47 protein-coding genes (2 of these 47 running past the window's edge) are annotated in these 57114 nt (G+C 72.3%); 22 read left to right on the forward strand and 25 right to left on the reverse strand.

Annotation, left to right across the window (positions count from 1 at the left end; genetic code table 11):
* Positions 1–2538 carry the 3' portion of a bifunctional [glutamine synthetase] adenylyltransferase/[glutamine synthetase]-adenylyl-L-tyrosine phosphorylase gene (locus tag KHP12_RS35820; protein WP_086885760.1) on the forward strand. The gene continues 684 nt to the left of window position 1, outside the view, so 2538 of the gene's 3222 nt are visible here — the last part of the coding sequence; its start codon lies off the left edge, out of view; the stop codon is at positions 2536–2538.
* A 45-nt stretch (positions 2539–2583) separates the two neighbouring features.
* On the opposite strand, the gene KHP12_RS35825 is transcribed toward KHP12_RS35820, so the two are convergent.
* The 4 genes from KHP12_RS35825 to KHP12_RS35840 form a co-directional block, all read right to left on the reverse strand.
* Positions 2584–3801: a hypothetical protein gene (locus tag KHP12_RS35825; RefSeq protein WP_086885761.1), complete on the reverse strand. Its 1218-nt coding sequence runs from the start codon at positions 3799–3801 to the stop codon at positions 2584–2586.
* Complete coding sequence (locus KHP12_RS35830) at positions 3798–4904, reverse strand: hypothetical protein (RefSeq protein WP_086885762.1); 1107 nt, start codon at positions 4902–4904, stop codon at positions 3798–3800. Before KHP12_RS35830 ends, KHP12_RS35825 begins: the two co-directional genes overlap by 4 nt.
* Before the next feature lie 113 nt (positions 4905–5017).
* Entirely contained in the window at positions 5018–5338 is a 321-nt protein-coding gene (locus KHP12_RS35835) for a PNPOx family protein (RefSeq protein WP_167442772.1), read from the reverse strand.
* Between the two features lie 196 nt (positions 5339–5534).
* Positions 5535–5960, reverse strand: a complete 426-nt coding sequence (locus tag KHP12_RS35840; protein WP_086885764.1) for an ATP-binding protein — start codon at positions 5958–5960, stop codon at positions 5535–5537.
* A gap of 252 nt (positions 5961–6212) precedes the next feature.
* Here KHP12_RS35840 and KHP12_RS35845 point away from each other — a divergent pair, with 252 nt between their 5' ends.
* The 3 genes from KHP12_RS35845 (at position 6213) to KHP12_RS35855 (ending at position 8379) form a co-directional block, all read left to right on the forward strand.
* Positions 6213–7028 carry a DUF5753 domain-containing protein gene (locus KHP12_RS35845; protein WP_244203382.1) on the forward strand — a complete coding sequence of 272 codons (816 nt, stop codon included), beginning with the start codon at positions 6213–6215 and terminating at the stop codon, positions 7026–7028.
* Positions 7029–7038: 10 nt separating this feature from the next.
* Entirely contained in the window at positions 7039–7248 is a 210-nt protein-coding gene (locus tag KHP12_RS35850; protein WP_086885766.1) for a DUF397 domain-containing protein, read from the forward strand.
* 585 nt (positions 7249–7833) lie between these two features.
* Complete coding sequence (locus KHP12_RS35855; RefSeq protein ID WP_210609192.1) at positions 7834–8379, forward strand: DinB family protein; 546 nt, start codon at positions 7834–7836, stop codon at positions 8377–8379.
* Positions 8380–8401: 22 nt separating this feature from the next.
* Here the strand turns inward: KHP12_RS35855 and KHP12_RS35860 are convergent, their stop codons facing one another.
* From KHP12_RS35860 to KHP12_RS35895, 8 genes are all read right to left on the reverse strand, one after another.
* Positions 8402–9106 carry an MBL fold metallo-hydrolase gene (locus KHP12_RS35860; RefSeq protein ID WP_210609191.1) on the reverse strand — a complete coding sequence of 235 codons (705 nt, stop codon included), beginning with the start codon at positions 9104–9106 and terminating at the stop codon, positions 8402–8404.
* Between the two features lie 68 nt (positions 9107–9174).
* Positions 9175–10101, reverse strand: coding sequence for an aminoglycoside phosphotransferase family protein (locus tag KHP12_RS35865; RefSeq protein WP_211834097.1), 927 nt, complete (start codon positions 10099–10101; stop codon positions 9175–9177).
* The gene (locus KHP12_RS35870; RefSeq protein ID WP_086886068.1) at positions 10101–10778 is read right to left on the reverse strand and encodes a helix-turn-helix transcriptional regulator; all 678 of its coding nucleotides are present in this window, start codon (positions 10776–10778) and stop codon (positions 10101–10103) included. The genes KHP12_RS35865 and KHP12_RS35870 overlap by 1 nt, the downstream gene beginning before the upstream one ends.
* Complete coding sequence (locus KHP12_RS35875; RefSeq protein WP_107471932.1) at positions 10775–11935, reverse strand: threonine synthase; 1161 nt, start codon at positions 11933–11935, stop codon at positions 10775–10777. The genes KHP12_RS35870 and KHP12_RS35875 overlap by 4 nt, the downstream gene beginning before the upstream one ends.
* An 85-nt stretch (positions 11936–12020) precedes the next feature.
* The gene (locus tag KHP12_RS35880; protein WP_244203438.1) at positions 12021–12854 is read right to left on the reverse strand and encodes an HAD family hydrolase; all 834 of its coding nucleotides are present in this window, start codon (positions 12852–12854) and stop codon (positions 12021–12023) included.
* 258 nt (positions 12855–13112) lie between these two features.
* Entirely contained in the window at positions 13113–13961 is an 849-nt protein-coding gene (locus KHP12_RS35885; RefSeq protein ID WP_086886070.1) for a phosphatase PAP2 family protein, read from the reverse strand.
* Between the two features lie 388 nt (positions 13962–14349).
* Positions 14350–15405: a LacI family DNA-binding transcriptional regulator gene (locus KHP12_RS35890; protein WP_037959678.1), complete on the reverse strand. Its 1056-nt coding sequence runs from the start codon at positions 15403–15405 to the stop codon at positions 14350–14352.
* A gap of 25 nt (positions 15406–15430) precedes the next feature.
* Positions 15431–17101, reverse strand: a complete 1671-nt coding sequence (locus KHP12_RS35895) for a glycoside hydrolase family 13 protein (protein WP_086882667.1) — start codon at positions 17099–17101, stop codon at positions 15431–15433.
* A gap of 263 nt (positions 17102–17364) precedes the next feature.
* Here KHP12_RS35895 and KHP12_RS35900 point away from each other — a divergent pair, with 263 nt between their 5' ends.
* The 6 genes from KHP12_RS35900 to pulA all read left to right on the forward strand — a co-directional run bounded on the left by KHP12_RS35900 (position 17365) and on the right by pulA (position 27046).
* Positions 17365–18642: an extracellular solute-binding protein gene (locus KHP12_RS35900; RefSeq protein WP_086882666.1), complete on the forward strand. Its 1278-nt coding sequence runs from the start codon at positions 17365–17367 to the stop codon at positions 18640–18642.
* Between the two features lie 11 nt (positions 18643–18653).
* Complete coding sequence (locus KHP12_RS35905; RefSeq protein ID WP_086882665.1) at positions 18654–19676, forward strand: carbohydrate ABC transporter permease; 1023 nt, start codon at positions 18654–18656, stop codon at positions 19674–19676.
* A 2-nt stretch (positions 19677–19678) separates the two neighbouring features.
* Positions 19679–20509 carry a sugar ABC transporter permease gene (locus KHP12_RS35910; RefSeq protein WP_037959686.1) on the forward strand — a complete coding sequence of 277 codons (831 nt, stop codon included), beginning with the start codon at positions 19679–19681 and terminating at the stop codon, positions 20507–20509.
* Between the two features lie 134 nt (positions 20510–20643).
* Positions 20644–21687 carry a LacI family DNA-binding transcriptional regulator gene (locus KHP12_RS35915; protein ID WP_210609190.1) on the forward strand — a complete coding sequence of 348 codons (1044 nt, stop codon included), beginning with the start codon at positions 20644–20646 and terminating at the stop codon, positions 21685–21687.
* Positions 21688–22678: 991 nt separating this feature from the next.
* Positions 22679–24067, forward strand: a complete 1389-nt coding sequence (locus tag KHP12_RS35920; protein WP_086883779.1) for an alpha-amylase — start codon at positions 22679–22681, stop codon at positions 24065–24067.
* 315 nt (positions 24068–24382) lie between these two features.
* Positions 24383–27046, forward strand: a complete 2664-nt coding sequence (pulA, locus tag KHP12_RS35925; protein ID WP_308036138.1) for a pullulanase-type alpha-1,6-glucosidase — start codon at positions 24383–24385, stop codon at positions 27044–27046.
* Positions 27047–27950: 904 nt separating this feature from the next.
* Here pulA and KHP12_RS35930 read toward each other — a convergent pair.
* From KHP12_RS35930 to KHP12_RS35955, 6 genes are all read right to left on the reverse strand, one after another.
* Positions 27951–29891, reverse strand: a complete 1941-nt coding sequence (locus KHP12_RS35930; RefSeq protein WP_086886548.1) for an amino acid adenylation domain-containing protein — start codon at positions 29889–29891, stop codon at positions 27951–27953.
* Between the two features lie 110 nt (positions 29892–30001).
* Positions 30002–33136: an alpha-N-acetylglucosaminidase gene (locus KHP12_RS35935; protein ID WP_211834098.1), complete on the reverse strand. Its 3135-nt coding sequence runs from the start codon at positions 33134–33136 to the stop codon at positions 30002–30004.
* A 175-nt stretch (positions 33137–33311) separates the two neighbouring features.
* The gene (locus tag KHP12_RS35940) at positions 33312–33956 is read right to left on the reverse strand and encodes a LuxR C-terminal-related transcriptional regulator (protein ID WP_211834099.1); all 645 of its coding nucleotides are present in this window, start codon (positions 33954–33956) and stop codon (positions 33312–33314) included.
* Between the two features lie 79 nt (positions 33957–34035).
* Positions 34036–35199 carry an ARPP-2 domain-containing protein gene (locus KHP12_RS35945; RefSeq protein ID WP_211834100.1) on the reverse strand — a complete coding sequence of 388 codons (1164 nt, stop codon included), beginning with the start codon at positions 35197–35199 and terminating at the stop codon, positions 34036–34038.
* Positions 35196–36650, reverse strand: coding sequence for a hypothetical protein (locus KHP12_RS35950; protein ID WP_211834951.1), 1455 nt, complete (start codon positions 36648–36650; stop codon positions 35196–35198). Before KHP12_RS35950 ends, KHP12_RS35945 begins: the two co-directional genes overlap by 4 nt.
* A gap of 233 nt (positions 36651–36883) precedes the next feature.
* Entirely contained in the window at positions 36884–38158 is a 1275-nt protein-coding gene (locus tag KHP12_RS35955) for a sensor histidine kinase (RefSeq protein WP_211834101.1), read from the reverse strand.
* Positions 38159–38399: 241 nt separating this feature from the next.
* Between KHP12_RS35955 and KHP12_RS35960 the strand changes: the two genes are divergently transcribed.
* Positions 38400–40595: an MMPL family transporter gene (locus KHP12_RS35960; RefSeq protein ID WP_211834102.1), complete on the forward strand. Its 2196-nt coding sequence runs from the start codon at positions 38400–38402 to the stop codon at positions 40593–40595.
* 142 nt (positions 40596–40737) lie between these two features.
* Here KHP12_RS35960 and KHP12_RS35965 read toward each other — a convergent pair whose 3' ends face one another.
* Both KHP12_RS35965 and KHP12_RS52535 read right to left on the reverse strand, forming a co-directional pair.
* Entirely contained in the window at positions 40738–41322 is a 585-nt protein-coding gene (locus tag KHP12_RS35965; protein WP_086880443.1) for a winged helix-turn-helix domain-containing protein, read from the reverse strand.
* A 72-nt stretch (positions 41323–41394) separates the two neighbouring features.
* Entirely contained in the window at positions 41395–41526 is a 132-nt protein-coding gene (locus KHP12_RS52535; protein WP_256649896.1) for a hypothetical protein, read from the reverse strand.
* A 133-nt stretch (positions 41527–41659) separates the two neighbouring features.
* Here KHP12_RS52535 and KHP12_RS35970 point away from each other — a divergent pair, with 133 nt between their 5' ends.
* Both KHP12_RS35970 and KHP12_RS35975 read left to right on the forward strand, forming a co-directional pair.
* Positions 41660–42031 carry a 5-carboxymethyl-2-hydroxymuconate Delta-isomerase gene (locus tag KHP12_RS35970; protein WP_037963981.1) on the forward strand — a complete coding sequence of 124 codons (372 nt, stop codon included), beginning with the start codon at positions 41660–41662 and terminating at the stop codon, positions 42029–42031.
* 151 nt (positions 42032–42182) lie between these two features.
* The gene (locus KHP12_RS35975; protein WP_086880444.1) at positions 42183–42626 is read left to right on the forward strand and encodes an SPW repeat protein; all 444 of its coding nucleotides are present in this window, start codon (positions 42183–42185) and stop codon (positions 42624–42626) included.
* Positions 42627–42734: 108 nt separating this feature from the next.
* On the opposite strand, the gene KHP12_RS35980 is transcribed toward KHP12_RS35975, so the two are convergent.
* Complete coding sequence (locus tag KHP12_RS35980) at positions 42735–43460, reverse strand: DUF2848 domain-containing protein (protein WP_086880445.1); 726 nt, start codon at positions 43458–43460, stop codon at positions 42735–42737.
* A 262-nt stretch (positions 43461–43722) separates the two neighbouring features.
* Here KHP12_RS35980 and KHP12_RS35985 point away from each other — a divergent pair, with 262 nt between their 5' ends.
* The 3 genes from KHP12_RS35985 to KHP12_RS35995 all read left to right on the forward strand — a co-directional run bounded on the left by KHP12_RS35985 (position 43723) and on the right by KHP12_RS35995 (position 46512).
* The gene (locus KHP12_RS35985) at positions 43723–45078 is read left to right on the forward strand and encodes an MFS transporter (RefSeq protein WP_210609187.1); all 1356 of its coding nucleotides are present in this window, start codon (positions 43723–43725) and stop codon (positions 45076–45078) included.
* Positions 45079–45298: 220 nt separating this feature from the next.
* On the forward strand, positions 45299–46108 hold the full coding sequence (locus KHP12_RS35990; protein WP_086886038.1) for a carbon-nitrogen hydrolase family protein: 810 nt from the start codon (positions 45299–45301) through the stop codon (positions 46106–46108).
* Entirely contained in the window at positions 46105–46512 is a 408-nt protein-coding gene (locus tag KHP12_RS35995; RefSeq protein ID WP_244203433.1) for a cupin domain-containing protein, read from the forward strand. Before KHP12_RS35990 ends, KHP12_RS35995 begins: the two co-directional genes overlap by 4 nt.
* Positions 46513–46659: 147 nt before the next feature.
* Here KHP12_RS35995 and KHP12_RS36000 read toward each other — a convergent pair whose 3' ends face one another.
* Together KHP12_RS36000 and KHP12_RS36005 are read right to left on the reverse strand one after the other, a co-directional pair.
* A complete protein-coding gene (locus tag KHP12_RS36000; protein ID WP_086886036.1) occupies positions 46660–47292 on the reverse strand; it encodes a GntR family transcriptional regulator in 633 nt (210 codons plus the stop codon).
* Positions 47293–47400: 108 nt separating this feature from the next.
* Positions 47401–48456, reverse strand: a complete 1056-nt coding sequence (locus KHP12_RS36005) for a medium chain dehydrogenase/reductase family protein (protein WP_086886035.1) — start codon at positions 48454–48456, stop codon at positions 47401–47403.
* Between the two features lie 120 nt (positions 48457–48576).
* Between KHP12_RS36005 and KHP12_RS36010 the strand changes: the two genes are divergently transcribed.
* Positions 48577–49278 carry a TetR/AcrR family transcriptional regulator gene (locus KHP12_RS36010; protein WP_086886034.1) on the forward strand — a complete coding sequence of 234 codons (702 nt, stop codon included), beginning with the start codon at positions 48577–48579 and terminating at the stop codon, positions 49276–49278.
* Positions 49279–49370: 92 nt separating this feature from the next.
* On the forward strand, positions 49371–49880 hold the full coding sequence (locus KHP12_RS36015) for an inorganic diphosphatase (protein ID WP_086886033.1): 510 nt from the start codon (positions 49371–49373) through the stop codon (positions 49878–49880).
* Between the two features lie 78 nt (positions 49881–49958).
* Here the strand turns inward: KHP12_RS36015 and KHP12_RS36020 are convergent, their stop codons facing one another.
* On the reverse strand, positions 49959–51857 hold the full coding sequence (locus tag KHP12_RS36020) for an ABC transporter ATP-binding protein (RefSeq protein ID WP_244203434.1): 1899 nt from the start codon (positions 51855–51857) through the stop codon (positions 49959–49961).
* Between the two features lie 264 nt (positions 51858–52121).
* Between KHP12_RS36020 and KHP12_RS36025 the strand changes: the two genes are divergently transcribed.
* The 4 genes from KHP12_RS36025 to KHP12_RS36040 all read left to right on the forward strand — a co-directional run bounded on the left by KHP12_RS36025 (position 52122) and on the right by KHP12_RS36040 (position 56943).
* Positions 52122–52760, forward strand: coding sequence for a LysE family translocator (locus tag KHP12_RS36025; protein WP_086886039.1), 639 nt, complete (start codon positions 52122–52124; stop codon positions 52758–52760).
* A gap of 554 nt (positions 52761–53314) precedes the next feature.
* On the forward strand, positions 53315–54535 hold the full coding sequence (locus KHP12_RS36030) for an Ig-like domain-containing protein (protein ID WP_211834103.1): 1221 nt from the start codon (positions 53315–53317) through the stop codon (positions 54533–54535).
* Between the two features lie 91 nt (positions 54536–54626).
* On the forward strand, positions 54627–55985 hold the full coding sequence (locus KHP12_RS36035; protein WP_086885882.1) for a hypothetical protein: 1359 nt from the start codon (positions 54627–54629) through the stop codon (positions 55983–55985).
* A gap of 367 nt (positions 55986–56352) precedes the next feature.
* Positions 56353–56943 (forward strand): Ig-like domain-containing protein, encoded by a 591-nt coding sequence (locus KHP12_RS36040; protein WP_211834104.1) that lies wholly within the window; start codon positions 56353–56355, stop codon positions 56941–56943.
* Between the two features lie 93 nt (positions 56944–57036).
* Here KHP12_RS36040 and glnA read toward each other — a convergent pair whose 3' ends face one another.
* Positions 57037–57114: the final stretch of a type I glutamate--ammonia ligase gene (gene glnA, locus KHP12_RS36045; RefSeq protein ID WP_086885880.1), read on the reverse strand. The gene runs 1332 nt beyond the window's last position; 78 of the gene's 1410 nt are visible here — the last part of the coding sequence; the start codon falls outside the window, past its right edge; the stop codon is at positions 57037–57039.

A 57114-nucleotide genomic window follows, 5' to 3' on the forward strand; every position in this document is an offset into this window, starting at 1 on the left:
TGCGGCGGCCGCGAGCTCAATTACGTCTCCGACGTGGACGTGATCTTCGTGGCGGAGGCCGTCGAGGGCGTCGAGGAGGACGAGGCGGTACGGGCCGCCACCCGGCTCGCCTCCCGGCTGATGCGCGTCTGCTCCGACGTCACCGTCGAGGGCACCATCTGGCCCGTCGACGCCAACCTCCGCCCCGAGGGGCGCAACGGCCCGCTGGTGCGCACCCTCTCCAGCCATCTGGCGTACTACCAGCGCTGGGCCAAGACCTGGGAGTTCCAGGCGCTGCTGAAGGCACGTCCGATGGCGGGCGACGCCGCGCTCGGCCAGGCGTACGTGGACGCCCTCGCGCCCATGGTCTGGCAGGCCGTCGAGCGCGAGAACTTCATCCCCGACGTGCAGCAGATGCGCCGCCGCGTGGTCGAGAACATCCCGGTGTCCGAGGTCGACCGCGAGCTCAAGCTGGGCCCCGGCGGCCTGCGCGATGTCGAGTTCGCCGTCCAGCTGCTCCAGTTGGTGCACGGGCGGTCCGACGAGTCGCTGCGCAGCGGTACGACGCTGGACGCCCTCGCGGCCCTGGCCGCCGGCGGCTATGTGGGCCGCACCGACGCCGCCGCGCTGGACGACGCGTACCGCTTTCTGCGCACCATGGAGCACCGGCTCCAGCTCTACCGGCTGCGCCGCACCCATCTGATGCCCGAGGCCGAGGCCGACCAGCGCCGCCTCGGCCGGTCGCTGGGGTTCCGCACCGAGCCGGTGACCGAGCTGGGCACCGCCTGGCGGCGGCACGCCCGCGAAGTGCGGCGGCTGCACGAGAAGCTCTTCTACCGGCCGCTGCTGGACGCCGTCGCCCAGCTCCAGCCCGGTGAGATCCGGCTCAGCTCCCAGGCGGCCGGCCAGCGGCTCACCGCCCTGGGGTACGCGGACCCGGCCGGTGCGCTGCGCCACCTGGAGGCCCTGGCGTCCGGGGTGACCCGCAAGGCGGCGATCCAGCGCACCTTGCTGCCCGTGCTGCTGGGCTGGTTCGCCGACTCCGCCGACCCGGACGCCGGGCTGCTGGGCTTCCGCAAGGTCTCGGACGCGCTGGGCAAGACGCCCTGGTACCTGCGGCTGCTGCGCGACGAGGGCGCCGCCGCCGAGAACCTGGCCCGGGTGCTCTCCGCCGGGCGGCTCGCCCCCGATCTGCTGCTGCGCGCCCCCGAGGCGGTCGCCCTGCTCGGCGACCCGGAGGGGCTGCGCCCGCGCGGCCGGGCCCATCTGGAGCAGGAGGTGCTGGCCGCGGTCGGCCGCGCGGACGGCGCCGAGCAGGCGGTCGCGGCGGCGCGCGGGGTGCGGCGGCGCGAGATGTTCCGTACGGCGGCCGCGGACATCATCGAGAGCGCCCGGCTGGCCAACGGCGAGGTGCGCCCGACCGTGAGCTGGCCGCCGTCGGGCGATCAGACGCCGGGCCGGGCCACCGGGCCGGCCGCCCCCGTACCGGCCAAGGCGCCCGAGGTCCCCAGCGCCCTGCGGGCCTCCGAGCCCCATGTGCCGGCCCGGCCCGCCGCGCCCGCCGCCGAACCGCCCGTGGACGACGCGATGCTGATCGACATGGTCGGCGACGCCCTCTCCGATCTGAACGCCGCGACCCTCGCCGGGGCCCTGCGCGCCGCCGTCCGCGACACCTGGGGCGATGAACTGCCCACCCGCTTCGCCGTCATCGGCCTCGGCCGCTTCGGCGGCCATGAGCTCAGCTACGGCTCGGACGCCGATGTGCTCTTCGTCCACGAGCCGCGCGAGGGCGCCGACGACCAGGAGGCCGCCCGCGCCGCCTTCGCCGTGGCCAACGAGATGCGACGGCTGCTCCAGCTCCCCACCGTGGACCCGCCCCTGCTCATCGACGCCGATCTGCGCCCCGAGGGCAAGTCCGGGCCGCTGGTGCGCAGCCTCGCCTCGTACGCCGCCTACTACCGCCGCTGGTCGCTGGTCTGGGAAAGCCAGGCGCTGCTGCGAGCCGAGCCGGTGGCGGGCGACCCCGGGCTCGGCGAGCGGTTCATCGAGCTGATCGATCCGCTGCGGTATCCGGCCGAGGGGCTGGGCGAGGACGCGATCCGCGAGATCCGGCGGCTCAAGGCCCGGATGGAGTCCGAGCGGCTGCCGCGCGGGGCCGACCCCACCACCCACGCCAAGCTGGGCCGCGGCGGTCTCAGCGACGTCGAGTGGACCGTCCAGCTGCTCCAGATGCGCCACGGCTGGGCCGAGCCCGGGCTGCGTACCACCCGCACCCGTGAGGCCCTGGCCGCCGCCCACGCCGCCGAGCTGATCTCCACCGAGGACGCCCAGACCCTCGACGAGGCGTGGATCCTCGCCAGCCGCGTCCGCAACGCCGTCATGCTCGTCCGCGGCCGCCCCGGCGACACCTTCCCGTCGGACGTCCGCGAACTGGCCGCCGTGGGCCGCTACTTGGGCTACGGCCCCGGCCACGTCGGGGAGATGCTGGAGGACTACCGCCGCACCACCCGCCGGGCGCGGGCGGTGGTGGAGCGGCTCTTCTACGACTACGAGAGCTGAACGCCCGCGCCGCGCCGGCGCGACCCCCGCGGCCTTGTCGCCAGGTCAGCCGGCCGCAGGCAGCGTGACGCGCAGCGGGCCGCAGCCGATCCGGCCGGCCTCCGCGGCCACATAGCGGGGGAGGATCGTACGGATGTCGTCGGGGTGCTCGCCGTTCTCCGCCCGGACCAGGAAGGTGACCTGGCCGGTCTGGCACTCGGCCTGGAACAGCCCCATGTCGTCGCGGACGAAGCCGCGTCCGTCCTGCTCACCGGCGCTTACCCGGTCCTTGGCACCGTCCCGGGACAGCCCGTCGTAGAGCATCGCGAGCCGGGGGTCCTCGATCGTCATCAGCCGCAGCTGGGGGTGGCCGAAGAGCACATCGCGGTCGCAGGTGCGCACCGGGCCGTCGCCCCGGGTCACCACGGCGCCGCCCCTGCCCTCGTGCCTGAACGCGGCCGGGAGCCGCAGCCCCTTGACGCCGCACATCGCGTCCTTCTCCTCGAGCAGGGGCCCCGGCGGCTCCGGCATCCCGCCGACCGGGTCGGCGATCTCGCCCGTGCACCCCTGGTCGGCCATGTAGTGGTTGACCAGTTTGACCACGGCGCGGGCGAGTGCGTCGCGGGCCTCGATGTCCACCTCGTCGTCGTAGACGGTCCAGCCGGTCTCCATGTCGATCACGGTGGGGCCGCTGTTGACGTCCAGCCCGCTCGGCCGGCCGATACAGCCGTCGGGCACCGCGAGCCAGGCCCGGGTGTCCGAGGCCATGCCCAGCAGCCCATCGCCCAGCGGGGTGAGGCGCGCGGACAGGAACTCATCGGCCCATCGGTCGCCCGCGCCGCCGAACCCGGTGTTCAGCTGGTGCGTCTCGACCGTGATCCGCCGCCCGCGCGGCGACGTCAGACGGCACTCGCCCGACGGGCCCTCACTGCCGGTCCGATCGGTGGTGATGGGCACCTCGGAGGTCTTGATGTCCCGCTTGCCGTCGAACAGCGCCGCGACGTCGTCCCGGCCGAACGCTCCCCAGCAGGCCCGGTCGTCCGCGAACGGACCCGCCTCGGCCCGCCAGGCCACCCCCGCGCCGCCGAGCAACGCTCCTACGACGGCTCCGACCACGGCCATGATCACGCCCAGCCGCGGGCGGGAGCGGGCCACGCGCTGCCAGTGCCACCAGGGGCGGCGCCGTTCGTGCAGCGGCACGCGGGTGCCGCCGTTCTCGTCGGCTTCGTCGCTCTCGCTGCTCCCGCTGATCTCGTTGTTCTCGTTGTTCTCGGAGTCGTTCATCGGCTGGAACCCCCAGGTGCGACGGGCGCGCAACCGACGCGTCGCGCCACGGCGTTGGCGAAGGCGGCGAAGTACGGAGTCGTCTCGTGCAGGGAGGGGGCGAGCATCAGCACGGTGAGCGGGCGCTGTCCGGCGCAGTCGGCCCGTACGACCTTGTAGTCGTCGGCGAAGACCCCCGTACCGCGCCAGCCGCGCGCCGGTGCCTTGCTGCCCGTGGCCCCGTCGAACAGCGCGGAGAGCCGTGGCTGGGCCACCATCAGGGCGTCGAAGTACCGGCCCTCACCGGCTTGCGTCCGTACCGAACAGGACTGGAGATCCCCGGTGACCGCGCCGACCTGGTACTCCAGGTCGCGGGCCTCCTCCTTGTCGAACTCCAGGCCCCTGATCCGGCAGGCCCGGGTGAAGAAGTCCTCATTCTCCTCGGGCAGTGTGGGCATGGGCGAGACGGCCTCGAGTGGCTTCGCCGGGGCGCAACCCGCCTTCTCCATCGCGTGGTTGGCCGCCGCGACGAGCAACCGGGCCACGGACTGGGAGCCGCCGAGCCCCGCGTCGCCCGGCATGGTGGAGTCGCTGTAGACCGACCGGGCCGTCGAGTCGAGCGTCACCGCGGTCGGCCGCCCGTGCTCGGTGTCGCATCCCTTGGGCAGCACCAGCAGCGCGTGCCGGCCGTCGGTGGCGCCCGGCAGCCCGTCGGGCAGCGGCATCGCCCGGTCGCCGAGGTAGCCGCCGATCCACTCCATGCGCTTCGCGGCGCCCTCGGGCGCGGGGCCGTAGGTGACCGTGATGTCGGTCTCCTCCACGACCTTGCCGCCGTCGCTGCCGACGCGCTCGGAGTGGAGCGCCACGGTGCACCGCCCGCGCTGCCGCCCCGGCGTCGGCACGGTCTCCTTGGACGTACGGCTGGCGTTGTCCTCGTCCAGCGCGTCGCCGCTCAGGAAGCCCGGCCCGCTGTCCTCTTTCCACGCACCCCAGCAGTAGGTGTCTTTCCCGTCGAACGGCCAGGTGTCCGTGGCCCACGTCCCGACCCCGGCCGCCACCAGCACCGCGACGGCGCCACCGACCAGAACGGCACGGCGGCGCGCGCCGCCCATCAACTGTTTCATTTATGACCTTCCCCCGTGTGGCCGACGATCCTACTCAGCGGTTCGGCGCACGAAGTGAAGGGGGCATGGCAATTCCGTAGGCGTCAGCGGCCGTCAGCGGCCGTCAGCCGCCGTCAGCGGCTGCTCGCGGCGGGCGGGTGGTCGAACCGCACGCTGATGGTGACGCGCCCCTTGCCGTCCACCCGAGCCACCGCGTGCCCGGTCCGCTCGGCACCGTCCAGATCCAGCGATATCGGCCAGCCCTCACCGGTGAAGTTCCGCCACCACAGCTTGCGTTCGGGCAGGGCGACGGCGATCGTGACGCCGTCGGCGGCGCGCCGATAGCCGACCGGCGTACTGAAGGTGCGCCCCGATCGCCGCCCCGTATAGGTCACCACCGTGAGCCGCCCGCTCACCCACCGCCCCCACCGGGGAGAGGCGCGCAGCCCGACCATCCAGGCATTGAACCGGCCGGTGACTCGCTTCGGAAGCGGCCTTTTGTACCGCACACCATCCTCCAGGCGCCGAGGGACAGGGAGTTGTGGCGTCACGGTAACTCCGCGGGTGGCACCCACTGGTCCCGCGACCCCGAAGTGAGAGAGAAGGACCCCGAGCTCTCTCGTGTACGTGGCGCTTGAGCGTATTGACCGTTCATGAACTGGCCCCGCTGACCTGGAACCACACCGCCTTCCCGGGGCCCGGTCCGTGGTGGCAGACACCCCAGTCGGTGGCCGAGCTGCCGATGATGAGCAGCCCTCGGCCGCTTTCGGCGTCGGCCGTGTCCCGGGCAAGGGGCTGGGCGGGGAGGCCGGGGGCGTCGTCGCTCACGAGAACGCGCAGCGTGCCGTACGGTCCCCACTCGGCGTAGAGGGTGACGGGTGCCGAGCAGCCGCTGGTCCGGCAGGCGTTGACGGCATTGGTGACGGCCTCGGAGGTCAGCAGCAGAGCGGTATCCGTTAAGTCGGTGCGCTTCGCGGTGTGCAGGGCGGTGCGGACGGCTTCCCGGGCGGTACGGACCCAACCGGGGTCGGGCGGGAAGACGAGGGAGAAGTCGGCGCGGGGGAACTGGGCGCTCATGGTGATGTTGCCTCCTTCGGCCAACGGCCGTTCGGCGGACGCCGGTTGGGCGATTCGTCTTCGACGATAGGGATTTGGGTTTCCATACTGCAACCTATGTGGCTTGATTCCCTCCAACGAGTGGCCTCGCCTCCGCCAAGCGGGCAGACTGCTCACGATCACGAGGAGGTCGTCATGGGGTTACGGGCCAACCCGACGCAGCGGCAACGGCGTCTGGGGTCGGAACTGCGAAGGCTTCGCAATGAGCGCGGCTTGTCCGCAGCGGAAGCCGGAGCTTTCGCCGGGCTCGGCTCGCCTCACCTCGGGCACATCGAGGCGGGTCGAACGGCCATTCCCGAGGTGAAGCTCCGTGCGCTACTCGCTGGATACGGTTGCCAAGATGAATCGTTTGCCGACGCGCTCGTCGCCATGAGCGAGTCCAAGGGGAAGGGTTGGTGGTCGGACTACCGCAAATCCCCGCTCCCTCAGAGCGCTCATGATCTCGCGGAGCTCGAGGCGACTTCGGTGGCTCACCGCTCGTTCCAGTGGATGTACGTGCCCGGGCTGCTCCAGACCCCCGAGTACGCGCGAGCCCTCACGACCGGAGGTGAGCCGGAGGCGGACCGCAGCGTGCTGGACACGTACGTCGAGTTCCGGCTGAAGCGTCAGGAGGTCTTGGCCGGGGAGTCCCCGCCGACCTTTCACGCGGTCATCCACGAGGCGGCGTTCCACATGCAGTTCGTGGAGAACGGCGTCATGCGCCGCCAGATCGAGCACCTTGTGGAGGTGGCTCGGCTGCCGCATGTCCATATCCAGCTCCTGCCGTTCAAGGCGGCGCTCTCCCCGGCGACGCCGGCGGCGGCGTTCATCCTCTTCGAGGCCGAGGTGCCCGAGCTGAACACGGTCTACGTGGAGCACCCCGTGTCCTCGGCGTTCCTCGGAGAACAGGCACATCTCGCTCAGTACGGCTCCGCTTTCGAACGTCTCACGATGGCAGCACTGCCACCGATTGACCCGGGTCCCGAACGGGAGTCCTATATGCGGAGTGACTCACTTAGGCTCGTGCAGCATCTGCTGTACACGCTCTGAGGAGAACCTCATGTCCGGGCTCGAATGGCGAAAGTCCAGTTTCAGCAGCGGAGTCGGAGGCCAGGACTGCGTCGAGGTCGCCACGACACCGAACGGCCTTATACGCCTACGCGAGAGCGATGACCCGGCGGTGGTCATCGCCACCCACCCGACCCGGTGGGGCGCGTTCGTGCGGGGGGTAAAGCGGGGGGACTTCGACCAGCTACCGAAAAGCATGTGACCGTCCGGGGCGCCCGTTCGGTTCGGTGCTGGGGCCGGTTGCGCGGTGCGGGTTTCGTCTCGCGCCTTCGGCGCCATTGAGCATGGGGGGCGGGGGATGGGGGCGCGGGCCTCGCCGCCGGGTGACGGGCCGGTGGTGGTGGGCCCCGGCGGCGGCTCCTGTGCTCCTGGGCTGGGTCCCGGCCGGACTGACGGCCCCTCCGGGTACCCCTCTCGAAAACGCTTGATCTGAAGCAACTAATTCATCAAAGGTTTTCCAGGGGGGTACCCCACCCCCGGCGGTCCGGCATCGGCATAAGTCCCCTGAGTACGGGAGCCGCCACCGGCCTCGCCACCCACGGCCCTGCGGTCGGCGGCGAGGCCCGCGCCCCCCACCCCCGGGCCCCATGCTCAAAGGCGCCGAAGGCGCGAGACGAGACCGTCAGTCGCCCGACGGCTCTCAGACCGCACAGCCCTGGGCGAAAAGCCCACGCTCTGGTGTTCGCCATGTCTCCGATTCTCCCGGAATTGAGGACAGAAGCTGTCCGCAGTGGCTCCTACTGTCGTTCTTGGCCGAGGAACACGGGACCAACCGAAGGCGGAGATCATGACCGAGACCCTGAGCCCGAGCGAGTCGGCGACTCTCACCGGCGAGCGTGCCGACCTGCTGCGGACGCTGAACAAGCACCGGCACTTCCTGCGCTTCACCACCCGCGATCTCACCGACGAACAGGCCGGGCTGCGCACCACCGTCAGCGCGCTGTGCCTGGGCGGCCTGGTCAAGCACGTCGCCGCGGTGGAGCGGGTCTGGGTGGACTTCATCCTGGAGGGCCCGTCGGCCATGCCCGACTTCAGCGCCATGGCCGAGGGCGACTTCGCCGAGCGGGCTGACGAGTTCCGGCTGCTGCCCGGCGAGACGCTGGCCGGTGTACTGGCCGAGTACGCGGCGGTGGCCCACCGGACCGACGAGCTGATCGCCGCCCTGCCCGACCTGGACGCGACCCAGCCGCTGCCGGAGGCGCCGTGGTTCGAGTCCGGCGTGCGCTGGTCGGCCCGTCAGGTGCTGCTGCACATCATCGCCGAGACCGCGCAGCACGCCGGGCACGCCGACATCATTCGCGAGTCCCTGGACGGCGCCAAGACCATGGGGTGAACGGGAAGGTGAGGCGAGAGCCTCAGCCGTCCGACGGTTCCCAGACCGCGCAGTCGTGGGCGAAGAGGACGCGGCGGGGGTCGAAGTCGGTGAGGCGGTCCAGCCAGGGGCGGTACGGGGGAAGGGGCTGCGTCACGCCGTCGAGGGCGGCTCTGCGGGCCAGGTGGTCCGAGGCGAACTCGGAGGCGAAGTCATGGGCCTGTCCGGCGAGGATCACCGTGCCGTCGGGCTGGCGGACGACCAGTGACTGATGGCCGTCGGTGTGGCCGGGGGTCGGGATGATGTGGACGCCCGGCCAGATCTCGGCCTCCCCGGCGAGTTCCTCGTACGTGGCGCCGGGGAAGTCCAGCAGCTCGTCGAACGTGTAGCCGCCTCCGCGCGCGGTGGCCAGCTCCACGTCCTGGACCAGGATCGGCCTGCCGCCCAGCAGGGGGTTGCCGCCGCAGTGGTCGAAGTGGAGGTGGCAGTTCACGACGAGGGAGACGTCCGCGAGGGCGACCCCGGCCGCCGCCAGCGCGTCCGGCAGGGCGCGGCGGCGGGGGCGGTAGTGCGCCTCGGTCCCGGGGTCGGCGGCGCCGATACCGGTGTCGAAGAGGACCAGCCCACGGTCGTGCCGTACGAGATAGGCGAGTACGGGTTCGACCCGTGGTTCCGGGCCGCCGGTTTCGAGGGCGGGGCGGACGAAGTAGCCGAGGTCGAGGCGGCGCACGGAGATGTCGTTGGCCATCCCGCCATGGTCGCGTGGTGCAAGGCCCGCCCGCACCGGGCGTTTGCCGAGGGCAGAGCGGCACGTGGCTAACGATGGCCCAGCAGGGCCGTGGCGATGGTGACCTGGGCCGGTTCCAGGGTGGCCTTGCCGTCTTCGATGTCCCAGAGGGCGTTCTGGAGGACGCGGCCGAGGGTCCAGCCGGTGGCCCGCCGCCGGTCCAGGCCGAGGGCCTCGGTCAGCAGGTCGAAGCGGCGGAGCACCGCGCGGGTGGGGTCGCCGGTGGCCAGGACCTCGTCCCAGCGGTTGTCCAGCGCCGGGAGGAGCTCGAAGCCGGGGTCGCCGCTGAGTGGTTCGGGGTCGATGGCCAGCCAGGGCTCGCGCCGGCCGGCGAGGACGTTGTCGTAGTGCAGATCCCAGTGCAGCAGCCGGTCTCCGGGCTCGTCGAGGAGTTCGGCCACGGCGGAGGCGCAGACGCGGACCAGCCGCCGTTCGGCCGGGTCGCGCAGGGCCGGTACGGCGCCGGGCGTCTGCTCGAGCATGGCGGCGGCGATGTCGGACAGCCGGCGCAGGCCGCCAGGGGCGGGTACCGAGGTCAGCCGGGCCAGCAGGTCGGCCAGGACGCGTATCGCGGCGGTGTCGTCGGGCAGCGAGGAGAGCGGACGGGACGCGTCCAGGTGCTCCAGCAGCATGGTGCCCGTGTCCGGGTCGTGGTCGAGCAGGAGCACCACGCCGTTGCCGTTCCAGGTCCGCAGGCCCAGCGGGCCGCCCTCGGTCTCCTCCCTGACCTGCTGGAACTTCAGGACTGCGGGAGTTCCGTCCGCGCCGGTCACCGGGAGGACGAGCGAGGCCATGCCATGGGCGGCGGGACCGGCCGGGCGCAGGTGCCAGCGGTCGAGGAATTCCGCGGCCAGCCGGGGCAGCGCGGCGAGCCAGGCGCGTCCGGCGGCGTCGTGTTCGGCGAACGACGCGGCGAAGGCTTCGGGGACGTCGATGCGACGGATCGGCGGGGTCATCAGGGGCGGTCTCCGGCGTCAGGCGAGCGCAGGTAGTTGTAGACCGTGGCGCGGGAGACGCCCAGGAGTTCGGTGACCACCTGGACCGAGTGCTTCACCTGGAGGTAGCCGCTGGTCTTGAGGGTGCGGACGAGTTCCTTCTTGGCGGGGGTGCCCAGGCTGCGCGGGGTCTGGCCGCGGGCGGCGGCGAATTCCTCGATGACGGTGCGCAGCTCCGCGGCGGTGCGGGCGCGGAGGGTTTCGGTGAGCGGCTGCTCCTGCTCATCGGTCCGGACCAGGTTGGTGAGGCTGCGGGCGACGCTCGCGAAGAGGGAGACGTCCAGGTTGAGGCAGATGGCGGCGACGTACTGGCCCGCGCTGTTCTTGATGCCGATCGAGGTGCTCTTCGCCGGGCGGCCGTCCGGGAACCGGTTGGCGTAGTTCTGGACGATGTCGGGGAAGCCGGGGTCCCGCATCCGGGCCAGGCCCAGCTCAGTGGCGGGCTGGCCCACCTCGCGGCCGGAGAGATTGCTCTCGATGGCGCGGATGGACTGGTCGGGGTTGCGCAGATCGTGGAGGACCACCTCGCACAGCCCGGGGAACATCCGGCCGATGGCGACCACGATCTTCTCGGCCTCGCGGAGCAGCAGCTCGTCCTCGGGGGTTCCCGTCGTCTCCTGACGGCTCTCCTCGGTCATCGCTCATCGCCCTCCGGCGCGAAGAGCTCCGTCATCGTGGGCGTGGCCTTCAGGCCCGAGCCGGTCAGCAGCACCACCGTGGTCTCGCCGGGGCGGATCGCGCCCCGGGCGCGGAAGACCTCGATCGCCGCGGCCGCGGTCGCGCTGGTCGGCTCCGCGTACAGCCCCATCGAGGCCAGCCGGCGGACCGCCGTGGCGATCGCGTCCTCGGGGATGGCGGCCATGTCGCCGTCCGAGCGGCGGATGGCGCGCAGCACCTCGGGGAAGCGGACGGGCTCGCGGATGGCCGTGCCCTCGGCGATGGTCGGGGCGTGGAGAGACGGTACCGGGGTCTCGGTGCCCGCGCGGAACGCGGCGTGCAGCGGGGCGCAGTGGGCGGGCTGGGCCACCAGCAGCCGGGGGCGGCGGGCGATCTGGCCCGCGGCGAGCAGCTCGGAGAAGCCCAGGTCGCAGCCGAGCACGGTGCTGCCCGCGCCCGCCACGGTCACCACGGCGTCCGGTGCGGTGAAGCCCAGGTCCTCCCACAGCTCGTACGCCAGGGTCTTGGTGCCCTGGAGGAAGAAGGGGTGCCAGTTGTGGCTGGCGTAGTACGTATGGGCCGACTGGCGCAGCGCCTCCGCCGCCGTGGCGCCCCGGTCGCCCGGCACCAGCTGGACCTCGGCGCCGTAGGCCCGGCTCTGGAGGACCTTCGCGGGGGAGGTGGTGGCGGGGGTGAGGATCCGGGCCCGGATGCCGGCGGCGGCGCAGTACGCCGAGACGGAGGCCCCGCCGTTGCCGGAGCTGTCCTCGATGACCTCGCGTACGCCCCGCTGGGCGAGGAGCGAGATCATCACGCTGGTGCCGCGGTCCTTGAAGCTGCCGGTGGGGCTGAACCACTCCAGCTTGAAGAGAATCCGATCCTCCCCCCAGCTCTTCTCGACCAGCGGGGTGCACCCTTCTCCCAGTGACACCGGGGCGTCGATGCGCACCGGGAGGGCCGCTCGGTAGCGCCACAGTGACCGGGCCCCGGTGTCCACCTGCTCGCGGGTGATGCCGGGCAGTGCGGAGACGGTGAGGGGAGCCCCGTCATCGCCGCACCAGCGCGGGTCGTCGATCGGGTACGTGGCGCCGGAGCGCTCGTCGACGTAGCGGGGTTCGGATCCTGATTCAGCTCGCACCTTAGATATTTTGTTTAGTTGTGTATATCCAGTCAAGGGAGTAGCGGGCTGCTCGAGCTCGCCGCGAGTGCGGTGCGAGAGCCGCTCAAGAGTGGGCGAACAGCCGTTCCAGTACCACCGCGACCCCGTCGTCCTCGTTGGTCGGCGCCACCTCGTCGGCCATCGCCTTCAGATCCGGGTGGGCGTTGCCCATCGCGACCCCGTACCCGGCCCAGCCCAGCAGCGGGAGGTCATTGGGCATATCGCCGAACGCGATGGTCTCGGCGGGGGTGAACCCCATGCGGTCGGCGGCCAGTTGGAGCCCCACCGACTTGTCCGTCCCGGCCGGGAGCACCTCGATCATGCCCTTCTCGGAGTGGGTCACCGCCACCTCGCCCGCGCCCACCCGCTCCGCGGCCGCCGCCACCAGCCCGTCCGCCACCGTCCGGTGGCGCATCAGCACCTTCTCGATCGGCGCCGCCCACAGCTCCGCCCGCTCGGCCAGCCCCCACTCCGGACGCCTCCGGTCGGTGAAGCCGGCGGTCACGACGAAGCGGTTCTCGGGCGCCGCGGTCACCACGGCGAGCTCCAGCGGCCCCGCGCCCAGCGCCTCCTCGGTGCGCTCCACCACCGTCCGGGCCAGCTCCCGGTCCAGTGACGCCGAGACCAGCAGCCGGTCCGCGGAGGCGTCGTACAGCTGCGCGCCCTGCCCGCACACCGCGAGCCCCCGATAGCCGATCGCCACCAGGAACTCCCGGCAGGACGCGGCCGGGCGCCCGGTGACCACCAGATGCCGCGCCCCGGCGGCCCGGACCAGGGCGAGCGCCGCACGGTTGCGCGGTGAGACCGTCAGATCCCCGCGCAGCAGGGTGCCGTCGAGGTCGGTGGCCACCAGCGGGAAGCGGGGCCGCCCGGCGGTACGGGGCCGGGGGAGCAGCACGCCCGGAGCGGGCGGGGCCCCCGGGGCTCCGGAGGCGGATACGGAGGCGGACCCGGGCGTGGATACGGAAGTGGATACGGGAGAAGCGGCAGCGGTAGCGGCGTCGGCGGTGTGCACGGTGGCCGGTGGTCCCTTTCGTCACGCTCATCGTGCTCATTCCGCGTCGATCAGCGCGACACATGGAGCCCCTGAACCATGTCGACGTGTGAACTCATGTCGACCTTGCGGAACAGAGAATGGCGGCTGCGCCGGGGGCGATCAAGCCGTGCAGATCACGGCCACCTGCTTCGGCAGCCGGTACGGCAGCGAGCCGTACCACGCGGACGACAGCGCGAAGCCGAAGGAGAGACAGACGACCCCGCCGACCGCGTCCATCCAGAAGTGGTTGGCGGTGGCGACGATCACCAGCAGCGTGGCCGAGGGGTAGAGCAGCCCCAGCGCCTTCACCCACACCGGACGGGCCAGCGTCGCGATGGTCAGACCGCACCACAGCGACCAGCCGATGTGCATCGAGGGCATCGCCGCGTACTGGTTCGACATATCGGCGAGGTTTCCCGAGGCCATCGAGCCCCAGGTGTTGTGCACCACCACGGTGTCGATGAAGTGGCCGCCGCTCATCAGCCGGGGCGGGGCCAGCGGGAAGAAGTAGTAGCCGAGCAGGGCCACACCCGTGGTCGCGAAGAGCGCCAGCCGGGTGGCGGCGTAACGGCCCGGATGCCAGTGGTAGAGCCACACCAGCACGCCGAGCGTCACGATGAAGTGGAGCGTGGCGTAGTAGTAGTTCATGCCCACGATCAGCCAGCTGACCGAGTCGATCGCATGGTTGACGCCCCGTTCGAAGGCCAATCCGAGCCGGTGCTCCCACTCCCAGATCGAGCTCGCGTTGCGCAGCGCCTCCGGCCGCTGCTCCGGGACGGCGTTGCGGATCAGCGAATACGTCCAGTAACTGACGGCGAGGAGGACGATCTCGAACCAGAGCCGGGGCCTTCTGGGGGTACGCAACCGGTCCATCAGGGTGAGGCCCGGCGCCCGCTCCGCGTCGGTGTCCGCGATGGGTGCCGGGGTGGCTGTTCGGCCTGCCGTGGTCCTGATCGTCGCTCCACCCATAGGGCAACAGTCTGCCAGACGACGTCCACCCGCAGATCATCCACGGCATCGGGTCTTCGTTGCTTATGTCCTGGTCCGGGGGGTCCTCCAAGGGGCGTATGCCCCATACGTCCACCGGGTGCCAGGACGCTGGACGAGGACCCCGGACGGGGGCTTTCCCCTACCCGCCCCTTCCCGCAGCACCGATATGCGGCTCCGCCGCGTGGCAAGGGCTCCGCCCCTGGATCCCGAGGTCTTGGGGCGGAGCCCCGCCTTCCAGCCCCTCCGGCGTTTGAGGAGCGGGGTCTGGGGCGGAGCCCCAGTTTCGGGAAGGGGCGGGGAGGGGGAAGCATCGATATGCGGCTCCGCCGCGTGGCCCGCCGCAGGCGTCAACCCCCGCCGGACACCCCTAGGCCGCACCCCCGGCCGCCCGCCGCCCCCGCGCCTCCACACCATGCGCCGACGCCGTGGAGCCGCGCACCACCAGCTCCGGCAGGAAGACGAACTCGCTGGGCGGAGCCGGAGTGCCGCCGATCTCCTCCAGCAGCGCCCGCACCGCCGCCTGCCCCATCGACTGCACCGGTTTACGGATCGTGGTCAGCGGCGGATCGGTGAAGGCGATCAGCGGGGAGTCGTCGAAGCCGACCACCGAGACGTCCTGAGGGACCGCAAGCCCCTTCTGCCGGGCCGCCCGGATGGCACCCAGCGCCATCATGTCGCTCGCGCACACCACCGCCGTACAGCCCCGCTCGATCAGCGCGGTCGCCGCCGCCTGGCCGCCCTCCAGGGTGTACAGCGAATGCTGGATCAGCTCCTCGGACTCGGCCGGGGAGAGCCCCAGCCGGTCCCGCATCGCCTGCTGAAATCCTTCGATCTTGCGCAGTACGGGTACGAATCGCTTCGGCCCGAGCGCGAGACCGATCCGGGTGTGCCCGAGCGAGACCAGATGGGTGACCGCCAGCCCCATCGCCGCCCGGTCGTCCGGGGAGATGAACGGCGCCCGCACCTGCGGCGCGTAGCCGTCCACCAGCACGAACGGCACACCCTGGCCGCGCAGCTGGTCATAGCGCTGCATATCGGCCGAGGTGTCCGCGTGCAGCCCGGAGACGAAGATGATCCCGGCCACCCCCCGGTCCACCAGCATCTCGGTCAGCTCGTCCTCGGTCGAGCCGCCGGGGGTCTGGGTGGCCAGCACCGGGGTGTAGCCCTGCCGGGTGAGCGCCTGCCCGATGACCTGGGCGAGCGCGGGGAAGATCGGGTTCTCCAGCTCGGGCGTGATCAGTCCCACCAGTCCGGCGCTGCGCTGCCGCAGCCGCACCGGCCGCTCATAGCCGAGGACGTCCAGAGCGGCGAGGACGGACTCGCGGGTGGCCGCGGCCACCCCCGGCCTGCCATTGAGGACGCGGCTGACGGTGGCTTCGCTGACCCCCGCCTGGGCTGCGATGTCAGCAAGCCGTGCGGTCATGGAGTGGGACTGTACCGGTCGCGTGTCAGATTGCCCACCACGCGCACGAATCAGGCGGAATGCACACGGTTCCGGCCTTGTACGCCAGCGGCGCCGACGACAGCAGCGCACGCCCCGGAACTGGCAGTTCCACCTCCTCCCCGAGCGTGTTGAGCGTGCACACCAGGCCCGGCCGGGACAGCGCGAGCACCCCCGCCGGGGCCTCCAGCCAGCTCATCCGGCCGTCCCCGAGGCCCGGCAGCTCACGGCGGAGCGCGAGCGCGTCGCGGTACAGCTCCAGCGTGGAGCCGGGGTCACCGGTCTGCGCCTCGACGGACAGCTCGGACCAGGCGTCCGGCTGGGGCAGCCAGCTGCCGCCGGGGCCGAAGCCGTAGGAGTCACCGGAGCGGGTCCAGGGCAGCGGCACCCGGCAGCCGTCGCGGAAGCCGTCCTGACCGTCCTGGCCCTCCTGCCCGTCGGCGGAGGTACGGAAGAAGGCCGGGTCCTGGCGCAGCTCGTCCGGCAGCTCGGTCACCTCGGGCAGGCCCAGCTCCTCGCCCTGGTAGAGATAGGCCGAGCCGGGCAGCGCCAGGATGAGCAGGGCCGCGGCACGGGCGCGGGCGAGCCCCCGCGCCGGGCCGCCACCGGGTCCGTCGGCGTACCGGGTGGTGTGCCGGACCACGTCGTGGTTGGAGAGCACCCAGGTGGTGGGGGCGCCGACGGAGCCGGTGGCGGCCAGCGACTCGTCGATCACCTCGCGCATCGCGGCCGCGTCCCACGGGCACTTCAGGAACTGGAAGTTGAACGCCTGGTGCAGCTCGTCCGGGCGTACGTAGAGGGCCAGCCGCTCGGCGGTGGGCGCCCATGCCTCGGCGACGCCGATCCGGTCACCGGGGTAGGAGTCCAGCAGCCGCCGCCAGGAGCGGTGGATCTCGTGCACCCCGTCCTGGTCGAAGAACGGCAGCACCTGGGAGCCGATCAGCTTGGCCTGTTCGGTGTGGCCGATGTCGGGCAGCCCGGCGGCCTTGACCATGCCGTGGGCGACATCGACGCGGAAGCCGTCCACGCCCAGATCCAGCCAGAAGCGCAGCACCGAGTCGAACTCCGTGCGGACCTCGGCGGAGTCCCAGTTGAGGTCCGGCTGCTGCGGGGCGAACAGGTGCAGATACCACTCGCCGGGGGTGCCGTCCGGATCGGTGGTACGGGTCCAGGCGGGGCCGCCGAAGACCGACTCCCAGTCGTTCGGCGGCAGTTCGCCGTGGGCGCCCCGGCCGGGGCGGAAGTGGTAGCGGGCGCGGGCCGCGCCGCCGGGCCGGTCGGCCAGCGCCTCGCGGAACCACGGGTGCTGGTCCGAGCTGTGGTTCGGGACGACGTCCACGATCACCTTCAGCCCCAGCTCATGGGCGGTGCGCACCAGGTCGTCGGCGTCGCCGAGGGTGCCGAAGAGCGGGTCCACGGCGCGGTAGTCCGCCACGTCGTAGCCGCCGTCGGCCTGCGGGGAGGCGTAGAAGGGGGTCAGCCAGACGGCGTCCACACCCAGCCCGGCGAGGTGCGGCAGCCGCTCCCGCGCCCCGCGCAGATCGCCGATCCCGTCGCCGTCGCTGTCGGCGAAGGACCGCACGTACACCTGGTAGATGACGGCGTCGCGCCACCATCCGTGGCCTTCGGACGGCCGCGCCGGCTCGGTGGCAAGGGAGGTCGTGAGCTCCTGGGTCATGGCGCGAACGTAACAGCTCTGCAATGCCTTGCGGAAGAGCTTGCAGGGCGTGCTGGTGCCCTTCGGGGGTGCTCCGGTCGTGCTGTGAGCGTATGTCAAGCGCCGGAACGGGAGCGGAGCGGCTACCGAGGGGACACGCGGACGTAACGATGCCGAGCGCCTTGCAGAAATTTGCCGCAAGGTCTTTCGGCGGGCTTGCGGCCCTGTTACGTTCCTCCGCAACTTGGGGCCGCGAGGGAGCGGCCGGCTTTGGAGGAGTTCAGATGCGACGTGGCATAGCGGCCACCGCACTCGTCGCGGCCATGGCGCTCGCGGCGACGGCGTGCGGCGGTGACGACGGCGGCAGCGGCGACAAGAAGTCCGGCGGCCATCTCTCCGGCACCGTGACGTACTGGGACACGTCGAACGACGCGGAGAAGGGCACGTACAAGGAGCTCGCCCTGGGCTTCGAGAAGAAGCACCCCGACGTCAAGGTCAACTACGTCAATGTGCCGTTCGGCGAGGCGCTGGCCAAGTTCAAGAACGCCGCGGGCTCCGGCGGCTCCGGCGCGCCCGATGTGCTGCGCACCGAGGTGGCCTGGACCCAGGACCTGGCCAACATCGGCTATCTCGCCCCGCTGGACGGCACCCCCGCGCTCGCCGACCAGTCCGACTATCTGCCCAAGGCGCTCGCGGGCGCCAAGTTCAAGGGCAAGACCTACGCCGTACCGCAGGTCATCGACACCCTCGGCCTCTTCTACAACAAGAAGATGCTGAAGGACGCCGGGGTCCAGCCGCCCAAGGACTGGACCGAGCTCAAGGCCGCCGCCAAGAAGATCAAGGAGAAGACCGGCAAGACCGGTCTCTATCTGCGCGGCGACGACGCCTACTGGTACCTGCCCTTCATCTACGGCGAGGGCGGCGACCTCCTCGACACCGGCGCCAAGAAGGTCACCATCGACGACGAGCCCGGCATCAAGGCGTTCGCGGCCGCCCGCGACCTGGTCACCTCCAAGGCGGCGGAGACCGACGCCACCGACGGCTGGGACAACATGCAGAACGCCATCAAGAACGGCGACGTCGCGATGACGATCAACGGGCCGTGGGCGATCGAGGACACCCTGGCGGGCAAGGCGTTCAAGGACAAGTCCAACCTCGGGGTGGTCCCGGTCCCGGCCGGCAGCAAGGGCCAGGGCGCCCCGCAGGGCGGCCAGAACCTCACCGTCTACGCCGGGTCGAAGAACCTGGACGCCTCCTACGCCTTCGCGCAGTACATGAGCTCGCCCGAGGTGCAGGCCAAGACCACCGAGAAGCTCTCCCTGCTGCCCACCCGCACCTCCGTCTACTCCAACAAGACGGTCGCCGCGAACCCCAATGTGAAGTTCTTCAAGGCCGCCGTCGACAAGGCCGTCGAGCGCCCCTGGATCCCCGAGGGGAACAGCCTCTTCCAGGCGATCCTGGTGCAGTTCCCGGGCGTCCTCACCGGCAAGACCTCGCCCGAGAAGGCCGCCAACGCGGTCGGTGACGCGTACCGCAAGCTCCTCAAGGGCGACTGGAAGTAGGGCCGACGACGATGGCTGTCGACACCAGCCCGGCCATGGACCCGGCCGCGGGCGCGAAGGGCGCCCGCGGCCGGGGCGGCCGGGTCCACAAGCCGGGCACCCCACCGCCGCGCCGGATCCGCAACGCGCTCGCCCGCCACTGGTACGCCTGGGCCATGGTCGCGCCCGTCGTGCTCGTCATCGGGCTGATCATCGGCTATCCGCTGGTCCGCGGCGTCTATCTGTCGCTCACCGACGCCAACGAGGCCAATGTCGAGCGCACCATCGGGATCAACCACATCCCCGCCACCTACAAGACGGTCGGCCTCGACAACTTCCGGGCGATCCTCAAGGACCAGGTCTTCTGGGACCGGCTGAGCTGGACCGTCACCTGGACCGTCAGCTGTGTGGCGCTCACCTTCGCGATCGGCCTGGGCCTCGCCGTCCTGCTCAACCGGCGGTTCGCCGGGCGCACCCTCTACCGGTCGCTGCTGATCCTGCCGTGGGCCGTCCCCGCCTTCGTCTCCGTCTTCGCCTGGCGGCTGCTCTACAACGAGAAGAACGGCATCCTCAACAAGGTGCTGCACGGCGGCGGGATCGACGCGGTGCCCTGGCTGAACGACCCCACCATGGCCAAGGTCTCGGTGATCGCCGTGAACATCTGGCTCGGGGTGCCGTTCATGCTGGTCGCGCTGCTCGGCGGGCTCCAGTCCATCCCCGGTGAGCTGTACGAGGCCGCCGAGATGGACGGGGCGAGCCCCTGGCAGCGGTTCCGCCACATCACCCTGCCCGGGCTGCGCTCGGTCAGCTCCACCGTGATCCTGCTGTCGACCATCTGGACGTTCAACATGTTCCCGGTGATCTTCCTGCTGACCCGCGGCGGGCCCGGCGACTCCACCGAGATCCTGGTGACGTACGCCTACCGGCTCTCCTTCGTCAACAGCCCGCGCGACTTCGCCGGCGCCTCGGCCTGGGGTGTGCTGATCCTGCTCATCCTCATGCTCTTCGCGGTGATCTACCGCCGTTCGCTCCGCAAGCAGGGAGAGGTCTGGTAGCCATGCGCGACCAACGACGCGGCCCGCTCGCCTCCGTAGGGCTGCACACCACGCTCGTCATCGCCTCCGCGGTCGCGGTCTTCCCGCCGCTGTGGCTGGTGGTGACCTCGTTCAAGCCCAAGAGCGAGGCGTTCAGCACCGATGTGGTGAAGGACCCGACGCTGCGGAACTACCAACACGTCCTGGGCGACACCGAGTTCCTGACCTGGTTCGGCAACTCGCTGTTCATCGTGGTCATCACCACGCTCCTGGGCGTCTTCGTCGCGGCCACCACCGGCTACGCCGTCAGCCGCTTCCGGTTCCCCGGGATGCGCCCGCTGATGTGGCTGCTGCTGATCACTCAGATGTTCCCGGTGGCGATCCTCATCGTGCCGCTCTACAACATCATGTCGACGCTGGGCTGGCTCAACCAGCCGATCTCGCTCATCGTCACCTACCTGACCGTGGCCGTGCCGTTCTGCGCCTGGATGATGAAGGGCTTCTTCGACACCATCCCGGTGGAGATCGACGAATCGGGCCGGGTCGACGGGCTCAACCCCTTCGGTACCTTCTGGCGGCTGGTCGTCCCGCTGGCCAAACCGGGGCTCGCGGTGACCGCGTTCTACACCTTCATCACCGCCTGGGCCGAGGTGGCCTACGCCTCCGCGTTCATGACGGGGGAGGAGAACCTCACGCTCGCGGCGGGGCTCCAGACCTTCGTCAACCAGTACACCTCCGACTGGGGTTCCATGACGGCCGCGGCCGTCATGATCGCCATCCCGGCGGCGCTGGTGTTCTCCTGGGCCCAGCGCCATCTGGTGGCGGGGCTCACGGCCGGGGCGACCAAGTCGTGACGGGTCCGTTGGCGGCGGGTTCGTTGGGGGCGGGTTCGTTGGGGGCGAGCGCACGGGAGGCGGGCCGGCCGGGGGCAGGTCCGTCCGCGGTGGGCCCGCCGGGGGGAGGCTCACCTGGGGCAGGTCCGTCCGCGGTGGGCTCACCGGGGGCAGGCTCACCTGGGGCGCCGCCGCGGCTCGCCGATATCGCCGCCCAGGCCAAGGTCAGCGAGGCCACCGTCAGCCGGGTGCTCAACGGCAAGGCGGGCGTGGCGGCCACCACCCGGCAGCGGGTGCTCGCCGCCCTCGACGTCCTCGGCTACGAACGGCCGGTGCGGCTGCGGCGGCGCAGCGCCGGGCTGGTCGGCCTGGTGATCCCGGAGCTGACCAACCCGGTCTTCCCCGCCTTCGCGCAGATCATCGAGCAGGTGCTGGCCGGTCATGGCTACACCCCGATCCTGTGCACCCAGATGCCCGGCGGCGCCACCGAGGACGAGCTGGTGGAGCAGTTGGAGGAGCGCGATGTGGCGGGCATCGTCTTCATGTCCGGACTGCACGCCGACACCACGGCCGACCCCGCCCGCTATGCCCGGCTGGCCGGGCGCAAGGTGCCGTTCGTGCTGATCAACGGCTACCACGAGGACATCCAGGCCACGTTCGTCTCGCCGGACGACCGGGCGGCGGCGCGGATGGCCGTCCGCCACCTGGCCGCGCTCGGCCACCACCGGATCGGCCTCGCGGTGGGGCCCGCCCGCTACGTCCCCGCGCTGCGCAAGGTCGAGGGCTTCCTCGCGGCGAGCGCGGAGCTGCTGGGCCGATCGGCGGACGAGGCACGGGAGTTGGTGCGGCATACGCTCTTCAGCGTCGAGGGCGGGCAGGTGGCGGCGGCCACGCTGCTGGACCAGGGCTGTACGGGCATCGTGTGCGGCAGCGACCTGATGGCGCTCGGGGTGATCCGGGAGGCGGCCCGGCGCGGGCTGCGGGTGCCGCACGATGTGTCGGTGGTCGGCTTCGACGACTCCCCGCTGATCGCCTTCACCGATCCTCCGCTGACCACCGTCCGCCAGCCGGTGCAGTCGATGGCGACGGCGGCGGTGGGGGCGCTGCTGGAGGAGATGGCCGGAAACCCGGTCCAGCACACGGAGTTCGTCTTCCAGCCGGACTTGGTGGTTCGTGGCTCGACGGCGAGGCTCCGCTAGGAGCGTCCGACGGCCCGTGCCGCCTGCGGCGGGCCGTTCCCCCCTACCCGCCCCTCCCCTCAACTGGGGCTCCGCCCCAGCCCCCGTCCGACGAGCTGACCGCGGCGACGGCCGGCTCGTTGCCCCCCGGGGCAAGGGCGGGGCGGACCCGGGCTCCGCCCCGGAGTCCGGCCGGACGCCCCGGACGCGCACGGTCATCCGCCGCGAACAGCGCCCGCCCCGCGGACGCCCCGTGGGCCCCTGCTCATCGGCTGGCTGCTCGACCACCGCGCCGCAGGCGGCGCGGTCGGCGCCCTGGCGACGGTCGACTCGTCGACGCCTGGGGCCAAGGGGCGGAGCGGAACCGGGGCCCCGGGCCCGCCGGTCCAGGTGCTCACTCGCCGCCCGCCGCGAACAGCGCCCGCCCCGTGGGCCCCTGCTCATCCGCCGGCCGCTCGATCACCGCGTCGCAGGTGGCGCGGTCGGCGCCCTGGCCGGTGAGCTGACCGCGGCGATGGTCGGCTCGTCGTTCCCCCGTTTGACCCGTATGACCCGGATGTGCGCGGGTGTCCGCCCGGTCATTCGCTGTGCCAGTGTGTGCCGACCCTGATCAGCGCGCCGGTGCGGGGTGTTCACGGCGGCGACGGTCGGCCCGTCGACGGCCCGGGGTCCAGGGGCGGAGCCCCTGGTAGCGGGAAGGGGCGGGGAGGGGAAAGGCGCGCACGCCGGGCACCCCCTGGCAGACACTCCGTGGGAAAACCGATCCGACCGGCCGGGCGCGTGGGGCCCATTGGCTGGGCCCCCGGCCGGCCGGACCGGAGAACGTGGTTGAACGTAACACCGCCGCAATTACTTGCGAAAGGTCTTGCAACAACAAAAACTCGCGAGTACGGTCCCGTCACCACCCCACCACTGACGTCTTGCAGCAAGAACCTTCAACTGGCCTTACGGGCATGGCGCGTTGCCGTACGAGGCTCAATCGGCACCCCCGAACTCCCCCCACGGAGGAACGATGGCCAGCAGCCGCATCCCCCTCGCCACCGCGCTCGCCCTCGCGGCGAGCGCGGTGACGCTCGTCGCCCTGCCCCAGACGGCGCGGGCGACACCGCCCGGCACCAAGGACGTCACCGCCGAACTCTTCGAGTGGAAGTACGACTCCGTCGCCAAGGAGTGCACCAGCACCCTCGGCCCCGCCGGATACGGCTATGTCGAGGTGTCCCCGGCCACCGAGCACATCCAGGGCGGCCAGTGGTGGACCTCCTACCAGCCCGTCAGCTACAAGATCGCGGGGCGGCTCGGTGACCGCACCGCCTTCAAGAACATGGTCGACACCTGCCACGCCGCGGGCGTGAAGGTGGTGGCCGACGCCGTCATCAACCACATGGCCGCCGGATCCGGCACCGGCACCGGCGGTTCCTCGTACACCAAGTACGACTACCCCGGGATCTACCAGCCCCAGGACATGGACGACTGCACCGCGCAGATCAGCAACTACCAGGACCGCTGGAACGTACAGCACTGCGAGCTGGTGGGCCTCGCCGACCTGGACACCGGTGAGGAGTACGTCCGCACCCGGCTCGCGCAGTACCTCAACGACCTGCTCTCACTCGGCGTGGACGGCTTCCGCGTCGACGGCGCCAAGCACATCCCGGCGGACGATCTGGCCGCCATCAAGAGCAAGTTGAGCGACCCGGGCGTCTACTGGAAGCAGGAGGTCATCTACGGCGAGGGCGAGGCGGTCTCCCCGACGGAGTATCTGCGCAACGGCGATGTGCAGGAGTTCCGCTACGGCCGTGACCTCAAGCGGGTGTTCCAGAGCGAGAAGCTCGCGTATCTGAAGAACTTCGGCGAGGGTTGGAGCTATATGGCGAGCGGCCAGTCCAGTGTCTTCGTCGACAACTGGGACACCGAGCGCAACGGCTCCACCCTCACCTACAAGAACGGCGCCGACTACACCCTGGCCAACGTCTTCATGCTGGCCTGGCCGTACGGCTCCCCGGACGTTCACTCCGGCTACGAGTTCAGCGACAACGACGCGGGCCCGCCGAACGGCGGCGCGGTGGGCGCGTGCTACCAGGACGGCTGGAAGTGCCAGCACAAATGGCCCGAGATCATGAGCATGGTCGCCTTCCGCAACACGGCCCGGGGCGCCTCGGTGACCAACTGGTGGGACAACGGCGGCAACGCCATCGCGTTCGGACGTGGCGACAAGGCGTACGTGGCCATCAACCACGAGAGCGGCTCCCTGACCCGCACCTTCCAGACCTCGCTCCCGGCGGGCGGCTACTGCGACGTCCAGAGCGGCAAGTCCGTCACGGTCGACTCCTCGGGCCAGTTCACGGCCACGCTGGGCGCGAACACGGCGGTGGCGCTGCACACGGGCGCGCGTAGCTGCGGATAGGCCGTCGCCTTCACCGGCGGGTCCGGGGGCAAGGGGCTCCGCCCCTGCCCGGGTCCGGGGTTCCGGCTTGGGCCCGGGGCTCCGCCCCTGCCCCGGGCCCCGGGTTCCGCCTCGGGTTCCGCCCCCGCCCGGGCATCGCCTCGGGCACCGGGCACCGTCCCGGGCCGCGCCTCTGCCCCGGGCACCGGGGTTCCGCCTCAGGCACCGCCTCCCAGTCCGCCCCACTCCGCGGGCGGGCTGGGGCGGCCCCGCCCCGCCCGGGGACGTGGGCGCGGAGCCCACATCCACACCACACCTCAAGGAGCCACCAGCCCCGTGAAACCCCCGAGAGCCTCCCTCTTCCGCACCGCCGCCGCGCTCGCCACCCTGGCCCTGGGCGCGGCGGCCGTGCCCGCCGTCTCGCAGACCGCCCGGGCCGCCACCAAGACTCAGGCCGCCACCGCCGAGGCGCAGTGGATCGACCGTGCCACCGTCGTCTGGAAGGTCGAGCACACCGCCGCGACCGCCGAGGAGTTGCGCTCCGCGGACGGCGGCACGCTGCGGCTGGCTCCGGCCGCCCTGACCGACGCCCAGAAGGCTGCCTACCCCCACCTGGCCGACCGCCCCGCCTACCGCCTCGACCCGCGCGACCGCGACAAGGCCGCAACGGCGCTGCGCGGCCCGCTCACCGCCGTCCAGCGCGCGGCCGACGACCGCGACCACGTACTGCACCGCACCGGGGTGCAGATCCCCGGCGTCCTGGACGACCTCTACGCCGAGCGGGCGCGCCGGGCCCGCCTCGGCCCGGTCTTCCACGGCGGCCGCCCCACCCTCTCCGTCTGGGCGCCGACCGCCCAAAACGTCTCGCTCGACCTCGACGGGCGCACCGTCGCCATGCGGCGGGACCCCGGCAGCGGGGTGTGGAGCGTGACCGGGAGCCCCGACTGGCGGGACAAGCCGTACCGCTACCGGGTCCGGGTGTGGGCGCCGAGCGTCGGGAAGACCGTCACCAACGAGGTCACCGACCCCTACTCCACCGCCCTGACCGCCGACTCCGCCCGCAGTCTGGTCACCGATCTGGCCGATCCCCGGCTCGCCCCCGCCGACTGGGCGTCGCTGAAGAAGCCCAAGGCCGTCCCGCTGCGCGACGCCCGCATCCAGGAGCTCCAGATCCGCGACTTCTCCATCGCGGACCGCACCAGCGCCCACCCCGGCCAGTACCTCGCCTTCACCGACCGCGGCTCGGACGGGATGCGGCACCTCACGCGGCTGGCCCGCTCCGGCACCTCGTACGTCCACCTCCTGCCCGCCTTCGACTTCGGCACCGTCCCGGAGCGGCGGTCCGACCAGGCCCGGCCCGGCTGTGAGCTGGCCGCCCTGCCCGCCGACTCCGACCAGCAGCAGAAGTGCGTTGCGGGGACGGCCGGCCGGGACGGCTACAACTGGGGCTACGACCCGCTGCACTACACCGTGCCGGAGGGGTCTTACGCGAGCGACCCGGACGGCCCGGCCCGCACCCGCGAATTCCGGCAGATGGTACGGGGGCTGGCGCACGCCGGGCTGCGCACCGTCATGGACGTGGTCTACAACCACACCGTGGCCGCGGGACAGGACGACAAGTCGGTGCTCGACCGCATCGTGCCCGGCTACTACCAGCGGCTGCTGGACGACGGCAGCGTGGCCACCTCCACCTGCTGCCCCGGCACAGCGCCCGAGCACGCGATGATGGGCAAGCTGGTGGTGGACTCGATCGTCACCTGGGCCCGCGAGTACAAGGTCGACGGCTTCCGCTTCGACCTCATGGGCCACCACCCCAAGGCCAACATCCTGGCCGTGCGCAAGGCCCTCGACGCCCTGACCCCCGCCAAGGACGGGGTGGACGGCAAGTCGATCATCCTCTACGGCGAGGGCTGGAACTTCGGCGAGGCGGCCGACGACGCCCGCTTCGTCCAGGCCACCCAGCGCAATATGGCCGGTACCGGCATCGCCACCTTCAGTGACCGGGCGCGGGACGCGGTGCGCGGCGGCGGGCCGTTCGACGAGGACCCCCGCGTCCAGGGCTTCGCCTCCGGGCTCTTCACCGACCCCAACGGCTCACCGGCCAACGGCGGCCGGGACGAGCAGCGGGCCCGGCTGCTGCACGCCCAGGACCTGATCAAGGTCGGGCTCTCCGGCAACCTCGCCGACTACACCTTCACCGACACCGGCGGACGCCGGGTCAAGGGTTCCGAGGTCGACTACAACGGCTCTCCGGCCGGTTACGCCGCCGCTCCCGGCGACGCGCTCGCCTACGCCGACGCCCATGACAACGAGACCCTCTACGACGCGCTCGCCTACAAGCTCCCCACCACCACCTCGGCCGCCGACCGGGCCAGGGCGCAGGTGGTGGCCCTGGCCACCGCCACCCTCTCCCAGGGGCCTGCGCTCAGCCAGGCGGGCACCGATCTGCTGCGTTCGAAGTCGCTGGACCGCAACTCCTTCGACAGCGGGGACTGGTTCAACGCGATTCACTGGGCCTGCGAGGATGGCAACGGCTTCGGCCGGGGGCTGCCCCCGGCGGCGGACAACGAGTCCAAGTGGGCCTATGCCAAGCCTCTGTTGACCAGCTCTGCGGTACGCCCCGGCTGCTCCGAGATCACGGGTGCCTCGGCGGCTTACCGGGATCTGCTGCGGATCCGCACCACCGAGAAGGCATTCAGCCAGGCGACGGCGGAGGGGGTGCAGCAGGCGCTCTCCTTCCCGCTGTCCGGGACCGGGGAGACGCCGGGCGTCATCACCATGCGGCTCGGCGCGCTCGTCGTGGTCTTCAACGCGACCCCGTCCCGGCAGTCGCAGACCGTCCCCGCTCTGGCCGGGGCCTCGTACGCCCTCCATCCGGTCCAGGCGCACGGCGCCGACGCCACGGTGCGGACGTCCGGCTACGAGCGCGCGACCGGCACCTTCACCGTGCCCGGCCGCACGGTCGCCGTCTTCACGGCGTCCGGGGCCGTCGGGCGCTGAACAGATTGACGGCAGGCCGGGGCACGTCCAGCGGATCGCGGGGCCTGCGGCGGGCTGCTCCCCTCCCCGCCCCTTCCCGAACCTGGGGCTCCGCCCCAGCCCCCGGATCGGGGCTCTGTCCCAGGCTCCGGATCGGGGCTCTGTCCCAGGCTCCGGATCGGGGCTCTGCTTCAGGCCCCGGATTGGGGCTCAGCCCCAGACCCTGACCGGGGCTCCGCCCCAGGCCCCGGATCGGGGCTTTGCCCCAGGCCCCGGATCGGGGCTCCGCTCCAGCCCCCGGATAGGGCTCTGCTCCAGGCCCCGGATCGGGGCTTTGCCCCAGGCCCCGGATCGGGGCTTTGCCCCAGGCTCCGGATCGGGGCTTTGCTCCAGGCCCCGGATCGGGGCTTTGCCCCAGGCCCCGGATCGGGGCTCCGCTCCAGCCCCCGGATAGGGCTCTGCTCCAGGCCCCGGATCGGGGCTTTGCCCCAGGCCCCGGATCGGGGCTTTGCTCCAGGCCCCGGATCGGGGCTCCGCCCCAGACCCCGACCGGGGCTCCGCCACAGACCCTGGATCGGAGCTCTGCTCCAGGCTCCGGGTTGGGGCTCCGCCCCAGACCCCGGTCCGGGGCTCTGCTCCAGCCTCCGGATTGGGGCTCTGCCCCAGACCATCGACCGGGGCACCGCTCCAGACCCCGGGGTCCAGGGGCGGAGCCCCTGGTGGCGGGAAGGGGCGGGGAGGGGGAAGCCCCCCGGCCCCGTCGCCCCGGCGCGGGTCAGCCGTTGGCCCCAGTCGCCAGGCCCCGCCGTTCTGGCGTGCCAGCGCGCCAGGGGGGCGTCCGGGGTTCCGCCACGGACCCCGGGGTCCAGGGGCGGAGCCCCTGGTAGTGGGAAGGGGCGGGGAGGGGGAAAACCCGCCGTACCCCCTAGCGCAGGGAGCCCATCCGGTCACCGTTCGCCAGGCGAGCCCTCAGGTCGGCGCGGGCGCCTGCCTTCGCGGGGAGGGTCAGGCCGCGGCCGTAGGAGCGGCCCCGGACGCCGCCGGTGGCGACGATGCCGGTCACCTGGCGGCTTCCGGCGGCCAGCAGATACCAGTGGCCGGACCGCGCCTTCCACAGCACCCCCGCCAGCACCCGCGGCTCGCGCGGGCCGCAGGCGGGGGAGTTGTCGGCGCCGGCCGCGACCGCGCCCGCCTTGCCCCGGCGGGTGTCCCAGGGCTGGAACTGGGCCAGGACCTTGCTGCCCGTGCCCCGCCAGGTGTCGGCGCGGGTGCACAGCCAGGCGGCGTGGCCGCCCGCCTCCGGCAGGGCCTGGGCGGCGAACCGCCAGGCGTTGACCGAGCGCACCCCGCGCCCCCGCATCATCGCCAGCCGACAGCCGGTCCTGGCCCAGCTCACCCGGGCCGCCCGCCCCGCCACATCGCGCACCCCGGCGCCCGGGGTGCCGTAGGTGAGCCGGGCCGGGGCCAGTTCGCCGAGGTCGGCCACCAGCCGTGAGCCGAACTGGAGCGCGGGCCAGCCACGGCAGGGACGCAGCCGCGGAACGGTGCGCACCGGGTCGGTCACCCCGTCCCCGGTGCGGCGCAGCGCGCGCGGCGCCATGGCCGGGTGCAGCAGATCCCGCACCCAGGCGTGCCGCACCCAAGGGGCGGTCAGATAGCGGACGTTGCCGTCCGTGCGGCTGAGGACCAGCGCGGTCGAGGTGCCCGCGTCGGCGGCGTCCAGCCGGGCGAAGTCCAGCGCGACCGCGCGGCCCTTGCTCGCCTCCGCGTACCGCGCCACCCGCAGCCCGTCGTACAGCAGCACCACCGTGACCTGGTCCACCTCGCCCGCGAACAGCAGCTGCGGCGGCCCCGACGGCGGCCCGGACTGCGTGCCCATGGTGGCCGACACCCGCACCGAACCGCCCGGCCGCGCCCATACGGCCAGCGCGCGGCGCAGCAGCGCGGTGTCCCGGACCCGGTCGCCGCGCGCGGGCCAGGAGGAGAAGTCGGCGCGGGAGGCGGTGCGCCAGGCGTCGGGCGCGGCTCGGGTCAACCTGTCCGGGTCCAGGGCCCGTTCGGAGGCGGGATTGCGGGCGTACGAGGGCGCGGCGGCGCCGCTCGGCCCCCAGCCCCGGCCCGGCATCCCCAGCAGCGTCCCGCACACCACCAGCGCCACCACGGCCACCAGCACCGCCCGCAGATGTTGACGGCGGCGCATCAGATCGGTGGGCCGCGCCTGGAGCGAACACGGGTCGAACTCGGCGGACTCCAGCAGCGATTCATCCCGGCTGCCCGCCGGATCCGGCACCGACTCCGCCTCGTCCACCGCGTCCCGCGCGTCGGCGACCCCGGCGGCGCGCAGCAGGGCGCGCGTCTCGTGCTCGTCGAGCTGCTCCAGCTCCAGCAGGACGTAGGCGGCGCGGCCGGGTCCTGACAGCTCCGACAGCGCCTTCTCCAGGGCGAGTTCATCGGCCCCGCCGGAGCGCGGGAACAGCCGCAGCCCGAACACCTGCGGCAGCGCCGGGGGCCGCTGCCACCAGGGCCGCTGCCGGGCGGCGCGCAGCGCCAGGCGGAGCACCCGCAGCCGCACATAGGCGTAGCCGGTGTCGGCCCCCGGGCCCTTCGTCCCGCGCTGCCAGGGCAGTTCGACATCGGGGTGCGGGTCCGGGCCCGTGCCGTAGCCCCGGTTGCGGGGCAGGGCGCGCTGGGCGAGGGCGTGTGCCGCGAGCACCCGGCGGGTGCGCCCGATGCCCGGCGGCAGGATGAGATACGCGAGCCGCACCAGCCGCGGGTAGTGCTCGACGATGGCGGCCTCGGCCTGCTCGACGTCGATCAGGCCGGTGGTTTCGTCGTCGGTGGCGACTGTCGCCTGGTGCTGGTCCACGGTTCGTGAACGAGTGGCGGGCCGGGTTGGTCACCTAGGGGCGGGGAGGGAACAGCCCGCCGCAGGCGGCACGACCGCCAGCCCCTAAGCCCCGCCCCGACGCCAACCCGCTACGGCGTACTCGTCCTCCAGCCGCTGAACTCGACCGTCCCCCGGGCCCCCGTGCCCCCGTTCGCCGCACTCATGAAGATCCCGGCGTCCTGCGCGGCCGCCCCGCCCGGTGCCGTCACCGTGGCCACCTTCCGCCAGCTCGCGCCGTCGTCGGTGGACAGCTCGCCGGTGTAGGAGGTGGCGGCGGTGCGGATCAGCCGCAGCAGTACGGGCGCCTTGACGCCGGTGATCCGCTGGTAGGTGTCCAGCGTGCCGTCGCCGCCCGAGTCGTACGACAGGACGACGCCGTTGGCCGGGGTGACGGAGAGGTTCACCAAGCCGGGGGAGCCCGCCGTGGCGAGGTCGTCGCGGACGATGATCCCGGCCCGCGCCCAGGGCCCGGTGACCGCCTGGGCGTCCACCTTCACGGTGACGGCCGTGCCCACCGTAAGGACGCCATCGCGGTAGACGGAGCCGAATTCGGCGGTGCCCTTCCACAGGTCCTGGCCCGCGCCGTCGATCGCGAACCGCTCGTCCACCTGCCCGAAGACCGCACCGCTGTTGGTGACCGTCCGCATCCCCTCCGCCAGCGGTCCGGCGATCCACAGCGTCCCGGTGCGCACGGCCCGCACCCGCTCCTCGCCCTTCGGCCCGTACGTCACGCCCAGCTCGTACGGCAGCGGCTTGAGCGGGTGCTCCAGCGGCTCGTCGGGCGCGCTCGCCCGCCAGCGGACCTCGCCGGTGCCGCCCGCCGGGACGCCCGGCAGCCGGGTCGGCCCGTCCGGGGACGGGTCGAGACCGGTCACGGTGAGGTCGAAGTCGACGCGGCCGGTGGGGCGCAGCCCGTTGACGTTGCGCAGGGCGGCGGTGAGGGACGCGGAGCCGCCGGGCGGCAGGGTGGCGGGCTCGGCGGTGACGGTCAGCGTGCCCTGGTACGGGGCCTTGGCCAGCGCCTCGTACACCCGCTGGGCGGTGCGGTGGGCATCCGCCGTCGGCCGCACCGGGTAGCTCTTGCGCTCGCGCGTCCACGGCTCCTCGACGGCGAACCAGTCGAAGGCGCGCGGCGCCCGGTTCTCCGCCAGCGCGTCCTCCAGCTCGTCCAGATAGGACTGCCACTGGGGGAGGTGGAAGTCGGCGATGAGGCCGCTCCAGTCGCGGTTGGCGTAGTTGGCCAGCTTGCCGCCGTCGGCCGTGGCGCGGTCCGCCCAGGTGGTGATGAGGGTGCGCGCGGCCCGCTCCAGCTGGGCCGACTCCGTATCGCCCGACGCCATCCGCTTGGCGTCCTCGAGCCATGGCCCCAGCAGGAACCGCCGGTGGGCGCCGGTCATGTCGTCGCTGAGCCGCATCAGCTTGAGCCACAGCCGGGCCAGCGTCTTGAAGGCATCGCGGTCCTTACGGACGTAGGCGTCCTGGAGCTGCGGGATCAGCTGCCAGGAGCGGTTGGCGAGCGCCTGCCGGGCGATGTCGGTGAGGTCGTGGCGGTAGGCGTCGCTGTCGCGCAGCCCGGCGCGCACGCCCAGCAGCGCCGCGAAGGCCACGTCGAAACCGGCCGGGTCGAAGGCGGGGGTGTGGGTCGCGTAGTTGGTGCCAGAACGGGCGGTCAGGGAGGGCCGGGCGGCGAACACCGAGTCATGCGGGCGGCCGTCCTTGCTGCTGATCTCGTACGCGGTGTCGCGCAGCGCGGCGAACGCCTCCCGGGCCCTGGCGTCCCGTCCGCCGTAGCGCACATCGGCGTAGGAGCGGAACCACTCGGCCCGGTCCACCGCCTCATCCCGCCACGCCAACTCGCTGAACAGCTCGAGCGCGGCCGGATCCCGCTCGACGGCCTCCGGCATATAGGCCGTGCCGACCAGCTTGCTGCCCGGTTTGTCGCGCCATACGGTGAACCGCTTGGTCCACATATGGGTCTTGGCGCCGATCGTGGTGCGGCCGCCGAAGTTGGGGATGGTGCCGAACGCGTACGGCACCGCACCCCAGTCCTTCTCCCGGTCGGTGACGGTGTCCAGGTCCGACAGGCCGTCCACGATGAACATCCGGTCGTGGTCGACGGCGTCCAGCAGATCGCGGCGCGGGTTCTCCTGCCAGCCGAGGATCACCCAGGTGGCGCCGGGGCGGGCGGTCCGGAGCGAGGTCTCCACGGCGCGGGCGGCCTCCGGCACGGGCACGTCACCGGGGTCGCCGCCCTCGTGCAGCAGGTCCATCTTGAACAGCTCGGCATCGCCGAACAGTTCGGCCTGATGGCGGTAGAAGGCGGCGGCCACCTTCCGGAACACCTCGGTCCGCGGGTCGAGCCAGTCGGGCCGCCGGAGCCCGTTCCAGTCGCCCTGCGGAACCGTACGGCCCCCCGGGTTGCGGTCCGCGAAGCCGTCCGGGACGGTGCCGAAGTAGCCGGGGAACACCGGCCGCATGCCCAGCTCCCGCAGCCGGTCGGCGATCCGCCGCCCCAGCTCGGTGCGCTTGGCCAGGAGCGCGGCGGACACCGGGCCGCCGTAACCGCTCATGTTCTGGAGCAGCCACCACGGCTGGTGGGAGGGGGCGGGGAGCCAGGCCCGCGCCTCGTCCTCCGTATACCCGAAGTCCTGGAGCAGCCGGTGGTAGACGCCTTCCTGACCTGCGGTGACCAGCAGTTCGTTGCAGCCGTGCAGGGCCGCGATGTCGATCAGGTGCTCCCAGCGGTCCCAGTCGGCGAACGGCGCGGTGTAGCCGTCGTGGGTGTCGTTGAACGCGAAGCGGTGCGGGAGCGCGGTCGAGCGGGTGACCCGTTTGGCGGGCGCGGGCAGCTTCCCCGGCAGGTTCAGCTGATCGCCGGCCCAGGTGATCTGGGCGTGGCAGGTGTACTTGAGGTACCAGTGCACCCCGGTGAGCAGCACCGCCGGGCTGGTCCCGGAGACCGTCAGCCGCCCCGCGGACCCGCCGACCTCGAACCGCTCCTCATCGCCCCGCTTCTCCACCGCCACCAGCCGGAACTGATCGGCGTGCGTCGGCAGCAGCCGCCGCAGGGCGGCGCGCGCGGGAGCGGTGTCGAATGCGGTCACTGCGGTGTCCTGTGCGTCGTGCGGTTCGTCGGCCATCGCCGGTAACCGGCTCCCCAGCGTGGCCCCGGCCCCCAGTGCTCCGGCGGTTCCGATCAGCGTGCGTCTGCTCAGGTCGCTCATGCGCCCCCCAACGGACAACGGACAACGGCCAATGGGTCATATGGACAAGGCACTTAACCAGCGTTGTGGGGTGGGAGCAATGGGGCGCACGGGAGGCCCCGGCCCCGGGCCCAGCCGACCCGTCCTGGCCGACCGGCTCCGGCGGGCCGGGGCACGGCCGACCGGCTCCGGCGGCTCAGCCCCGGTCGAGGTAGGCCAGCACCGCGAGCACCCGCCGGTTGTTGTCGTCCGACGGCGGCAGGCCGAGCTTGCCGAAGATATTGGAGGTGTGCTTGGCGACCGCCCGCTCGGTGACGAACAGCTGCGCCGCGATCGCCGTGTTCGACCGCCCCTCCGCCATCAGCTCCATCACCTCCAGCTCCCGTGGCGTCAGCCGCCCCAGCGGGCGGTCCTGGGCGCGCCGGTCCAGCAGCTGCGAGATCACCTGCGGATCCATCGCGGTGCCCCCGGCGGCGACCCGCCGCACCGCGTCGATGAACTGATCGGCGTCGAAGACCCGGTCCTTGAGCAGATAGCCGATGCCCCCGCTGCCGTCCGCGAGCAGCTCCCGCGCGTACAACTGCTCCACATGCTGCGACAGCACCAGCACCGGCAGCGGCCGCGCCCGCCGCGCCGCCAGCGCGCACTGGAGTCCCTCGTCGCTGAACGACGGCGGCAGCCGCACATCCACCACCGCCACATCCGGCTCCAGCTCGGCCAGCGCCTTGCTCAGCTCGGGCCCGCTCTCCACGGCGGCCACGACCTCGAAGTCGTACGCCTCCAGCATGCGCACCAGCCCGTCCCGCAACAGGAACAGATCCTCGGCGACCACAACACGCACGGCTGCTCCATGACGTCCTCGGGCCCCGGGCGGGGACACGGCCGAATCGCTGTCGAATCTACCGCGCCGGGGGCCGCCGCTACCGGCCCCGGCGCGCTTCCGCCCGGTAGTGGTCCAGCACGTCCTGCCGCAGCAGCGCCCCGAAGCCCGCCGCCTCGAGGCGCAGCGCCAGCTGGGCGGGGGTGACACCGAGGAGACCGGCCGCCGCCGCCAGGTTCCAGTCGGCCGCGGCGAGGCGGGTGAGCAGATGGCCGCGGCGGACCTGGTGTTCGGAGAGGCGGAAGGTCTTGAGATAGGCGAGGCGGCCGTCCTCGTGGGTGATGGTCTCGCCGATGTGCTGCTCGGCGCGGCGGTGGAACGGCGGCAGGAAGCGCGACAGGGCGAACGGCCCCATGCGGCGCACCCGCTGGACCTCGTACGCGGTGTCCAGCAGCCCGCCCGCGAGCGCGGTGGTGTGGAAGTCCGCCCACTCCGCCCGCTGCCGGGCCGCCTCGGCGCGCAGCCCGGCCAGGGAGGACACCGCACCGTCCGCTATCCGCGCCCGGAAGTCGGGCACGGGCCCGTACAGCATCGCGTAGTGGTACACCAGCTCCCCGTACAGATCGTGCAGCAGCGACGGATGCAGGGCGCGGTAGTCGTCCGGATGCGGTACGACGAAGGCGGCGGCGAGCGCGTCGGCGGCGTAGAGCAGCACCCCGCACTGGCCCGGGTGGATCTCGAAGACCCGGAGCGCGTCGCCCAGACCCGCCACCTCGGCGCCGGTGTACGCCTGCTCGACCCGTGGCGACAGACCATGGCTGACCGCCCGGTGCGACCACTCCTCCCACACCACCGCCGGGCCGCCGAAGTGCAGGGCGAGATAGCCCTCCAGCGCGAGGTGCAGGGGGAGGAAGCGCAGCCGGTTCCGGTCGACGCGGCGCGCCATCCGGCGGTGGAGGCGCAGGGAGACGCACGGCGGCGGGTCGGCCCGCCGCTCGTCCCCCTGCCGCAGCCGGGTGCCGTACGCCGCGGCCGGGGTCCCGTCGGCCGTCCAGGTGGCGACGAAACCGTGCGGAATGTAGGCGTAGTACGCCGTGCGCCGGTCCAGCGCGACGGCGGCGAGGTCGTCGCCGTAGAGCCGGGCGTCCAGCCGCAGATCGGCGATCGGCTCGTCCCGGACGAGGGGCACCAGCCGGATCGCGCCCCAGGTCTGGGCGGGCAGGGCGGTCAGCCCGGCCAGATCGAGCGTCGTGGTGGTCGTCATGGTGCCTCCGGCAGTGGCTCGTCCGGCTCCGGCCGGTCCAGGAAGTGCCGTACCCGGGCGTCGAGATGGGCCCGCAGCTCGGCAAGGCCGGTACGCCCCTCCGCGAACCGCGCGAACTCCACCAGCGTCGGCAGGTCCTCCGCGTCCCGCACCCCGGCCGTGGGCACGCCCGGCGCCAGCCGCCGTACGTCGAAGCCCTCCGCGTCATAGACCGGGTTGAGGTGCACTACCCCGGTGTGGTGGCCGGGGTCGAGGCGGGTGCGCCAGACCCGCAGCACCTCTCCGGCCAGTCCGGGCGGTGCGTTGTCCCAGCCGTCGGAGACGATCAGCAGCCGGTCCGGCCGGTGCTCCAGCGCGTCCAGGATCCGCTCGCCGAGCGGCGTGGGGCCGTACGGATACCGCAGCAGCGGATCCCGGCCGCCCGACAACCACAGCGGCATGAACTCCTCCGCCAGTGCTTCCAGCAGGAAGTGACAGCCGAGCGCGACGGCGAGCGGGCGGCGCCGCTTCCGCGTGGAGCCGAAGGAGGAGAAGCTGTCGTCGAGGACCGCCGCGACCCGGCCCCAGGTACCGGCCCGGGCGCCCGCCGCGCGCCGTGCGGCGGCGCGCAGCGCGGCGGTCAACTCGGCGCGGCGCGCGGCCCGTTCGTCCAGCGGGAGCGAGAGCACATAGGTCGCCAGCCGGGTCAGCGGCATGGTGGCCAGATCCGCCCGTACGGAGTCGGCCCCGGCCGCGCGGGCCGCGCCCTGGAGCCGCAGCCGCTCCAGCCGGGTGAGCCGCGGGGCGATCCGCTGCAGGAAGACCTCGCGGTCGATGCCGTGCTTGGCCGCGAAGCCCTCGGCGACGGTGTACGGGAGCTCGTACACCGCGGACTGCTCGTAGTGGGCGCGGCGCCACGCCTCCAGCAGCGGGGAGCCGAATCCCTCGCTCCGGCGGCCGACCGGCTCGAAGAGGAACGGGCCGAGGTCGCCGTCGAGCCGCAGATGCGCGTGGCGGACCGCCGACTTGACGGCTCCCCGGTACTTCACCGCGTCGAACGCCGGATCGGGGCGGGCCGCCAGCCAGTCCCGGACGATGGCGCGGGTGCGGCGGTTGTTGACCCCGGCTCGGCGCAGCCCGCGGAACAGCCGGTAGACCCGGGGCGGCGGAAGGGCGGCGAGCCGCCGGGCGATCAGCCGGCCCTCGGTCCGGCGCTGTTCCGGTGTGGCCTCCTTGGCGCTCTCCAGCAGCCGCCGAACGATCAGCGCCGCGTTGTGGTCATTGATGTTCAGCGCGAGGGTCGCCGCGTACAGATCCCGGTAGTTCCCGAGCATGTAGGCGTGCAGGAAGTCGAGCGACATGCGCTGCTCGCCCGCGTCGGAGTGGAACTCCCGCTGCCCCGTCGAGGTGATGGCCGCGTTGACGAACAGCAGGACGTCCTCGGCCGCGACCAGATCGGCCGGGGTCTCCATGGGGGACTGCGTTTCCATGGGGGACAGCGTCTCCATGGGGGCCTCCGGCGACGGGGTGCGGGAGCCGGCCGGGGAATGGGGGCACGAACTGCGAATCGTCGCTTAGCAGGCGGGTTCCGGAAGTCGCACCGGAGTCCCGCGGCCGGCACCGGCACGCTAACACCGGGGCGGCGCGCCCCGCCGCCGGATTTTCCCCGGCGGCGGGTCATCTGGCGGCTTTCCCCGGCGGTGGGTCATCTGGCGGCGCCGTGCGCCGAGAGGGCGCAGGGGATCTCCATCGTCACCATGGTGGGCCCGCCGGTCGGGCTGCTGACCGCGAGCACCCCGTCGAACGTGCCCAGCCGCCGCTCGACCCCGCTCAGCCCGCCGTCCGGGGTGATCTCCGCGCCGCCGCGGCCGTCGTCGGTCACGGTGATGCGCAGCATGCCGTCCTGGTGGTGGATGTCCAGCCACATCCGCGAGGCGCCCGCGTGCTTGGCCGCGTTGGTCAGCACCTCGCTGACCGCGAAGTACGCCGCCGACTCGACCGGTTCGTCGGGGCGGCCCGTGAGGTCCACGTCCACCTCCACCGGCACCGCCATCCGCAGCGCCAGCGCGCGCACCGCGTCCCCCAGGCCGCGCTCGGCCAGTACCGGCGGATGGATGCCGCGGACCAGGTCGCGCAGCTCGGCCAGGGCCTCGGCAGAGTTCGTACGGGCCGCGGCGAGCAGCTCCCTGGCCTTCGCCGGGTCCTTCTCGATCAGCGCCTCCACGGTGCCCAGGCTCATGCCCATCGCCACCAGCCGGGCCTGGGCGCCGTCGTGCAGATCGCGCTCGATGCGGCGCAGTTCGGCGGCGGAGGTGTCCACGGCGTCGTGCCGGGTCTCGGTGAGCCGCCGCACCCGCTGCTCGAGCGCCATGTGCGGGGTCGGATCCAGGAAGGAGCGCGCCAGCAGGAAGTGGCCGCGCAGCAGGACCGGGGAGAGGACCGAGCCGAGGGCGATGAAGCCGACGCCGACCGGGACGGCCAGCAGGGCGGTGCCCAGCGAGTCGATGGGCAGGAACGCGTACCAGTAGGTGCCGCCCGCGTCCACGATCGGCTGCCACACCCCGGCGGCCAGTACGAACCCCTCGAGCCCGTACGGCATGAAGACGAAGGCCAGCAGCGCGATGGCGTACCCGGCCGTCATGTCGACCTGGAGCCACAGCAGATCGCGCCAGGTGGCCGGGTCCTTCAGCAGGAAGGTGCACAGCTCCACCTGCCCGGTGACCCCGGAGCGCCGATCGTCCGGCAGCGGGCGGTACGGCAGCTGGATCCGCACACCGGACCAGGCGGCGGCCAGCAGCCGGCGGTGATTGGCGTGCGCCCGCACCGCGCGGATCAGCGGAGGGGTGGTGAACACCCCGATGCCCAGCGTGATGAAGCTGATCGACAGGATCGTCAGCACGGACAGGGTGATCGACACCAGCGCGAGCCAGGAGACGGCGAACCCCCGTGCACAGGCCGTCAGCGCTCCACGTGCCCTCATCCGGCTTCCCCCTCGCTGGTCGGAACGTCGTCGTGCCCGCACCGGCGGGCCACTTCAGTGTGTCAGCGGCCTGCCGCCCGGACACGGGGGCCGGACACCGTCCCGGGGTGTACCTGGCACCACCTCCCCGCCTCGCCCTATGGCTCGGCGACAGGGTGGCTGCCCGGCTGGGGCGCGGACCTGCGGATTTCTAGCGTCGTGGCATGACCTGTTCCGTCCGTACCTCACGGGGAGAGACGCCATGAGCGCAACGAGGAAGGGCCTGGCCGTGCGGCTGGGCGGGTGGTCCACCCGCCACCGCAAGACCGCGATCATCGGATGGCTGCTGTTCGTCGTGGTCGTCGCCGTGGTCGGGGGAATGTCGGGATCCCGGCAGATGACCAACTCCGAGAACAGTTCGGGCGATTCCGCGCGCGCCGAGAAGATCCTGGAGGACGCGGGCCTCCAGACCCCGGCCGGAGAGATGGTGCTGCTGCGCAGCGACCGCCCGGACGGCTGGCGGGACGCGGCCCGCGACCTCTCGGCGCGGCTGGAGCGGACCGGTGAGACGGTACGGGTCCAGCCCCCGGTGCGCTCGGAGAACGGGCGGGAGGCACTGATCAGCTTTGAGATGAAGGGCGACCCGGACACGGCCGGGAAGCGGGTCGGGCCCGTCGTCGAGGCGGTGGAGAAGACCGAATCGGCCCATCGGGGCGTCGTGGCCTACGAGTTCGGCGACGCCACCGCCCAACATCGGCTCGACGACATGCTGACCGACGATTTCAAGAAGGCCGAGCTGACCGCCGTACCGCTGGCGCTGGGCATTCTGCTGGTGGTCTTCGGGGCGCTGGTGGCCGCGCTGCTGCCGGTGCTGCTCGCGGTGACCGCCTGCGTCGGCACCTTCGGACTGCTCGCCCTCGTCAGCCACCAGCTGCCTCTGTTCGACTCCACCAACTCGGTGATGTTCCTGGTGGGCCTGGCCGTCGGCGTCGACTACTCGCTCTTCTACCTGCGGCGGGAGCGCGATGAGCGGGCCGCGGGCCGGGACGCCGGGACCGCGCTGCGGATCGCGGCCGCCACCAGCGGCCGGGCGGTGCTGATCTCCGGCGTCACGGTCATGCTGGCGATGGCCGGGATGTTCCTGTCCGGGCTGATGCTGTTCCACGGCTTCGCGGTCGCCACCATCCTGGTCGTGCTGATGGCGATGCTCGGCTCGGTCACGGTGCTGCCCGCGATGCTGTCCTGGCTGGGCGACCGGGTCGACGCCGGGCGGGTGCCGCTGCTGAACCGCCGCCGGAAGAAGGGCGTGCACGCCAGTGGTGGCCTCTCCGGCAGGCTGATGCGGCCCGTCCTGGCCAAGCCGAAGCTGTTCGCCGCCGTATCGGGCGCGCTGCTGCTGGTGCTGTGCGCCCCCGCCGTCGGGATGAAGACCGAACAGCTCGGCCTGGAGAAGCAGTTCGGCTCCGACGCCCCCATCACCGTGGCGTACCAGGAGATCACCGGCTCCTTCCCCGGCGGCCCCGCCCCGGCCGAGGTGGTGCTGCGCTCCGACGAGGTCGACTCCGCCCGCTTCGACGCGGCCGTGGCGGACTTCAGGAAGGAACTCGCCGCGTCCGGGCGGTTCGGGAAGACGGTCGACGTCGAGGCGCACCGTACGAAGGGCGTGGCCCGGATCGAGGTGCCGCTGGCCGGGGACGGTCAGGACGCCACCTCACGGCGCGCCCTGGACACCCTCAAGGAGGACTTGGTGCCGAGGATCCTCGGACCGGTCTCCGACCAGGTGTACGTCACCGGTGAGCTCGCCTCCAGCCGCGACTTCAACGATCAGCTGAAGACCGACATCGCACCGGTCTTCCTCTTCATCGCCGCGGTGACCTTCGTACTGATGCTGCTCTGCTTCCGGTCGCTGCCGATCGCGATCGTCTCGATTCTGCTCAACCTGCTGTCGGTGGGCGCCGCGTACGGCACGATGACCGCCGTCTTCCAGCACGGCTGGGGCGCGGAGTGGCTGGGGATGGAGCCGGCCGGGGCGATCGAGGGGTGGATGCCGCTGTTCGTCCTGGTCATCCTCTTCGGGCTGTCGATGGACTACCACGTGTTCGTGGTCTCGCGGATCCGGGAGGCCCATGAGCGGGGGCTCGCCACCCGGGACGCGATCCGCGAGGGCATCCGGACGACGGCGGGCTCGGTCACCGGGGCAGCCGCCATCATGGTCGCCGTGTTCGCGGTCTTCGCGCTGCTGCGGATGCAGGACATGCAGCAGATGGGCGTCGGGCTCGCGGTCGCGGTGCTGGTGGACGCCACGCTGGTGCGGATGGTGCTGCTGCCCTCGGTGATGGCGCTGCTCGGGGAGCGCAACTGGTATCTGCCGCGCGCCCTGCGCTGGCTGCCGAGCGTCGGCCACGGCGAGGAGCCGGTGGAGCGGCCGCGGCCGCCGCTGGTGGGGGCGGGCCGCTGAGGTCCCCGGGCCTGGTGAGGTCTCCGGACCTGGTGAGGTCCCGGACCCGCTGAGGTCCCGGGCCCGCACCGCACGCGCCCGCCGTGGCGGGCAGGCTCCTGGCCCGTCCGCCACGGCGGGCGTTCGCGGGTTGACGAGGGGGTCAGACGGTGGGCACGTACTTGTACCCCACCCGCCGCACCGTCACGATCGTCCCCCGGTGCTCGGGGCCCATCTTGCGGCGCAGCCGGGCCACATGGACATCGACGGTCCGGCCGTCGCCGACATGGCCGTACCCCCACACCGTGGTCACCAGTTGATCGCGGGTGTGCACCCGGTGCGGATGGGCGACGAGATGGCTCAGCAGCTCGAACTCGAGATACGTCAGATCCAGCGGCCGCCCGGCGATCTCGGCGGTCCGCTGGTCGGGGTCGATCCGGATCAGCTCGTCACCCGTCACCGCAGGAACTCCCTCCGGCGGCGGCCCCGCCGTCTCGGGGCCCTGCCGGTCGGCCGGGACCAGCACCAGATAGCCGACCATCGGCGGATGACCGGGGAGTGCGGGCACGGTGTGCGGGGGAGCGGGCAGCCAGGTGGCACCGGGGTGCAGCAGATCGGCCACCGGTGGCACCTCGTCCGGTGCGACGGCTCGCAACCGCTGGCGGCCGGGCGGGACGGACGGGCTGGTCGGGGCCGCGGGAGCAGAGGCGGAGGCGGAGGCGGACGACAGGCCACGGAGGTTCGTCATGAGGTCAGCTCTTTCGCGCGAGAGGTCGTCAGTGGACGTCGTGCGCGCGGGCTGGGCGGCCGGACGGAGAGATCAGCGGCCGAGCGAGCGGGCCCGCGCATCGGATGCGCGGCAACACTCGCGGTCGAAGTGGTGGGCCTGCCGGGACGGCCAGAACGGCTCGAGGTCGTAACGACCCGTCGCGATGTCATGGAGGCTGGCCATGGCCCTATTGAAGCAGATACCGGGCCCGGGGCGCTCGGCCGTTGACCGGGAAGAGGTGCGACGATGCCGCGGTAAGAGGCCCCGCGCGGAAAGCTCCGCAGGCCGCCGCGTACCCCTTGAGGAGCGCAAGCCCATGCCGCACATCGTCGTCGAATACTCCGACACCCTGACCGACGCGTTCGACCGCCCCGGCTTCGGTGCCGCCCTGCACCCGGTGGTCGCCAAGACCGTCGACACGGCGGTGGCGGGCTGCAAGACCCGGTTCCGGCGGATAGAGGAGGCCCATCTCGCGGACGGCGCCGAGGACCTCGCCATGATCCATATCGAGGTGTCGATCCTGTCCGGGCGCGACGCGGAGACCAAGCGGGAGCTGTCCGCCGCGGTGGTGGAGGTGGCCCGCGCCCATGTGGCGCCGGTGCCGGGGCTGACCGTGCAGACCACCGTCGACGTGCGGGATCTCGACCGGGACTGCTACGAGAAGCACGAGGCGGTCCATCCCGCCTGACGGAGGCTTCACGGCGGCCACGGGCGCACGATACACCTTCGAGTGCAAATCCGGCATCTACCTATATACCAAGGCGAGGCGCACAATGGGGGTGCGGTGTTTTTACCGCGCTGTGCGGTCAGACTTGCATGGATCGAAGGAGGCGAGTCGAATGGCCGACGTCTCACGTGCGAGAGGCGATATAACGGGCCACCCCGACGTATCCGAGATGCGGGAGCGCTACGCACGCATGATGGATGCGCGGGACGTTGTCTTCCTCGACGGGCCGGTGCTTCTCGCCGGTCTGTACTTCGCCATCTCTCCCTGGGTGGTGCACTTCTCGGGCACCAGCCCCAACCTCATGGTCAACAACCTCATCCTCGGTATCACCATCGCCCTGCTGGGACTCGGCCTCACCACGGCGCCGAGGAGGATGTACAGCCTGTGCTGGGCCATGTCCGCGATGGGTGTATGGATGATCATTTCCCCCTGGGTGGTCGCCCGGGGCGCCGATGCCGGGGTGATCGTGAACAACGTCGTCGTGGGTGCCATCACCTGCCTGTTCGGCCTGATCGCAGCCGGCATGGTGATGCGGAAGGGCAGGGAAACAACCTGACCGGACGCTGAATCACCGAACCGTCTGGACAACGGCGAAGGCCGTCCACCGCATACCCTCCGGGGCCGTGCGGCGGACGGCCTTCGTACGTTGCCCGTGCGCCGGGTCTCAGCCGATCGGCTCGGGCAGCGGGACCACGTCGTAGGAGCATTCGATGGTCCGGCCGGTGGCCGGGTCGCCCAGCTCCACCCGCCAGCGCCCGGCGAACTGGTCCACGCCCTCGGCCATCGGGATGGTGCCGGAGATCAGCACGGTGCCGGGTACCAGGTCACCTCGTTCGCGCAGCACCTCGACCCAGTAGTCGGGCGGCAGCAGCTCGGCCAGGGTGCCGCTCTGCACCTCGGTCTCCTCACCGTCGTGGGTGACCCAGGCGCGGAGCGTCAGATCGTCGAGGCGGGGCGCCACATCGGACAGCCGCCAGGCGCGGGTGGCCAGCACATCGGGGGCCGCGTTCTTGCTCCAGGCCACGCCGTGGACCTCCAGCTCCCGGTCGGTGTGGTCGCAGGCCGCCGTCAGCAGCAGCTCCCCGTCCGCGGCCACGACCAGCGCCCACTCGGCCTCGCCCGAGGTGCGGGCGTGCTGGACGCTGACGCGGCCGGTCTGCTGGGCCAGGTAGGGGGCGACCGGGTAGAGGGCGGGCGTCACGGAGGGCGCGGGCACGCCCAACTCGGCGAGCTCGGCCACATGGGCGGCCACATCCTCCTGGCTGCGTCCCGCGTAGCCCGCGTTGAGCACCTGGACGACCTCCACGTGGTGCAGGGAGCCATCGGGGAGTTCGAAGGTGAGCGAGGACGGGGCGGGCTGTGCTGCGGGCTGCGACGGCTTCGTTGTCATGGGTGCTGTGCTCTCCAGGGCGCGGTGGGGCTTGTGGGGGTGATCTGCGGTTTCCGGGCTTGTCGAGCGGTGACCCGCTGCCGCGGGTGACCGCGCTGTTCGCGGTTTCGAAGCGGTTAACTTCCTTCGGAGGGGTTGCGCATACGCTTGGTATACAAGAAGTATGCCGGAAGGTCGATCCGCGCAACCCCCACCCCTCGCATCACTGAGAAAACGCCACGTACCATCCCGTAAGCCTCATGCACCACCTCGAGGACGGAATATGCAGCCCACCGCATCGAGCGCACCGCCACCCCGGACCGACCGGTCCGGGGTCCGCCGCGCCTTCGTCGCCAGCCTCACCGGCACCGCCCTGGAGTGGTACGACTTCGCCGTCTACTCCGCCGCCGCGGCCCTGGTCTTCGGCGATCTCTTCTTCCCCTCCAAGGACCCCACCACCGGCACCCTGCTGGCGTTCTCCACCTACGCCGTCGGCTATGTCTCCCGGCCGCTGGGCGGCTTCGTCTTCGGCCGGCTCGGCGATGTCATCGGCCGCAAGAAGGTGCTCATCGCGACGCTCGTGCTCATCGGCGCCGCCACGCTGCTGATCGGGCTGCTGCCCACCTACGCCACGGTCGGCGTCGCGGCCCCGGCCGCGCTGGTGCTGCTGCGCTTCGCGCAGGGCGTCGGCGTCGGCGGTGAGTGGGGCGGTGCGGTGCTGCTGTCCAGCGAGTTCGGCGATCCACGGCGGCGCGGCTTCTACGCCTCCGCCGCGCAGGTCGGCCCGCCGGCGGGCAATCTGCTGGCCAACGGCGTCCTGGCCGGGCTGGGCGCGACGCTGACGGAGGACCAGTTCCTCAGCTGGGGCTGGCGGGTGGCGTTCCTGCTCTCCGGGCTCCTGGTGGTGTTCGGTCTGTGGATCCGCGCCAAGCTGGAGGAAACTCCGGTCTTCAAGGCGATGGAGGCCGCGCAGGACCGCCCGGAGGCGCCGCTGCGCGAGGTGTTCACCACCCAGCCCAGGGCGCTGACCGCCGCGATCCTCAGCCGGGTCGCCCCCGATGTGCTGTACGCGATGTTCACCGTCTTCGTACTCACCTACGCCACCGAGGAACTCGACATGTCACGCGGCTCGGCGCTCACCGCCGTGCTGATCGGCTCCTCGCTACAGATCGTGCTCATCCCGCTGGCCGGGGCGCTCTCGGACCGGGTCAACCGGCGGCTGTTGTACGGGGGCGCCGCCGTGGCCGCCGGGGTCTGGCCGTTCCTGTTCTTCCCGCTGGTCGCGGACGGCAGTTGGGCGCTGCTCACCCTCGGGGTCGTCGGCGCACTGGTGATCCACTCGCTGATGTACGGGCCGCAGGCGGCCTTCATCGCCGAGCAGTTCTCCCCCCGGCTGCGCTACACCGGCTCCTCGCTCGCCTACACCCTCGCCGGGCTCATCGGCGGCGCGATCGCGCCGCTGCTCTTCACCACGCTGCTCGGGGCCTATCACGCCTGGGTGCCGCTGGCCGTCTACATCGCGATCACCGCCGCGGTCACGGTGGCGGGCCTCTGGCTGGGCCGGAACCCGTCCGCCGCCGAGGAGGAGGAGCCGGAGCCGCTCCCCGTCGGCCCCACCGCCTCCACGACCGTGTCCTGACCGCGGTCCCGCCCCGTTCCGCCCTGTCCCGTCCTGTCCCATCTCGCCTCGCCTCGTGGAGCTGTAAAGCGAGCCGTACCGGGGAAGGGGCGGGACGGGGCCGCGTACCCTGCCGGGATCACGAACCCCGGCCGCACTCCGCCCCTCCCGACCGGGACATACCGCACTCCGACCCTCCAGCCCTCCGACCCTCCGACCAGGAAATGAGGCAGCACCCGCCATGCCCCTCCGCATCGCACTGAGCCAGATCACCACCGGTCCGGACCCGGCGTCGAACCTCGCCCTGCTGCGCGAGGAGACCCAGCGGGCGGCGGCCGCCGGGGCGCGTCTGGTCGCCTTCCCGGAGGCGGCCATGGCCTGCTTCGGCACCCGGCTCGGCCCCATCGCCGAACCGCTGGACGGCCCCTGGGCCACCGAGGTCCGGCAGATCGCGAAGGACGCCGGGCTGGTGGTGGTGGCCGGGATGTTCACCCCGGCGCCCGACGGCCGGGTGACCAACACCCTGCTGGCCACCGGCCCGGGAGTGGAGACCTCCTACGACAAGATCCATCTCTATGACGCCTTCGGCTTCGCCGAGTCCAAGACCGTGGCCCCGGGCTCCGAGGTGGTGACCTTCGACCTGGACGGCGTCCGGATCGGCCTGGCCACCTGCTACGACGTACGGTTCCCCGAGCTCTTCCGGGCGCACGCCGACGCGGGCGCGGTGGTCTCCCTGCTGCCCGCTTCCTGGGGCGCGGGGCCCGGTAAGCGCGAGCAGTGGGAGCTGCTGACCCGGGCGCGGGCGCTCGACGCCACCGTATGGCTGGCGGCCGTGGGCCAGGCCGACCCGGAGGCGTCCGGCCTGACCGCCGCGGCCTCCGCGCCCACCGGTATCGGCCACAGCGCCCTGATCGGCCCCGACGGCACCGTGCGGGAGCGGCTGGACGCGGGGCCCGGGCTGCTGGTGGGGGAGGTGGACACCGAGGAGGTCACCGAGGTGCGCCGCACGGTGTCCGTCCTGGCCAACCGCAGGCTGGGCGGACGGTCATGAGCGAGGCCGGGCGTGAGGCCGGGCGTGCGGCCATGAGCGGCACCGCCGGGGCCAAGCCGGAGCATGAGTTCCATCTGCCCGCCGGGCCCTGGCGGCGGCCGCCGGGCGCGGCCGCGGGGGTCAGCGAACAGATCCTGGCCGCGGACGGGAGCGGCACCCACACCACCGCCCTGGTGCGCTGGGAGCCGGGGACGGACACCTCCCCGTCCGGGGTGGTCCGCCATGACGGCTGGGAGGAGGTCTATCTCCTCGAGGGCAGCATGCGCGATCTGACCCTGGGGGAGACCTTCTCGCGCGGCTTCTACGCCTGTCGGCCGCCGGGGATGCCGCATGGCCCCTGGGTCTCCGAGGAGGGCGTCACCATGCTGGTGATCACCTACCCGGAGGCGACGGCCGGACGGTGACTCATCCCGGGTCGGTGGCTCACGCCCGGGTGGTGGCTCATCCCCGGGCGGTGGCTCACGCCCGGGCGGTGGCTGCGCTCCCGGGTGGTGGCTCATCCCCAGGCGGTGGCTGTGCTCCCGGGCGGTGGCTGCCCTCCCGGCGGTGGTTCACCCGGCGAGCAGCACCTTCAGCGTCGACCCCAGATGGGCGCTGATCGCCGTGCGGGCCGCCTCCGGGTCCCCGGAGGCCACCGCGTCCAGGATCGCCCGGTGCTCGCCGAGCACCTCCTCCTGGCGGCCGGTCTGGGTGTACAGGGCCACTACCCCGGCCCGGATCTGGCGGCTGCGCAGCCCGTCGTAGTGCCGGTTGAGGAGTTCATTGCCCACCGCGGCGACCATGGTCGCGTGGAAGAGATGGTCGACGGCGATGAACTCCTTGGCCTGCTCCGGCCCCATCAGCTCGCGCTGCCGCTCCAGCAGCTCCGTCAGCTTCCCGACCGGCACCGTGCCCGCCTCGATGGTCCGCTCGGCGGCATGGCGCTCGACGATCCCGCGCAGCTCCATCAGCTCGGTGATCTCCCGGCCGGAGAGCGGGGCGATATGCGCACCCCGTTTGGGGACCAGCTGCACCAGATCCTCGGCCGCCAGCAGGAGGAGGGCCTCACGGATCGGGGTCCGGGAGATGCCGATCCGGTCGGCGATCTCCTGCTCGGTGAGGAACCTGCCCTGCATGTCGGGATCGGTCAGCACGGTCTCCTTGAGGAACGCGTACGCCTTTTCTCGTCCGGACTGCGCTGGCACTGGGCCCCCATGCTGCTTCGCATACAACTCGTATACGAAAATTATCACGGACCGATGGCGGCGTCGGGGAGACCGGGTATCCAGGGGCCGTGGATGCCCCGGCTTCGCTCATCGCGCGCCCTCCTCGCCGCTCCGGCGGGCGTCCTCGTCCGGGACCAGGACCACCTTTCCGGCGACGGTGCCGGACTCGGCCAGCCGCATCGCCTTCGCGGCGTCGGAAAGCGGAATCCTCGCCGCCACCAGTGCGGTGAACTCGCCCTTCGCCATCAGCGCCAGCACCTGTCCCAGATCGGCGCGGACCCGCCCCTGGAAGGCGGCCAGCCGCCGCCGCCCGGCCCAGAGGTTGAAGAAGTGCGCCCGCCGTCCGTTCGGCAGCAGGTTCCACAGGGCCAGCCGGGCGAACAGCTTGAGCACCGGGGCCCGGGACGAGCCGGGGACGTCCCGGGTGGCCGCCGTGCCGTAGGAGACCAGCGTGCCGCCGCGGGCGAGCAGCCGGAAGGAGTCCACGATGCCCTCGCCGCCGATGTGGTCGAAGACCGCGTCGACCCCGCCCGGCGCCAACTCCCGCACCCGGGCGGGCAGATCCGGATCGCGGTAGTCGAGCGGGGTGGCGCCGAGGGTGCGCACCGCGTCGTGATGGCGGGGTGAGGCGGTGCCGATGACCTTGATGCCCGAGTGGCGGGCGAGCTGGACCAGGGTGGTGCCCACCCCGCCGTTGGCCCCGTGGACCAGCACGGTCATTCCGGGGCGCACCTTGACCACGCGATGGAGCATCTGCCACGCCGTGATCCCGTTGACCACCACCGTCTCGGCCTCCGCCGCGTCCACCCCCTCGGGGACCTCCACCAGGTCGCCCGCGTCGACGAGGGCGTGGCTGGCCCAGCCGCCGATCTTCGTGAGCGCCGCGAACCGGCGCCCCCGCAGGGCCGGATCCACCCCGGGGCCGGTCGAGACCACCGTGCCCACCAGGTCATAGCCGGGCACGAAGGGGAACGGCGGCTGGTCGTAGTACTTCCCGCGGCGCATCTGCTGCTCCGCGAAGGAGACCCCCGATGCCTCGACGGCCACCAGCGCCTGCCCGGGACCGGGCTCGGGCCGCGGACGGGTGCGGAGCTCGAGCCCTTCAGGCTCCACCTGACCTGGCAGAACGACTTCGGTGAGCATGGCTGACCTCGTTTCGGGATGAGGAGTTCTCGCTGTTGTGAGAGCTTCTAACCAAACAATGAACCTGTTACTCTCGAAGTGTCAAGCCCGAATTCGAAGACCCGCACAGGAGGCGCGTCCATGGCGACAGCACGGCGAGAGCGCTACCGCAAACAGACCCGGGAGGAGGCCAAGGCCGTGGCCCTGGCCCAGCTGGCCGAGTCGGGCACGGCGGGCATCTCGGTGAACGCGATCGCGAAGGCGATGGGGATGACCGGCCCCGCGCTCTACCGCTATTTCGCCAGCCGGGACGAGCTGCTGACCGAGCTGATCACCGACACCTACCGCGATCTGGCCGAAACCCTCGCCCAGGCCGTCGCCGGCGCCGCCCCCGCCGACCGCTTCCGTGCCATGGCCCGTGCCATGCGCGACTGGGCGAAGCGCCAGCCGGACCGCTATCTGCTCATCTACGGCACCCCGGTGCCCGGTTACCACGCGCCGCCGGAGACCGCCGAGATCGCGGCCGGGATGATGCGGACCATCTTCGACGCCTGCTCCACCGTCGGCGATGCCGATTCCGGCACCGCGCGCGGCGCCACCACGAGTCACGGGCAGCAGCCGCTCACCGAGCTCGAGGCCGAGCTGGCGCGCCATCTCGAGGGCGCGGGCTCCTGGGTGCCCGGCGAGGAGCCCGGCGGTGAGCTGAAGGGCCGTGCGCTGCGCGCCTGGACCCGGCTCCACGGTGTGATCAGCCTTGATGTGCAAGGCCAGTTCACGGGCATGGGCTTCGATCCCTCGGTGCTCTTCGAGGCCGAGATCGACGCCCTGGTGCGGGGCGGCTGAGGTGCCCGGGTCCGGGCTGCCCGCCCGGCGCCCCCGGCGACCCCGGCGCACACTGGAAGGACACCGGAGTGCGACGGGGAGCGGAGGCCGCGATGGAGCAGGGCGAGTTCGATGTGGTCGTGGAGATACCCGAGGGGTCCCGCAACAAGTACGAGATGGACCATGAGACCGGCCGGATCCGGCTGGACCGGATGCTGTTCACCTCGACGAAGTACCCGGCCGATTACGGCTTTGTCGACCACACCCTCGGCCGGGACGGCGATCCGCTGGACGCCCTGGTCACCGTCGCCGAGCCGACCTTCCCCGGCTGTGTGATCCTCTGCCGGGCCATCGGCATGTACTGCATGCGCGACGAGCAGGGCCCGGACGAGAAGATCCTCTGCGTCCCGGCCCATGACCCGCGCTATGTCGGCGTGCAGGACATCGACGACGTCCCCGAATTCGACCGCATGGAGATCACCCACTTCTTCGAGGTCTACAAGGACCTCGAGCCCGGCAAGTCCGTCGAGGGCTCCCACTGGGAGGGCCGCGACCGGGCCTACGCCGAAATAGCCGCCTCCCGCGCCCGCGCGGCCGAAACCGGCCGGTCCCAGAGCTCCTGAGCCCCAGAGCTCCTGAGCCCCTGAGCCCCTGAGCCCCGAGCGGTACCGGCGGCGCCGGCCGCTGAGCAGGGCCGACGCTCAGGGCGACGCCTCGCGCGGCGCCGGCACCCCGCGCTCGCGCTCGTTCTCCGGTGCCCCACGGTCGTTCTCCGAGACTCCGTGGTCGTTCTCCGGCACCCCGCGGTCGTTCTGTAGCTCCCACAGCTCCCGGAACAGCCCGGGCGACCCCGTCAACTCGGTGAAGGTGCCCTGCTGGATCACCCGCCCCCGCTCCAGCACCACGATCCGGTCCGCCACCGCCACGTTCGCCAGCCGGTGCGTCACCAGGACCACGGCGCGGTCCTCCGCCATCCGCCGCAGCCCCGCGAAGATCCGGTGCTCGGCGCGGGCGTCCAGCGCGCTGGTGGGCTCGTCCATCACCAGCAGCCCCGCGGGCCGGTGGAACGCGCGGGCCAGCGCGATGCGCTGCCACTGCCCGCCGGACAGCTCCACCCCGCCCCACCACTGCCGGGCGAGCAGGGTGTCCAGCCCGCTGCGCAGCCCGTCCACCACCTCATGCGCCCCGGAGTGGACCGCCGCCTCCCGGACCCGCTCGTCCCCGCCGTGCGGCTGGCCCAGGGTGATGTTGTCGCGGGCGGACAGCGGCCAGTGCGCGTAGTCCTGCGGAACGACCGCCGTATGCCGCCACATCGCCTGCGGATCCAGCTCCGCCACGCCCACGCCGTCCCAGGTCACCATGCCCTTGGTGGGCAGATAGAGCCCGGTCAGCAGCTTGCTCAGGGTGGTCTTGCCCGAGCCGTTCTCCCCGACCAGCGCGAGCACCTCGCCCCGCCGCACCTCCAGCGTGACCTCGTCCAGGGCCGGGGCGTCGGACTCCGGATAGGCGTACGTCAGGCCCTCGGCCCTGATGAGCCGCGGCGCCGCCGGGGTCAGGGCGCCGCGCCGCATCCGGTGCCCGCCCGCCTCCTCGATGAACTCCGCCCAGTCGTCCAGATACAGCCCCGTACGGAACAGCCGTGTCCCGTAGCCGACCATCCCCTGGAGCGAGGCGCCGACCGTCCGCAGCGCGAACACCGCCGTGCCCGCCGACGCCACCGACATCTGCCCCGCGCCCAGCAGCAGCGCGAGCGACGCCCAGACCAGCCCGGACGCCAGCCCTCCGGCCAGCGCCCCCAGCACCGCGTACCGCGCGCCCCGGTGCACCGCCTTGTCGGTGGCCGCGTCCACCCGCGCCCCGATGGCCCGGTACCGCTTCAGCAGAAACTCCGCCATGGTGCCGGAACGGAGCTGATCGGCGATGTCCTTGTCCACCATGTACCAGCGCAGCAGCCCCAGCGTGCGCCGGTCCGCGCTGATCGCGCGGCTGGTCTCGTAGTGCACCCGGGCCGCCTTCATCCCCGCGATCCCCTGCGGCAGCGCGGCCAGCAGCAACAGCGGCAGCAGCGCCGGATGCAGCACGGTGACCACGCCCGCCGCCGCGATCAGCGAGGAGAGACACGCCATGAGCTGCTGCGACTCGGTGATCAGATCCCGCGCCACCTCGGCGCCCCGGTCCGCCGCGTCCCACTTGTCGTTGAACCCGGGGTTGTCGTACGCCGCCAGTTCGGCGTTGATCGCCGCGTCCAGCATCTGGGTCTCGGCCTCCCGGGAGATCCGCGGGGAGAGCCGGCTGGAGATGTTGTTGACCGCGATCCCCAGCAGCGCCCGCAGCCCGGCCGCCGCCGCCAGCACCACGATCGAGGGCAGCGCGTCCCGGAGCCGGTCGGTGATGTGGCCGGACGAGATGAGCGCCGTGATCGTGCCGGTGGTGGCCAGCAGCCCGAAGGCCTCGAAGAACCCCGACAGCGCCTGGCACACCAGCAGCGCCACCACCGCCTTGCGGTCCACCTTCCAAGCCAATCCGAGGGAGCGGCGCACCAGTTGGGGCAGTCGGCGGGCCATGGCCCGGGTGGTGACGGGGCGCTTCTCCAAGGCCATCAGCGTGGGCGACCGGAACCGTAACTCCTCGCCGGGCCGCTCGGCCGCCGGTTCCGGTGGCTGTTCCGCCTGCTTCGTGGTTCGAGACGTCACAAAACCCCCTGAGGGTGTGTTTTCCATTCGGTATGCCTCAGACTGCCGCAGACCGGGACCCGGGCGCCCGGGGTTTACGGCGAGGTCCACCGATCGGGGAGCGCGTCCGGTGGGTCACGCACCGGGAAAAGCGCTGGAGCCGCGCGCCGTTCGCGTGCTTCGATGCGCTTCATGGTGTCCATCGACCGCCTTCTCGCCTTCGCGGCCATGTCCTTCCTGCTGATCGTGATCCCCGGTCCGAGCGTGCTCTTCGTGGTCGGCCGGGCGCTGGCCCAGGGCCGCCGCGCCGCGCTGACCACGGTCGTCGGCAATACGCTCGGGGCGTACGCACTGGTCGTGGCCGTGGCGCTGGGCGTCGGGTCGGTGGTGGAGCGCTCGGTGCTCGTCTTCACCGCGCTGAAGCTGGTGGGCGCCGCGTATCTGGTGTACCTGGGGTTCAAGGCGGTGCGGCAGCGCCGCTCGTTGCAGACCGCCTTCACCGGCGACGGCCCCGCCCACGGGGGTCTGCGCACGCTGTGGGAGGGGTTCGCGGTCGGTGTGGCCAACCCCAAGACGATCGTGTTCTTCGCGGCCGTACTGCCCCAGTTCGTCGACCGCGAGCAGGGGCATGTCGTGCCGCAGATGCTGCTGCTCGGGCTGGTCTTCAACGCCATCGCGGTGATCTCCGACAGCGTCTGGGGCCTGGCCGCGGCCACCGCCCGCACCTGGTTCGCCCGCTCCCCGCGGCGGCTCGCCATGGTCGGCGGCGTCGGCGGACTCTCCATGATCGGCCTCGGTGTCACCGTCGCCGCGACCGGCCGCGCGGACTAAGCGCTCCGCTGGAAGTGCCCTGACCTGCCGTCGATCGTCCGCGGCGCCGTCGTGGCTGGTCGCGCCCGCGCGGCGGAGCCGCATATCGACACGGCCCCGCGCCCCTTCGGGGCGCCACCGAACCGCAGCCGACTTCCATCGATCCGCTTAGCCCCGTATGGACTCCGTCCGCGCCATGCCACCTCCGGCGCTCTGCCTGGCCGGCGGTCACTTCCTCTGACGACACACCCCACCATGCGCCCTGCGTGCGCGGGCAGGTGACGGCCGGGCACACGCGCCGTGCATGGGGCGGGAGGTGTGCTGGGGGAGGGGGTGGGCGCTGCGCCGTATGGGGTAATTCGGAGACGTATCCATCGTGTTGGCGGCGTGTCGCGTGCCTACTGGTGCTACAGACCGGTGGGTTTCACATCTGCCGGGGGACGGCGAGACGCGCATCCCGCCTCGAAACGCCGTAAGCGCGCACCCCCCAACCCCTGATGCGCCGCCACGCGCCGCGGTCGCAGCCCCGCGTGGCGAGCAACGGCCCACCACTCCACCCCGCTTGGAGGGCCATCATGGCTTCACCCACGATCACCCTGGTCACGGCGGCACCGAACCCCGCCGTGAACGGGCAGTCCGTCACGCTCACCGCCACCGTGATACCGGTGGGTGCCGGAACGCCCACGGGCACCGTCACCTTCGTGGTCAGCGGCGGTCCCACCCTGACCGGGACGCTGTCCGGCGGGACCGCCTCGGTCACCGCGAGCGGTCTGACCGTCGGCACCCACATCGTCACCGCCACCTACAACGGCGACGCCAACTTCACCCCGTCCACCGGCACCACGGCGGTCGTCGTGATCCAGGCGTCCACGACCACATCGGTGACGTCGGCGCCGGACCCCTCGACGCTGGGGCAGCCGGTGACGTTCACCGCCACGGTCGCCCCGGTCGCGCCCGGCGCGGGCGTCCCGACCGGCACGGTCACCTTCACCATCAGCGGCAGCGGGGGCGGCACGTTCACCCAGTCGCTGTCGGGCGGCATGGCCACGCTCACCCTCAGCACCCTCGGCGTCGGCGTCCACACCGTGGTCGCCGTCTACAGCGGCGACGCCACCTTCCTGCCGTCCACCGGCACCGACACCCACACCGTGAACCCCGGGCCCGCGGCCACGACCACGACGCTGATGTCCTCGGTGAACCCGTCCGTGTTCGGGCAGCCGGTGACCTTCACCGCCACGGTCATGCCGAACGCGCCCGCCACCGGCGTCCCGACCGGCACGGTCACCTTCGTGATCAGCGGCAGCGGGGGCGGTTCGTCCACCCAGCCCCTGTCGGGCGGCACGGCGACGTTCACCACCAGCGGCCTGGGTACGGGTTCGCACACGGTGACGGCCAACTACAGCGGTGATACCAACTTCGCCGCGTCGTCGTCGGCGACGCTGACGCAGCTGGTGAACCTGGCGGTGTCGAGGACCTCGATCAGCTCCCACCCCAACCCGGCCCTGGCGGGCACGGAGATCGACTTCGTCGCCTTCGTGGAAGCGCTCCCGCCCGGCGACGGCACCCCGACGGGCACGGTCACCTTCACCCTGACCGATGGTGCCGTCATCGAGGCCGAGGTGCCCGTGGACCCCTTCGGATTCGCCTTCGTCACCGTGGGACTGGCGGCGGGCGAGTGGGACGTCAGCGCGGTCTACTCGGGCGACGCCAATTTCGGAGCCTCTGGCGTCTCCGAGTACACGCAGACCGTCACCGACGCCCAGGTCGCGACCACGGGCCTGAGCGCACAGCACTGAGCCCCGCCACTGCCCGAGAGGGGCGGTGGCGGGGCCCGGCCATGCGGCGCCGAGGGACATACCGGCGCATATTCGCCCCCTATGCGGGTAAATGCGAAGTGTGTTCGGCAAGACGCCACGATGGGGCACGCTCCTGCTGGCCGTCCTCGTCGCCCTGACGGCGGTACTGCTCACCGCCGGGGGCGCGCATGCCGAAACGGATGTGAACAAGATCGGCAAGGCGCTGCGCAACAGCCCCGTGTACGTCGATCCCGGCGCCTCCGACGCCCTGAGCGCCGGGCAGGCCCGCGCCCTGGTGGCACACATCCGCACGGCGGATGTGCCAGTCTACGTGGCCGTTCTGCCGGACAACCCCGCGTACGGCGGAGAGCGCGTCTTCGGGCGGCTGCGTGCCGCCGTCGACCGCCCCGGTGTCTACGCGGTGGCGCTCGGCTCCTCCTTCGGGGCGGCCTCCGACACCTCGGTGCTGCCCGGAGGCACCTCGCGGGCGCTGGCGGAGCGGAACCTGCGGCAGCACCCGCACGACCTCGCCGCGGTCCTGAACGGCTTCGTGACCGACACGGCCACCGCGATCCACGACCGGACCGGCCAGGGGTCCGGCGGCGACCAGGGCGCTCGGGGTTCCACCCTGTCGATGGGGGACGCGGTGGCGGTGCTGATCGTCCTGGCCGCCGTCGGCGCAAGCGGCCTGTACCTGGTGCGGCGCACCCGCAAGCAGCGCCGCGAGCGCGAACGGGCCGCGCTGGAGCAGGTGCGCGGCGCGGTCGAGGAGGACATCACCGCGTACGGCGAGAAGCTCGGCGGGACCCGCTTCGACCCCGCCGACCCGGCGTCCACCCCCGAGATGGCGGACGACTACGGCCGCGCCCTGGACGCCTACGAGGAGGCGAAGGCCAGGTCCGCCGCCGCCCGGCGGCCCGAGGACGTACGGCCGGTGACCGAGGCGCTGGAGGAGGGCCGCTTCGCGCTGGCGGTGCTCGAAGCCCGCCGCGAGGGCGGCCCGCTGCCCCAGCGGCGCCCTCCGTGCTTCTTCGACCCGCGCCACGGCCCCTCGGTCCGGGACGTCCCGTGGGCGCCCCCGGGCGGCACCCAGCGCTCCGTCCCCGCCTGCGCCGCGGACGCCACCCGCGTCGACGACGGCCGCTACCCGGACGCCCGCACCGTCCCGGTCGGCGGCGACCGGCGCCGCCCGTACTGGGACGCCGGTCCGGCCTACGGGCCCTGGGCGAGCGGTTACTTCGGCGGCTACGGCTCGATGCTGCTGCCCGGGCTGCTGGTCGGCACGCTGCTCGGCGGGTCCCTCGGCCCGGACTACGGGACCGGTGGGTTCGACGGTGGCTTCGGCGACGGCGGGAACGGCGGCGACTCCGGCGGTGGCTTCGACGACGGCGGTTTCGGTGGCGGCTTCGGCGACGGCGGTGGCTTCGACGGCGGCTTCGGCGACGGCTGACCCCCGCGCCGGCACACCGCACCGGGCCAGCCCGGCACCCGCCCCGTGCTGCGCGGTGCGTACGCGGTGCCCCGACCACGGAGGACGCGCGCCGCACGGGGCGGATGGTGTGCGCGGGGAAGGCCGCCGAGCGCTGCGCTATCCGGGGTAATTCGGCGGCACATCCCTGGCGGTCGACGGCGAGTCGCGCGCCTACTGGTGCTACAGACCGGTGGGTTCCACATCTGCCGGGGGACGGCGACGCGGGATGCTCCCGCGTGGATCGCCGTATGCGCGCACCCCCTGACCGCCGATGCGCCGCCGCGCCTCGTTCCCGCATGCGTGGCGAGTAACGGCCCACCACCCCACACCACTTGGAGGGCCACCCATGGCTACACCCACGATCACCCTGGTCACGGTCTCACCCAACCCCACCACCTTCGGGCAGTCGGTCACGCTCACCGCCACCGTGATCCCGCTCGGCACCGGAACCCCCACCGGCACCGTCACCTTCGTCGTCACCGGCGGCCCCACCTTGACCGGGACCCTGTCGGGCGGGACGACCTCGGTCACCGTCCCCAACCTGAGCGTCGGCGCCCACGCCGTCCTCGGCAACTACAACGGGGACGCCAACTTCTCCCCGTCCACCGGCGCCAACGTCATCCTCGTCGTCCAGTCGGCCACCACCACATCGGTGTCCTCGTCGCCGGACCCCTCGACGCTGGGACAGTCGGTGACCTTCACCGCCAACGTCACCCCGATCGCGCCCGGCGCGGGCGTCCCGACCGGGACGGTCACCTTCATCATCGGCGGCTCCGGCGGCGGCGCCTTCGTCCAGCCGCTGTCGGCGGGCACCGCGACGCTGTCCCTCAACACCCTGGGCGTCGGCACCCACCCCCTGATCGCCCTCTACAACGGCGACACCAGTTTCCTGCCGTCCTCCGGCACCGACACCCAGACCGTCAACCCGGCCGCATGACCCTCCCGCACACCACCGAGCCCCCGCCCCCGCCCATCGGGGCGGTGGCGGGGGCTCGGACGGAGCCGGAAGGGCTCACAGAGCGCGCACGGCTCACACGTCGAAGTAGAGCTCGAACTCGTGCGGGTGCGGACGCAGCTGGAGCGGGGCGATCTCGTTGGTGCGCTTGTA

The organism is Streptomyces asiaticus (genome assembly GCF_018138715.1).
Lineage (GTDB): Bacteria > Actinomycetota > Actinomycetes > Streptomycetales > Streptomycetaceae > Streptomyces > Streptomyces asiaticus.

Excerpts from the sequence above, each read along its gene's own strand:
- KHP12_RS35855 (WP_210609192.1), top strand. The coding sequence starts at position 7,834 with ATGACCGAGACCCTGAGCCCGAGCGAGTCGGCGACTCTCACCGGCGAG.
- KHP12_RS36030 (WP_211834103.1), top strand. The coding sequence starts at position 53,315 with ATGGCTTCACCCACGATCACCCTGGTCACGGCGGCACCGAACCCCGCC.
- KHP12_RS36025 (WP_086886039.1), top strand. The coding sequence starts at position 52,122 with ATGGTGTCCATCGACCGCCTTCTCGCCTTCGCGGCCATGTCCTTCCTG.
- KHP12_RS52535 (WP_256649896.1), bottom strand. The coding sequence starts at position 41,526 with ATGGCCAGCCTCCATGACATCGCGACGGGTCGTTACGACCTCGAGCCG.
- KHP12_RS36005 (WP_086886035.1), bottom strand. The coding sequence starts at position 48,456 with ATGCTCACCGAAGTCGTTCTGCCAGGTCAGGTGGAGCCTGAAGGGCTC.
- KHP12_RS35905 (WP_086882665.1), top strand. The coding sequence starts at position 18,654 with ATGGCTGTCGACACCAGCCCGGCCATGGACCCGGCCGCGGGCGCGAAG.
- KHP12_RS35830 (WP_086885762.1), bottom strand. The coding sequence starts at position 4,904 with ATGAAACAGTTGATGGGCGGCGCGCGCCGCCGTGCCGTTCTGGTCGGT.
- KHP12_RS35970 (WP_037963981.1), top strand. The coding sequence starts at position 41,660 with ATGCCGCACATCGTCGTCGAATACTCCGACACCCTGACCGACGCGTTC.
- KHP12_RS35985 (WP_210609187.1), top strand. The coding sequence starts at position 43,723 with ATGCAGCCCACCGCATCGAGCGCACCGCCACCCCGGACCGACCGGTCC.
- KHP12_RS35990 (WP_086886038.1), top strand. The coding sequence starts at position 45,299 with ATGCCCCTCCGCATCGCACTGAGCCAGATCACCACCGGTCCGGACCCG.
- KHP12_RS35890 (WP_037959678.1), bottom strand. The coding sequence starts at position 15,405 with ATGACCGCACGGCTTGCTGACATCGCAGCCCAGGCGGGGGTCAGCGAA.
- KHP12_RS35965 (WP_086880443.1), bottom strand. The coding sequence starts at position 41,322 with ATGACGAACCTCCGTGGCCTGTCGTCCGCCTCCGCCTCCGCCTCTGCT.
- KHP12_RS35825 (WP_086885761.1), bottom strand. The coding sequence starts at position 3,801 with ATGAACGACTCCGAGAACAACGAGAACAACGAGATCAGCGGGAGCAGC.
- KHP12_RS35935 (WP_211834098.1), bottom strand. The coding sequence starts at position 33,136 with ATGAGCGACCTGAGCAGACGCACGCTGATCGGAACCGCCGGAGCACTG.
- KHP12_RS35840 (WP_086885764.1), bottom strand. The coding sequence starts at position 5,960 with ATGAGCGCCCAGTTCCCCCGCGCCGACTTCTCCCTCGTCTTCCCGCCC.
- KHP12_RS35860 (WP_210609191.1), bottom strand. The coding sequence starts at position 9,106 with ATGGCCAACGACATCTCCGTGCGCCGCCTCGACCTCGGCTACTTCGTC.
- KHP12_RS35870 (WP_086886068.1), bottom strand. The coding sequence starts at position 10,778 with ATGACCGAGGAGAGCCGTCAGGAGACGACGGGAACCCCCGAGGACGAG.
- KHP12_RS36015 (WP_086886033.1), top strand. The coding sequence starts at position 49,371 with ATGGAGCAGGGCGAGTTCGATGTGGTCGTGGAGATACCCGAGGGGTCC.
- KHP12_RS35995 (WP_244203433.1), top strand. The coding sequence starts at position 46,105 with ATGAGCGAGGCCGGGCGTGAGGCCGGGCGTGCGGCCATGAGCGGCACC.
- KHP12_RS35835 (WP_167442772.1), bottom strand. The coding sequence starts at position 5,338 with ATGGTCGGGCTGCGCGCCTCTCCCCGGTGGGGGCGGTGGGTGAGCGGG.
- KHP12_RS35895 (WP_086882667.1), bottom strand. The coding sequence starts at position 17,101 with ATGACCCAGGAGCTCACGACCTCCCTTGCCACCGAGCCGGCGCGGCCG.
- KHP12_RS35960 (WP_211834102.1), top strand. The coding sequence starts at position 38,400 with ATGAGCGCAACGAGGAAGGGCCTGGCCGTGCGGCTGGGCGGGTGGTCC.
- KHP12_RS35975 (WP_086880444.1), top strand. The coding sequence starts at position 42,183 with ATGGCCGACGTCTCACGTGCGAGAGGCGATATAACGGGCCACCCCGAC.
- KHP12_RS35850 (WP_086885766.1), top strand. The coding sequence starts at position 7,039 with ATGTCCGGGCTCGAATGGCGAAAGTCCAGTTTCAGCAGCGGAGTCGGA.
- KHP12_RS36010 (WP_086886034.1), top strand. The coding sequence starts at position 48,577 with ATGGCGACAGCACGGCGAGAGCGCTACCGCAAACAGACCCGGGAGGAG.
- KHP12_RS35885 (WP_086886070.1), bottom strand. The coding sequence starts at position 13,961 with ATGGGTGGAGCGACGATCAGGACCACGGCAGGCCGAACAGCCACCCCG.
- KHP12_RS36020 (WP_244203434.1), bottom strand. The coding sequence starts at position 51,857 with ATGGCCTTGGAGAAGCGCCCCGTCACCACCCGGGCCATGGCCCGCCGA.
- KHP12_RS36040 (WP_211834104.1), top strand. The coding sequence starts at position 56,353 with ATGGCTACACCCACGATCACCCTGGTCACGGTCTCACCCAACCCCACC.
- KHP12_RS35910 (WP_037959686.1), top strand. The coding sequence starts at position 19,679 with ATGCGCGACCAACGACGCGGCCCGCTCGCCTCCGTAGGGCTGCACACC.
- KHP12_RS36035 (WP_086885882.1), top strand. The coding sequence starts at position 54,627 with ATGCGAAGTGTGTTCGGCAAGACGCCACGATGGGGCACGCTCCTGCTG.
- KHP12_RS35955 (WP_211834101.1), bottom strand. The coding sequence starts at position 38,158 with ATGAGGGCACGTGGAGCGCTGACGGCCTGTGCACGGGGGTTCGCCGTC.
- KHP12_RS35900 (WP_086882666.1), top strand. The coding sequence starts at position 17,365 with ATGCGACGTGGCATAGCGGCCACCGCACTCGTCGCGGCCATGGCGCTC.
- KHP12_RS35865 (WP_211834097.1), bottom strand. The coding sequence starts at position 10,101 with ATGACCCCGCCGATCCGTCGCATCGACGTCCCCGAAGCCTTCGCCGCG.
- KHP12_RS35920 (WP_086883779.1), top strand. The coding sequence starts at position 22,679 with ATGGCCAGCAGCCGCATCCCCCTCGCCACCGCGCTCGCCCTCGCGGCG.
- KHP12_RS35980 (WP_086880445.1), bottom strand. The coding sequence starts at position 43,460 with ATGACAACGAAGCCGTCGCAGCCCGCAGCACAGCCCGCCCCGTCCTCG.
- KHP12_RS35945 (WP_211834100.1), bottom strand. The coding sequence starts at position 35,199 with ATGACGACCACCACGACGCTCGATCTGGCCGGGCTGACCGCCCTGCCC.
- KHP12_RS35950 (WP_211834951.1), bottom strand. The coding sequence starts at position 36,650 with ATGGAGACCCCGGCCGATCTGGTCGCGGCCGAGGACGTCCTGCTGTTC.